This is a genomic window from uncultured Microbulbifer sp. (genome assembly GCF_913055755.1).
Lineage (GTDB): Bacteria > Pseudomonadota > Gammaproteobacteria > Pseudomonadales > Cellvibrionaceae > Microbulbifer.
Genome location: NZ_CAJXKH010000009.1, coordinates 1 through 56,122 on the forward strand (window position 1 = coordinate 1; position 56,122 = coordinate 56,122).

The following is a 56,122-nucleotide window of genomic DNA, read 5'->3' on the forward strand; positions in this document are numbered from 1 at the left end:
TAATGTGTGAGTTTCCTGCCCTTCGCCGAAGGCCTGCGCCTCCACAATGATCTGGTGTTTCTTGTCGACCGCGGCGATACCGTTATAGCCCTGGATGGTACCTTTGCTAGTCGTCATCTTCGCCGACTCATTGTCGGTGATGTTACTTTTTACTTCGCTCAGTTTTTTGCCCTGCCCCATCCTTGGGGCTTGTGTCTTTAGGAAGTTGTCAATCTTCTCAAAGTGCTTTTCCAGAGTCTTGTTTGCCTGCTCCAGACGTTGCTTGCGCTCCCGCTCCGCGGGTTTCCTGCCGTCTAGTTTCTTGTGCTCCGAGAGACAGTGGCGGATCTTCTTCCGAATTTTCGCCTGCTTCTGCTCAAGCTCCTTGAAAGTACCTGAATGCGCCTTACTGGCATTCGAGGAAATCTTGCAGCCATCGATCGCCAAGAGCTCATTACCCAAGAGCCCCTCTTGGTCGCAAACCATCAGTACCTGCTCAAAGACCGATTCTATTGCATCAGGGTAGCTGCTCACAAAGCTCGCAATGCTGGTGAAATGTGGAACGCTGTCACAAGACAAGGCTTTGAAAATTATATTGTGCTCACACTGCCACTGAATCTCACGGCTGGAGGTTATCCCCTTGGAATAGGCGAACAAGATCACTTTCAGGAGAATGGCCGGGTCGTATGCCGCACGTCCACCGGCGTCATTCTTGTACTTATCGTAGAAAAGGGAGAGGTTGATACGATGATCGATCAGGTGATGGAGGGTGTATTCGAAGGTGTTGGGCTGCAACTGCTCTTCGAAATTGATTACAACCATCGCGCTTTGGTTGTAGTTATGTGGCTTGAAGTTCGGCATTGAGAGGACTCGGAGATTGACCCCTCAACTTTATCAAAAAACGCTAGGTTTTTAGAGTTTTTCTACAGCCAGAACGCCCGCAACAGGGGCGACCAATGCTATGCACATTTTGTGCGAAACTGGGAGCGCAGCGACCCGCACAAAACGTGCATAGCGTTGGGCGTCCCGCGGAGGCCCGAAGGGCCGTAGCATCCTGCTTGCGTTTGTTAAGCATTGGGCCCACTAGAAAGCGTGAGATATGCGAAATAACCCAAAGCAACCACCAACAACCAAAACAAAATACTGGTAATCACTACAAGAAAACCATTTGGCTTCTTACCTTCTTTTGTGAATGCCTTGCAAATGATGCTCCCTGGAAATTGAAACATAATCTCGAAGACAGTAGTAAAGATTACCTCAACGATAAATCGCCCGAGAAATCTAAATACACCACCAATTACTTCTTCCACGGATTCTCTCTCCGGACTAAGAATGCTTAACGCCGCCAACAGGGGCGGCCAACGTTGTGCGCCTTTTGCGCAATAATGGGAGCGACAGCGACCGCGCAAAAGGTGCACAGCGTTGGACGTCCCGCGGAGGGCCGAAGGCCCGGAGCAAACTGCTTGGCCTTGTTAAGTGCGGGCATTGCCTTTCCCTATGAGGGTAATTTCGCGATCTTTAACTTTGTATTTTTTATATAGATACGCATTGCCGCCGGCATGATAGAAAATAGTAATTATGTTATTTTCTATTTGAATTTTTGGTGTATGCCCATCAATTTTATCGATAATGACCGGCTCCACATCATATAACACTAAATAATGTGCATACGTAGGCATTTCTTGGCCTGTACGCTCATCTTTATACATGAGCCTTACAACTTCGACTCTCCCTAGGCCTTCAATATCTGCCTCTGCCGATGCCACAGAAGGATGGAACGCTCTATCGATTGCCACACTTGATATCGGATACAAGAGGGTTAATGCAAGTACTATTGTTGATAAATATCTCATATCACTTAACGCCGCCGGCAGGGGCAGCTTACCTTGTGCGCGTTTTGCGCGAAAATGGGAGCGCAGCGACCCGCGCAAAACGCGCACAAGGTAAGCTGTCCCGCGGAGGGCCGCAGGCCCGGAGCCTGGCTGCCCGGCCTTGTTAGGCAGGATGCCCTACGAATGCCAATTTACTTATTTTCCCCCAGACGCACCACTGACGGATGCCTTTCAGTTGCCCACTCATGACAAAGATCTGTCAGATACTGAGTTAACTCAACTTCCGTAATTTCTGGCGGTACAAATATTTCTGCATTTCGGCGCTTACCTTCTGAACCCTGGTAGAAAGTTGCCCAGCGATTTTGGCTTCTTTCAATCAGGACTTCTCTGCCGAAAATATTGTATTTATATTTCTCCATGACTTTGGCCACTTGCCTAACGCCGCAATCAGCCGCGGCTTACTTTGTGTGCTTTTTGCACGATAATGGGAGCGCAGCGACCGTGCAAAAAGTGCACAAAGTAAGACGTCGGCTGCATTGCTTTGTTATGGCTCACACCACCCCGATACCTGAGTAAAAATAGGCAATTAATTTACCCTTTCTAAAAAGGCCATAGCCTTCCCTAAAAACCATTGGCTCTTTGTCTTTAAATTCACGGACAATATCGCCTTCTTCCACGAGGTCCCAAAAGCATGAGAACTCGCGATTTAGCCCTGCACTCTGATCCAATATCCCAATTAATACAGGAATATACTCCTCATCGGGGCCACTGTATTTCCTATCCCAATTCGCTATGCGCTCGACTTCCTTTGCATGCTTGAGTAATTTTTCTCGAAGCACTGCTTTAATATCTACTTCTTTCCCGAATTTGGCCCGCGAAATATCTCTATAGTAAACCGCATGCCTGGAATCCGTGATATTGCAACTAATTGGTTCACCAGCTTGGGCCGTCAAGCTGATTAGAAGAGTAGCGATTGTTAAAAAATAGATTCTTATCATTGGCACTCTCTGAAGCCATAAACGCCGAGTTCAGGGGCGTGCTACAATATGCACTTTTTGCGCGATAATGGGAGCGCAGCGACCCGCGCAAAAGGTGCATATTGTAGCACGTCCCCTGCAACGAATTGTTAAGTTCCTGGGCCTTCAGTGAACACCAAAACTGCATTTTCTGGCACATCTGATTTGTGTACCCCTCTAAGCGTGTAAGCTTCTTTTTCTATTGGAGTTGGATTTCTACGTAACAGCCACTCTTTAAATGCCTCCGTAACGATAGACCCTCCGGAAGCTCCTCGTATTTCCACTTTGTAAGCTCTTCCTGGCACCCGATCAGTGATTCCATCTATTGCTACGACTACACCTCTATTCGCGATCTCGAATTTTTCAACTATTGAATAGTGTTCGATCATAGTTTTGGAACTTAACGCCCAGCGCAGGCGCAGCCAGCGCGGAGCTCCTTTTGTGTTAATGTTTGAGCGCCAGCGAGTAACACAAAAGGCGCGTAGCGTTGGCTGTCGCTCTGCCGCTGCTTGTTATGGCCGGTGTACTATGCCCTAAATTCAGCGCTCTTTTGCTGCGACCACCACTGATAGCACGCCTCTTAAGCTCGCTATAATCATAAAAGCGATCCTACAACTCTACCTACTGAAATCCCTGATGCGAAAAGAAAGATACCGACTGAAATTACACCCAACACGATTAACGCATTTTTTTCATGTGCTTCAGCCGTAGACCACCAACATTTCAATGATTCCTTCATGACTTCTCCTTTTTAAATTGAATGGCCTCATGCCATAACGCCCAGCGCAGGCGCAGCCGGCGCGGAGCACATTTTGTGTTAATGTTTGAGCGGCAGCGAGTAACACAAAAGGTGCGTAGCGTTGGCTGTCGCTCTGCCGCTGTTTGTTATGCATTTTGCGATGCACCTACGGACTCCTTGCCTAAAAGGACGAAAGACCAAGCCAAGATAGCAACCCCTGAGACTTCACTTAATGGCACTGAGAACCCTGAAAAATAACTTGGAAAAAGCGCGGCAAACCCAATTGGCATTAAAAAAACTGACAATATAGGTGCAATTCTTTCTCCATATTTGACATTTACATAAATGAAACTCAGGACACCAAAAATAGCAAAGGATAGTAGAAATCCTACTACTGCGAATACCATGTATGTTTCAATGAGGCCGGCTTCCTGACTCCTTTGATACCAAGGACCAAGCTCTACGACCAACGATGCAATTAAGCCAGGAATGAATATTTTACCGGCCAAATCATCGATTGCCTTTGCATATGTTGTTGCAATTCCTTCTGACATGTTGTTCTCACTCTGATGATGCATAACGCCCAGCGCAGGCGCAGCCAACGCGGAGCGCCTTTTGTGTTAATGTTTGAGCGACAGCGAGTAACACAAAAGGCGCGTAGTGTTGGCTGTCGCTCTGCCGCTGCTTGTTATGTATTTGAACCACAAGGCTATATTTTAAGCACACCGCCAACCCCAATTTCATTTGGATAAATAAATGTACGCTCTTTTACAGAACGTCCGTCGCAAGACAGAGATGCGTAGTATCGCTTGCTCACGGGTGACACTACAAAATCGTGGCTAAATTCTCCGTGCACTTCTCGAACGTTATGTGCAGCGGGTTTAATTCCTGGCTCAGATACTGCCAATATGCAGTCTCCAGGGGCTGCGCCCTCAATCTGGAACATCCCATCTCCTACAAAAAATTGAGTACACCCAGAAAACGCAACACAACTTATTAAGATTATTCTACATTTCATGCTGTTGATGCATAACGCCGCCAGCAGGGGCAGCTTACCTTGTGCGCGTTTTGCGCGATAATGGGAGCGCAGCGACCCGCGCAAAACGTGCACAAGGTAAGCTGTCCCGTGGAGGGCCGCAGGCCCGGAGCGAACTGCCTGGCCTTGTTAGCGTAAACCCCGTGATTTAGTCTGGGAAGAACATGCCACCTTTCAGCACCACGAATATTGCCCCCGTTTTTAGCGGCCTGCGCAACTGCGCAGAACCTGAACACTCGCGAATATTCATTTCTCAGCTGCATTTTTAATCATCATGCTGACTTTGATGCTCTAAAAGCGCTTAAAGATTACACCTTTTTTTACAGAAGCCTTTTCCTATTTTTTGTGCAAGCAGGCGAAAGGCAAGCTGTTTGTTACAGGCCATGAATCCTTATTCTCCGGGCTTTCCGAGCCCAAACTTCCTTTGACACGGGCTTTCTTCAATTATCTTTATACGTACCTTTGGATCACTACAAAAATTTTTTCTTACGATACGCTAACGCCGCGCTCAGCCGCAGCTTACTTTGTGCGCGTTTTGCGCGAAAATGGGAGCGACAGCGACCGCGCAAAAAGTGCACAAAGTAAGCTGTCGGCCTGCAGCGCCTTGTATGGCCTAATTCCCCAAATATTCGGTAAGGTGAGACCCGTAACTTACCACCATAAGTTACCGGCCCGGCAGCCCGATGAGCGATAGGTCTAAAGACCGTTAACAAGCGTGGGCGCCGGGCCGACCCGATTTACAAACTCGAACAGTCGAATGGGCCTCGAGCCCGAATTTAGCAAGGAAGAGTCATCATGACAAACCGAAAGCTAACGAAGTCCAGGGTTAATGTCGGTGTCGATGTTGGGAAGTGGAGTTTGGATATCTGCATCCACGAAAAGGAGCTGGTATGGCAGGTGGAGAACACGCCAGAAGGCATCCGATCACTAATGAACCGTCTCTCACGATATCACGTTGAACGAATCGTTATGGAGGCGACCGGCAGATACGAATTCGCACTGGCGGAAGCCGCCTATGATAGAGGCTTACCGGTATGTGTAGCGAAGCCCACTTCTGTCAGGAAGTATGCTGGCGCTATAGAGCAGCTGGCGAAGACGGATCGTATTGACGCTCAGGTAATTGCAGAGTATGCGGCGGTAATCAAGCCTCGCGTGACACCTGAAAAAAGTAAAAACCTTATAGCGATCAAAGACTTACTCGCCAGGCGCCGTCAAATACTGAGTCTTCGGACTCAAGAGATCAATCGTCGACACATTATGGACGGTGGGATCAAGCGCTCCTGCCGCAGACTGATAAAGTACTTTGATGTTGAGATTGCCTGGGTCGAAAAGCGGCTTGAGAAGCTCGTAGAAGCGGAATCGGAATGGTCAGAGAAGCGAGAGATTCTGGAGTCCGCACCAGGTGTCGGGAAAACGCTTGCGTTCACCCTGTTAGCCGACATGCCAGAACTTGGAAGCCTGACAAATAAACAGGCGTCTGCGCTCGTCGGTGTCGCACCGATCAATCGAGATAGCGGAAAGATGCGAGGGAAGCGACGGATCCAGGGAGGACGAGCTTCGGTCCGGACAACGCTTTATATGGCGACACTGAGCGCAACTCAATGCAACCCTGCGATCAAGGCTTTCTACAAAAACTTAGTGGCCCAAGGGAAGCACAAGAAAGTTGCCTTGACCGCGTGTATGCGGAAATTCATCACTATTCTGAACGCGATGATTCGAGAAAAACAAGCATGGTGTGCAACTTAAATTTGGGGTGGTTGACACCACAGTCGCTTGTTATGCACTGATTTCAACGCGCCACGGTGGATTCAGCCTGTTCTCACCCGCCCAGTATAATTTTATTTTATTGCCCGAGGGATCATGTAGAACAGCTTCTCTCCAAAGATAACTTTTATCACTTGGAGATTCATCAAAATGAATGCCTTTTGATTCTAACTCTCTAACCCATTCATCAAGATTTTCATGCTCGAAGTAAATGACACTTCCGTTTGAAAATTTCTTATCTTCTAGACTAAGCGAGAATGATGACTCGCCTTCCGGGCACTGAAAACGCGAATAATGATCTGTATCTACTATTTGCAGAAATCCCAACTTCCTATAGAAATCAGTAGCCAACTTCATATCAGTTACAGGAAGTGTTACCTGATTTAAATTCATGGTTCCTTTCCAGACCGTGCATAACAGTTTTATTCAAAAGCCCCAGTTCTAGGCAGAATGCCTAGATCTGGGGTTAGATATCCATATGTAGGCATTCTGTCTAGATATATTCATGTGCAGATCCAGAGAGGCAATCGCTTCAAACTGTTTCGGGTATCTGCGATACCCTCATTCAGCGTGAGATTTACAGTTTTTTTCTTTTCTCTGTTACAGCTCTATACAGGAAGCAGAGTGCCCCTGACTGAAGTGCTGCCTGTGGTGTGACCTAGTTCACCTTTGGCGCTTTTTATAACACGTCAGATGGAGCCTGACGAGACGGTGTAAGGGGCTGTAATATCCGAAGTTTGTACTTACTTACATTTGGGCTGTCGAAAATTCAGATATCTTTCGATTTGCCGAAGGCGTGCCCTATGTATTTATTTGTAAGCCTGCAGTTTTATTGCATTCGCGAGGGCTAGTAAGGCGTTGTGCTGATAATAACCTCCAGCGGTGAAGCGATACCGTCAAAGTAGCGTCATCTGTTCCCAATTTAAGCTCAGGCTGTCGCGGCGCCGTCGCCGCAGAGCACCACTCCTGCTATCTTCCAGTGCATAACAATGCACGGACCCCGCAAATGTTCAGGAACCTAAATGCCTCAGTCGCCCTGCTGGCGGCTATATCATTCTCTACCTTCGGTTTAATGGGCTGCGACCGCTCCAAGCCGGAGCCCAAACAGGATGCCCCCAAACCCGAAGCCCAGGCGCAAACCGGGGTTCAATCCACCACCAAGTCCTACCCCGATTTCTCCATCGACTACCAGCAGTTCCAGCTGGATAACGGCCTCAACGTCCTGTTCCATATTGACCGCTCCGATCCGGTAGTAGCGGTATCGCTCACCGCCCATGTGGGTTCGGCGCGGGAGAAAGAGGGCCGTACCGGCTTCGCCCACCTGTTCGAGCACCTGCTGTTTCTTGAATCGGAGAACCTGGGCAAGGGCGGGCTGGATGCGATGAGCGCGCGCATCGGCGGTTCCGGGGCCAATGGTTCCACTTCCCGTGATGTCACCAACTACTACCAGACGGTGCCGAAAGACGCGCTGGAGAAAATGTTGTGGGCGGAGGCGGACAAGCTGGGCTGGTTTATCAATACGGTGACCGAGCCAGTGCTGGCGAAAGAAAAACAGGTGGTGAAGAACGAGAAGCGCCAGAGCTACGACAACCGCCCCTACGGCCACACCCAGTACGTGATCGACCGCAACCTGTACCCGTCGGGCCACCCCTACAACTGGCAGGTGATCGGCTCGCTGGAGGATTTGGACAATGCCACCCTGGATGATGTGAAGGGCTTCTTCCGCCGCTGGTATGTGCCGAATAACGTGACCTTGGTGGTTTCCGGGGATTTCGATCCGGCGCAGGCCAAGGCCCTGGTGCACAGGTACTTCGACGAGATACCCTCGGGCGAGCCCATCGACAAGGCGCCCGCGCAGCTGGTGAAACTGAAAGAGAGCAAGCGCCGCTATTACGAGGATAACTTCGCACGCCAGCCGGAGCTGACCCTGGCGTGGCCGACGGTGGAGCGTTACAACCCGGACAGCTACCCGCTGGCAGTGCTGACGGAATACCTGTCCGAGGGCAAGCGCGCGCCCCTGTACCGGGTGCTGGTGGAGGACGAGCAGTTGACCGCGGATGTATCCATGGGCGGCTATGAATCCGAACTGGCGGGACAGGTACAGCTGGAGGTGCAGGCGTTCGATGGCCGTGACCTGGACGACATCTATGCCGGTATCCAGAAGGCTTTTGCGCTGTTCGAAAAAGAGGGCATTGCCGAGGAAGACCTGGAGCGGATCAAGGCCGGGCAGGAAGTGGCCTTTTACAACAGCCTGTCCAGTGTGCTGGGCAAGGGTTTCCAGCTGGCCCAGTATCAGGTTTACGCGGACAACCCCGGCTACGTGAGCGAGGATGTTCAGCGTCTTTTGAGTGTCACTGCGGAAGACGTGCAGCGGGTTTACAACCAGTACATCAAGGGCAAGCCGTATGTGGCGGTGAGCTTTGTGCCCCGCGGCGAGAAGGCGCTGGCGCTGGCGGATTCCAGCGAGGCGCAGGTGGTGGAAGAGAAGATTGTCACCGGTGCCGAGGCGCAGTTCGATGCGTCTGCACAGGCGGATTACGAACATACCCCCTCGACCTTCGACCGCAGCAAGGAGCCGGCCTACGGCAAGCCGGCGCAGACCGCGGTGCCGGACGTGTGGCAGGACAAGTTCGCCAATGGCCTGGCGGTTTACGGTATCGAAAGCAGTGAGGTGCCGACGATCAGGTTCAGCTTGGTGATCGATGGTGGCCAGTTGCAGGAGCATCTCGATGAAACCGGTGTGGCCAACCTGACCGCAATGTTGATGGAGCGCGGCACCGCCAAGCGCACCCCGGAAGAACTGGAAACGGAAATCCAGAAACTGGGGGCCAGTATCACCGTTTCCGCCGGGCAGGAGTCGTTCCGATTCGATGTCACCACCCTGGCGCGCAATTTCAATCAGGTATTCGCGCTGCTGGAAGAAATGCTGCTGCAGCCGCGTTGGGATGAAAAAGAACTGGTTCTGGCAAAGAAGAACGTCACCAGCCAGATCAAGCGCGCGGAAGCCGAGCCCAACGCCATTGCCAGCAAGACCTTCGCGCGCCTGCTGCACGGCGAGGACAGTATTCGCGGTTACAGCGGCCTCGGCACCGAGCAATCCGTGGCCGCCATTTCCATGGATGACCTCAAGGCCTACTACAAAAGCTACCTGTCACCATCGGTGGCGCGGCTGCATGTGGTGGGGGATATCAAACAGGCAGATTTCCTGGCGGGGGCGAAGGGTCTTGCGAAAAGCTGGCCGGCTAAAGATGTCACCATCCCCGAGCCAAAATCCAAACCCGCCAAACCCGGCATTTATTTTGTCGACGTGCCGGGGGCCAAGCAGTCGGTACTGCGCATCGGTCGCCCGGCCATGTCTGCACTGTCCGCGGATTACTACCCGGCGGTATTTACCAATTACATTCTCGGTGGTGGCGGATTTGCCTCGCGTCTCACCCAGCAGTTGCGCGAAGGCAAGGGTTACACCTACGGTATCCGCTCGCAGGTCGAGGGCGGCAAGACCGGGGGCGATTTCCTGATCGGCACCGGTGTGCGCGCCAATGTCACTGCGGAATCGGTGCAGCTGATCAACGATATCCTTAAGGACTACGCGCCCACCTATACCGAACAGGACCTGGATACTTCGCGCTCCTATCTGACTCGCAGCAACACCCGTGCGTTCGAAACCGCCAGCGCCAAGCTGGGCCTGCTGGAGAACATGAGCCACTACGGCTGGCCGGCGGACTATGTGCGTGAGCGCGAGGCGGTTGCCAACGGGATGACGGTCAACAAAGTGCAGAAGGTTGCCGACACCTATATGCAGCCGGGCTCCATGATCTGGGTAGTCGTGGGCGACCGCGCCACCCAGTTTGAGCGGCTGGAAGAGTTGGGCCTGGGTGAGCTAACTTTACTGAAAGACAAGGACCGGGCGGCGTCCGTCGAGTTGCCTGGAACGGAGTAACCCCTTGATCAGGCCGGGAAGCTTTCCGGGCCTTTTCAATACAAAGGTCCCGGGAGCATCATGGATTACAAACTCTACTACTGGGACCTGCCTTTTCGCGGCGTGTTTGTGGAAATGCTACTGGCGGATGTTGGCGCCAGTTACCGCAACCACGATGCCAGCGAGATCTACCCGGAGCACAGTCTCAACATCCACAATCCGGGCATGGCGCCGCCTTACCTCTACGACTGGAAGCTGCGGAAATACTTCGCGCAGATGCCGGCGATCATGGCGCACCTGGCGCGGGAATACGATTACCTGCCAAAGCGTGCCGAGGCCCATACCCTCGCGCTGAAAACCCTCCTCGACTGTAACGATGTACTGCTGGAAATCACCAATTTCCACGGTGTGGTGATGTGGAATAAAACCAGCTGGGACGAGTTTCGCTATGGCCGGCTGTCGGAGTGGATGCAGATATTTGAAAACACCGGGCTGGAGCACGGGTTGAAGGGCGGCCACGGCTACCTGCTGGGATCGACCATCACCGTGGCGGATATCGCTACCGCGGCACTGTTCGGTACCCTGGTTTACGCCTTCCCGGCACTGGCGCAAGATCTGCAGCAAAACGCGCCGCATATCGCGCAGCTGGTGCAGAAAGTTGAGGCGCGTAAACCGGTTCGGACAATGCTGGAAAAACGCCGCGAAGACTGGGGGCAGGGCTATTGCGGCGGGCAGATCGAGGACTCGTTGCGCAAGGTGCTGGCACAGTGACTGTAGGACTGTGAGCATGGGACTGCGAGCGGGTGTTGATCCCCTCACACCAGTAACTGGAAGGCTATCAGCCCGACGCACAGCAGGAAGCCTACGGCCGGGCACCACAGCGGAAACTGCGTTACTCCCGTTTGCGGTTGCTCCCGGCGCAATTTGATCACCACCAGGGAGAAGTTCAGCAGCGCAAAGATTACCAGCATGATGAATGCGGTGATTTTCGCCAGTGCCGTGAGTGGCAGCCAGAGAGCAAATACCAGGATGCAGCCCGCCACCAGTATCGTGGCGGCCACCGGGGTCCGGGTTCTGGCGTTGACGCGGGAGAATACCGGCGGCGCCAGGTCTGAAAAATGTAGGCGGCGGAACCCGCGCTCTGGGGAAAGCGCGAGGAAAGTTCCGCGTAGGTCAGCGCGGTAAATGCGGCAATGATCCCCGCCAGTAAAAATGCATAGGGCAGGGCGGTTCCGGTCTCCCCTCCCACCTTGCCAATCAGCGCGTAAATACCGGCACCGATGATGGTGCCGATGCCGTAAAAGCTGGTTGCCGGCAGGGACAGGGATCGCTTCAGTGTGACCTGGTCTGACACGCGCTTGCCTCGGGCAACGGCCTTGTCCGGGATTGAAGGCCCGCTAGGCTGACATAAATTCGAATGCCGGGGTCGGGATAAACTGATTGCTCATATCCCCAACCAATCCCTCCTGGCTGAGGTCCAGCTTCTGGCTTTTAGTGAGGTCCAGTTTGTGCATCTGCACCCAGATAATATCCGGACTGAATGAGGATTCGAACGCGTAAATACAGCGCGTAAGATCGATCAGCGTTCGCCATATGGTCATGGAAATATTGGGCCGCGCCGGGTCGGCAACGCCGAACGGCTGCGCGGCATTGCGCATCACACTCAGTAGCGCCGCATAGGCCCGCTTCGGCGAGTCCGCCGGCGGCAACCTGGACAGATAGTAGCTGGCGCGCACGAAGCGGTCGGCGGCTTCGGTGGTGCCCGGCAGCGGCAGGTCGCCGCCGAGCCCCTGGTACTTGCCCAGGTGTTGAAGCTGTTCTTCAAAGGGTGGGGAGTTAGTCATTACGGTGTAGTCGCGGCTGTGGTGGACCTTTGCCACACCATCGATAAATTCGATTACGGCGGAATCGCCCGAGGCGTCACTCAGTGCCAGGTGTACCGTGGACCAGCGGCCGGATACCGGGTCGCCCTGCGGGCGAACCTGAATCCCGTGTTCCCCGGTAAAGGCGACACAGGCCTCCACGCTGTCAAATTGATCCAGATAGAACTGGGCCCACAGGGAAACCGAAAGCCCCGCCTGCGCCGGGTCGCGCTCGCCGTAATCGGACTCCGCGAGCCACAACACATGTGCGGCCAGGCCCTTTTCATTCAGGCCGTCCACGGTTGCCAGATCGTAAGCGGTTGCCACCAGACTCGCGTATTTTGACTGCCATTGCAGCGGGTTCGGATCCTTGTCGATTCCGGTACGCTCGATGCCCGCCGGCAGGACCCAGAGATTTGTCCCCAGACTCTGGGCCCAGTCCATATTGCGCCCCGCAATGGGGCCCTGGTCACTGTCGAGCCATAGCGTTCTGGTGCACATAGAGTTTTCCCGCGATAGCGCTGCTGGTATTTAATCTGAAAACCCTGAAATCATAGATGGCCCGTGGGCGGCCCATGATGTTGTGGTGGGGTTTGGCGCGGTATTGTGGTGTAGGACTTGACCTGATGGTCTCCGGGGGCCAGGCAGGTGAGCGACAGACTCGGAGAAAATATCGGGGAAAGAGCCAGGCAAAAAAGGGGGAGCCGAAGCTCCCCGAAACATGCCTTACAGGATGTGGATTCAGAAAAAGCCGAGCGGATTGGTGTCGTAGCTCACCAGCAGGTTCTTGGTCTGCTGATAGTGCTCCAGTGCCCGCTTGTGAGTCTCGCGGCCGATACCGGATTTCTTGTAACCGCCGAACGCGGCGTGGGCCGGGTACTGGTGGTAGCAGTTGGTCCACACGCGTCCGGCCTGGATATTGCGGCCCATGCGGTAGGCGAGGTTCATATCCCGGGTCCACACGCCGGCGCCAAGGCCGTATTCCGTATCGTTGGCGATGGCCAGTGCTTCCGTCTCGTCCTTGAAAGTGGTGACACCCACCACCGGGCCGAAAATTTCCTCCTGGAAAATGCGCATCTGGTTGTGGCCCTTCAGCAGGGTGGGCTGCACGTAATAGCCCTTCTGGAACTCGCCTCCCAGTTTTTCCGCACCGCCGCCAAAGATTACTTCCGCACCCTCGCGCTGGCCGATTTCGATATAGGTCAGAATCTTGTCGAACTGCTCCAGTGATGCCTGGGCGCCGACCTGGGTTTCCGTATCCAGCGGGTTGCCGCGCACGATGGCTTTGGTGCGCTGCACCACCTGCTGCATAAAGTCGTCGTAGATGGATTCCTGGATCAGTGCGCGGGAAGGGCAGGTGCACACTTCGCCCTGGTTGAAGAAGGCCAGTACCAGGCCTTCCACACACTTGCTGATGTAGGCCTCTTCCTGCTGCATCACATCGGCAAAATAAATATTGGGGGACTTGCCGCCCAGCTCGACGGTGGAGGGGATCAGGTTGTCGGCGGCACATTTCAGGATATGCCCACCCACCGCGGTGGAACCGGTAAAGGCAATCTTGGCAATGCGGGTGCTGGTGGCCAGTGCCTGCCCGGCCTCCTCGCCGATGCCGTTGACCACATTGATCACGCCCGCGGGCAGCAGGTCACTGATCAGCTCCATCAGCACCAGGATGGAAACGGGGGTCTGTTCCGCGGGCTTCAGTACCACGCAATTGCCGGCGGCCAGGGCAGGTGCCAGTTTCCACGCCGCCATCAGGATCGGGAAGTTCCACGGAATGATCTGGCCGACCACGCCCAGGGGCTCGTGGATATGGTAGGAAACGGTGTGCTCGTCCAGTTCCGCCATGCTGCCTTCCTGTGCGCGCAGGCAGCCGGCAAAATAGCGGAAATGATCTGCGCTTAACGGAATATCGGCGGCGAGGGTTTCGCGCACCGCCTTGCCGTTGTCCCAGGTCTCGGCTACAGCGAGCAGCTCCAGGTTCTGCTCCATGCGGTCGGCAATTCTCAGCAGCACATTGGCGCGCTCTGCCGCGGCGGTCTTGCCCCAGGCGTCCCTGGCCGCATGGGCCGCATCCAGCGCCAGTTCGATATCCGCAGCGTTGGAGCGGGGTACCTCGCAGAAGGCCTCGCCGGTGACCGGGGAAATATTCTCCATATAATCGCCATTTACCGGGGCTACCCACTCGCCACCGATAAAGTTCTCGTAGCGGGGCTTGAAGTTGAGCAGGGCGCCATCCTGTCCGGGTTGTGCATAGATCATCGCTGTATTCCTCTTTGGGCTGGTTATTCTGCCCCCGGTTTTGCGGGGCGTTGTTATCTGTCGATCCGGGGAGTACTCTTGAAAACCGGGTGACAAACCCGGTTGTTCCGCTGTCGAGGAATGAAAATAGAGGCTCTGGCGTTGACGTACTTTCCTCTGAGTACAGATTCGTTGACCCTGAATCCAGAGCCCGCAAAGCGACAACACAAAGCGATAATAAAAATATGACTGAAGTGATGGTGCGCGGTCGCCAGCAGCCGCGGGAACTGATCGAGAACCGGGTGTCGTTTGCCGGCCCCAGCTCCGAGCTCAGCATTTACGACACCTACCTGCCCGCGGAGCGCGTCGGCCTGTCCGCGGGTGAGCTCCTCTACTGCGGCATGATCAGCGGCCGCAAAATCATGCATGCCCACGGTGATTACCAGGCGGAGTTCCTGCCCCAGGAGTCCTTCGTGATGGCCCCCGGGGAAAAGGTGGAAATCGACTTCCCCGATGCGCGCATGGAAACCCCCACCTCCTGCCTCACCATTGAGATTGCCCGCGAGCGGGTGGAAACCATCTGCACGCGCCTGAACAGTGCGGCGCCACTGCAGCGCGAGTTTGAAGACTGGCGCTACCGACCGGAGTCACTGATTCACGCCCAGCACAGCCGCGCCACCCAGGAATTGTTACAGCGTCTGGTCACCACCTTTAGCGAAAATTCCAGCGACCGGGATTTCCTGGTAGACCTTGGGGTGAGTGAACTGGTGGTGCGTATGCTGCGGGAGCAGATGCGTACTTTTTTGCTGAAGATGTGCGAGAACAACCCGGAGGTAAACGGCCTGGGTGCAGCTGTCCACCATATCCAGGTACACCTGGACCAGCCCCTGGATACCGAACAGCTGAGCCGCATCGCCTGCATGAGCCGCAGCCGTTTCTACAGTGAATTCAAACAGCACCTGGGGTGCACGCCCGCGGAGTTCCAGCAGCACCTGCGGATGCAGGCGGCGCGCGACCGCCTGGCCCGCGGCGAAACCGTAACCCGGGTGTGTTTCGACCTCGGCTACCGTCACCTGAGCCACTTCAGCCGGCGCTTTCACCAGCAGTTCGGGGTAAGCCCGAAGCAGTATCGTGAATCCCGTGATCGCGGAACTCGCCGATAGCTTTCTTTGGGGTAAATACTCAATCCGGGAGCCAGCTGGCCTGCGACCACTATTAGCTTTCTTTTCTGCCTCGAGGGCTTTTTTTCGATAAAGAAAATGTAGCCCCACAATTCTGATATTTCGCGTTCCTTTCTGTGTCATTTTTCATGGATTTCCCGCGTGCACGGCTACTCTGATGTTGCCCAAAAACGCCGCGGCCGCTTTGGGATTTACCTCTGTAATTGCCCTGTTCTGGCTGCTGGAATTTTGCCTCAATGTAGGGCGTTTAAATGTCAAAAGGAAAAACAATGACGACATTAGTTGGCAGAAAATTTCACGGAGTTATGGCGATAGCACTGGCCGCCGTTGTTGGCTTTGCCAGCTCCGCGGACGCCAAGGATTATGTGATTGATAAAGGCGAATTTGGCGGCTCGTTTATAACCTCGAACTTCAAATACAATCAGGAAAATCGGACGGTCTCGACGATCGCCACCGGGGATGCCGGCGGTGGTGGCCTGGGACAGTTCCAGAGTCACACGGTGTCTGACCTTGGGAATACCGGGGTCGCCTGCGAATCTACTACGACTGACAATATCGGCGGAAATTTTGTCGTGGAGAGGACAGATGTGGTTATGACCTTCAAAAAAGGACAAATCTTTCTAAAGGCGGCCAGTGACCAGCAAGATCAGATACTGGGATGCCTTTTTTCCACATCCAACAATACTGGGCCGGATGCAACGGGAGTCATTGCCGGATTTGATCTTGAAGTGGACTATCATGTGGTTGGCGGCACAGGAGAATACGCTGGTGCGACGGGAATAATAACCATTGTAACCACGGGCTCGATGATTCAGTTTAATAGTCTGACCGAGGGAGACAGTATGTTCGGTGGCGTGACCGGAACCCTGAAGGGAAATTTTTGCACCGACTGCCCGTAGTAATTGATGGTTTTGCCGCGCGACGCCAGTCATGCGGCAAAACCATATGCGGCTTCGAAAAAGGTGAAGACTCTCTGGATCATCCCTCTTTCAGCAGTTCGCGGGAAATGATCAGCTTCATGATCTCATTGGTACCGGCGTAAATTCGCTGCACCCGCGCATCCGCCCAGGCCCGCGCGATCGGGTATTCCCACATATAACCGAAGCCGCCGTGCAGCTGCATGCACTCGTCCAGCAGTTTGCACTGGAATTCCGTGGCCAGCAGCTTGGCCTTGGCAGCGGTGGAAACGTCCAGCTTTTTTTCGTAGTGCAGTTCCAGGCATTTGTCGATAAACACGCGCTGCGCGGTCAGTTCGCTGTCCAGTTCCGCCAGCTTGAACTGGGTGTTCTGGAAGGCGGCGATGGGTTTGCCAAAGGCCTTGCGCTCGCGTACATAATCGACAGTCCAGCCCAGGGCGGCCTCGCAGTTGGCAATGGCGTTGACCGCTACGCTGAGGCGCTCCTGGGGTAGTTCCTGCATCAGGTAAATGAAACCCTGGCCCTCGCCGCCCAGCAGGTTTTCCGCGGGCACTTTCACATCGTCAAAGAACAGCTCGGAGGTGTCCTGAGCTTTCATGCCCACCTTTTCCAGGTTGGTGCCTTTTTTGAAGCCGGGTGAATTGGATTCTACCAGCAGCAGACTGACACCCGCCGCGCCTTCCTCCGGGTTGGTCTTGGCGACCACTACCACCAGGTCTGCGTGCTGGCCGTTGGTGATAAAGGTCTTGGAACCGTTCAGCACATAATGGTCGCCATTTTTGATGGCGGTTGTGCGCACCCCCTGCAGGTCCGAGCCGGCACCGGGTTCGGTCATGGCGATGGCGGTGACGACATCGCCGCTGATACAGCCCTGCAGATATTTCTGTTTTTGCTCCTCGCTGCCGTAATTGACGATATAGGGCACGGCGATATCCGAGTGCAGGCCCCAGCCGATGCCGGTGAGCCCCAGGCGGGAAATCTCCTCATCGACCACGGCGTTGTAGCCGAAGTCCAGTTCCAGACCGCCGTAAGCCTCAGGCACCTGGGGGCAGAGGAAACCCATGGCGCCAGCCTTACGCCACAGTTCGCGATCTACCTGGCCGTCCTTCTCCCACTGGTGGTGGTAGGGCGCGGCTTCGTTTTCGAGGAATTTGCGTACGCTGTCGCGGAACTGCTCGTGTTCCTGGGTAAAGACTGTTCTCGGGATCATGGCGGTCTCGGCTGTCGGTTATTGATTATTGGTTATTGGCCGTCGAATACCGGTTGACGGCATCGCTCTATAAGTTAGCCCAGTTGGCGGAAAGTCGGCTTGGCAAAATGTGCCAGGGCGCCTGTGCGATGTATTCACATTAGTGATTTTAGGCGTCCAGTTTATTTTGAAACGACCTAACCGGAAGATTTTCCTGCCGTACACTGAAAACTGAGACGAGTATTTCTGCCAAACCACATCGAGAGGTATACCGATGGCTGACAATCTACTGGAAATGGCGGTCCGTCATTTGGGATCTTCAGGACTCAGTGCCCTGGGGAAGGCGCTGGGATTGCCCGACGGGCAGAGTGAATCCGCGTTTTCTACCGGTGCGGCATCGGTACTGGCGGGTATGCTGAACAAAGCCGGTAGTGAGAGCGGCCTGGGGGCTCTCCTGAACATGGTCACCGAGAGTACCTCGCTGGACCTGTCGTCACCGGCGGACATCTTCACCGACCCGGACAAAATGACCAGCCTGCAGCAGAGTGGTGGCAGCCTGCTGGACGGCATCCTCGGCGGCAACCGCGACGGCGTGATCAATACCGTGGCCGCGGCGCTGGGCCTGAATGGCGCCAAGGGCGGCAGTTTGCTGCGCATTGCCGCGCCTGTGATCATGTCGCTGGTGGGCAAGCTGGTGAAAAGCAAGGGCCTGAATATGGAGGGCCTTGCGGCGCTGCTGCTGGGGCAGAAGGCGCATATTCGCGACAAGCTTCCCGCGGGCCTGCTGAAGGACCTGGGTGCGGAAAACCTGGATGAACTCGCGGAGCGCGCGGTGGTGGAAACCACGCCGCGGGATACCCCTCACACGGCTCGTGCAGCCCCGCAGAAGCGGGGTGGTATTGGACGGTGGTTGTGGCCGCTGCTGATTGCCCTCGGGGTATTGTGGGCTCTGAACCTGTGCTCGAAGAAAGAGAAGATCGACGATGGTACCGGGGCGGTCATCGAGCAGCAGGAGGAGGTGGTCATTGAAGAGGCTCCCACAGAACCTGCGGATACTGCACCGCAGGTGATTACGGAAGACACGACGCAAGATTTCGGCTCCGCCTTCCGGGATTACCTGGCCAATGCCCAGCGGGATCCGAACCGGGCATTTGCCCTGCATATCGAATTCCCCACCGATGGCAGTATGCCCAATGCGGCATCCCTGCCGGATGTGCAGACTCTGATCACGATCATGCAGGAAAACCCCGGCCTCAAGATTGCTCTGGAAGGTCATACCGACAGCGATGGCGACGCAGCGGCGAACCAGCAACTGTCTGAAACCCGTGCGCAGGCGGTGAAGCAAATGCTGACCGACGCCGGTATTGCCGACGACCGGGTTACCGCCACGGGCATGGGGGCGGCGGGTCCCATCGGCGATAACAGCACCGAAGAGGGCAAGCAGAAAAACCGTCGCATCGATGTGAAGGTGACCGCCTTCGAGTAGCGATGCCGACAGTCTCAAAATAAAAAAACCGCGGGCAAGCCCGCGGTTTTTTTATTTGTTAATCGCTCAGGTACGGAATTTTTCCCGGTAGGCCCCGGGGGCCAGCCCGGTCCACTTCTTGAACGCGCGGTTGAATGCGCTGGGCTCGGAAAATCCGAGGCGCTCGGCAATTTCCGCCACCGCGGTTTCCTGCTGCTTGAGCTGGTACATGGCCATGTCCCGGCGCACGGAATCCTTGATGTCCTGCCAGCTGTTGCCCTCGTCTTTCAAGCGGCGGCGCAGGGTCTGCGGCGAGGTGAACAGGCGTTCGGCCACATCGTCGAGGGACAGGTTCTCGATGCTGTTGTGGCTCTGCAGCATGCGGCGGATGCGGCCGGTAAAACTGTTGTCCGACTTGTACTGGGTCAGCAGGCACTCGGGGGCGCGGGAGAGAAACTCCGACAGTTGTTGCGGGTCGCGCACCAGTGGCATGTGCAGGTAGCGGGTGTTGAATACCAGTGCGGTTTCCTGCTGGTGGAAGTACAGCCGGCAGGGAAACATGTCGTTGTACTCTTCGTCGTAATCCGGCGGCGGGAACGCCAGGTGCACCCGCTCCAGCAGAATGGTGCGGTCGATCAGCCAGCTGAAAAAACGCAGCCAGATCACCGAAAGGGATTCGACAAAATTCTGGTTGGGCAGCTGTTTTTTGTTGCCGTGGTGGAACACCAGGCGGGCTTCCTCGCCGTCTTCCACCAGTTTGATATGCAGGTCGTCGCTCACCATCCTGACGAAGCGCCCGGAGCGCAGCAGGGCGCGGCGCAGGTTGGGACAGTCGAGTACCGCGTGGCCCATCATGGCGAAGGTGCCGGGTTCCCAGGTGCGCGCCAGGTAACCGCCGGATTCGTCTGCCAGCTGGTCCCACAGTTTGCGCAGCAGGCGCGCTACCTGTTCGCGACCGATGCGGGCATCCGCCGCGGCGCTGCTGGCGGGGTTTATATTGGCCTCGCGCAGCAGCTGCTCGCAGTCGATACCGGCGGCGCGGGCGCCCACCAGGTGTGCGTGCACCGCAGCGGCCAGAATGCCTTTTTCCTGGTAGCCCCGATGCAGTTTTGCCGGTTCGGCACTGTTGGTTTTGTCCTGGCCGCTATCGTCCAGGCTGTCGCCAGGCTGGAAATCTGTCTCCATGGTCACGCTTTCCCGCTGTTCCTCGCCCCCATCGGGCAACCGGGATTATGCAAAAAGGTGCATAAAAAGTCCCGCGCCCCCGGCGAATGGCGAATATTGCGCTCGCTGATGGCATGCCGGAGGTTCTATGTGGCGTGGCTGGCTCGTGCTGCAGGCTTCGTGCTACAACAGGGGTTTACACATCTTCCCGGGAGCATGCCTTGAGTGATTCAAGCGGACCGTTACTGAACCCCACCATCTGCCGCAGGTTGCTGATCACCTACCTGATCGAGCAGTTGCCGAAGCCGAACAACCCGGCGCTGGAGGAGGTCACCGGCTGGCCGCGGCGTACGGTGCAGGACATTATCGCCAAGGGACTGCCGGGGCATGGCACCCAGGTGGTATTCGTGCAGGAAGGGGTGCGGAATAACGACGGTTATTACCGGCTGGAGAGCTGGGGCTCGATAGATCGAGCCTGGGTACACGGCAACCTGCCGTCGATCTGCGAAGCGCTGGAGCTGGCGCCGGAACATATTCCAGCGCCAGCCCCGGTGTAGAAGTCGGTCGCGCCCGAAAGTGCGCGGGGAGGTGCTGCGGGGTTACTGGGCCGCAGTGTCCTGCTGCAGGATTGCATTCACCTTATTCAACAGGTCCTTGTCGGTGCGCAACTGTTCCGCGATGGTCTGGTATTCCTCTTTGCTGAGGCCGGAGCCCTGTACCGCTGCCACCATTTTTGCCTGGGCTTCCTTGTTGATGGCCTCGGCAGTGGCGGCGTCCGCTGCGCTTTTCAGTTTCGGCGCGTATTCCCTGCTCAGCTCCACAATCGAGCGATAGGCGTCGGCAAACTTTTCCAATTGCGCCTGGGTGATGGCATCTGCGGCAAATGCGCTGGATGCTGCCATGAGCACTGCCAGCGCGGCGGAGTAAATGATCTTCGGCTTCATGAGCACCTCTGATTATGTGGGATAGACGCATCTGTGCGGGGCGCACGCCCAGCGTCCAGTGAGGGCTACAGAGCCTTGGCGGCTTGCTCGGCAAAGCGCTGTCTGCAAAGGGTAGTTGCTGTGACGCGTCGCTTGTGCCATTTGCCGCCAGACTGTGTGCCTGAAACCGGGAATGGGAAACGGGTCAAGTGCACCCGCCACGCATTGTTCAGAAGAGCCCGAGGAATTTCTTGCGCTTCTTCAGGGAGGCTTCACAGCTATTCAGCTGGCGCTGGTATCTCTGTGCACGGGCGGACACTTTGTGCGCCACATCCTTCAGCCATTTTTTGTTGCGGAAGGTGCGGCGGTTAAAACCGCCCTGGCCCTCGTGGTAGGCGAGGTACAGGTGGTAGGTATCACCGGGCTTGATGGTGCACTGGCGCTGACTGGTGTTGTGATACCAGCCGACGAAGTCGATGGCATCGGCAAAGTCGTCGCGGTCGGCACCGTAATTGCTGGTGGCGCGCTGGTAGCTGCGCCATGTGGTCCCCAGGGCCTGGGGGTAACCGTAGGCGTCGGATGGCCGCGGGCCGGGGAAGATCCACAGGATGGTTGTGCGCGGGGGCTTGGCATCGTGCACAAAGCGGGATTCCTGGTGCAGCGTGGCCATCATGCCGGCGATGGGGGTGTTCCACTTGCGCGCGGCTTTGGCGGCGTCGTGATACCAGTCGTCCTTCTCCCGGAAGATCTCGCAGATATCGTCGGTATTGCTCGGCGGGGCGGTGGCGCAGCCCGCCGCCAGCAGGGGCAGGGCGAGCAGCGCCAGCTTCGCGTATTTATTCTTATTCGGCATCGGTTCGCATTCAGACCTTGGATTTTACGGTTTTGACACCGTCCTCGGTGCCCAGCAGCAGCACATCCGCCGGCCGCGCGGCGAACAGGCCGTTGGTCACCACGCCGGTGATGTTGTTGATCGCTTGTTCCAGCTCGATGGGTTTGTAGATGTGCATATTGTGCACGTCGAGAATGACATTGCCGTTGTCGGTGGTCACACCTTCCCGGTATACCGGGTCACCACCCAGCTTGACCAGTTCCCGCGCGACAAAGGAGCGCGCCATGGGAATCACCTCCACCGGCAGCGGGAAGTTGCCCAGTACTTCCACCCATTTACTGTTGTCGGCAATACACACGAACTCGTCGGAGCAGGCGGCGACGATTTTTTCCCGGGTCAGCGCGGCGCCGCCGCCCTTGATCAGTTCCAGCAGGGGGTTGGTTTCATCGGCGCCATCCACGTAGACGCGGATACTGTCCACGGCATTGAGGTCGTATACCGGGATACCGTGGCTCTTGAGGCGCTCGGCAGAGGCCTCGGAGCTGGCGACGGTGCCGTCGAACAGGCCTTTCTTCTCCGCCAGGTAGTCGATGAAGTGGTTCGCGGTAGAGCCGGTACCGACGCCGACAATGGTGTCCGCCTCGAGCATCGGGGTGATGTATTCCACCGCCGCGCGGGCGACGTCGCGTTTGAGTTGGTCCTGGTCGATGGGCTGTTTCATGGGGGGAGGTGCGTCCTTGTGCAATTTTTGCCATCAAAATACCCGCTTTCGAATATTTTTTTGCGCAAAAGTGGCTTTAAAGTAGCTTTGCTGCTGTGTAGCGATTAGACTGGCGGGCCCTGATTCATCCACCGGCTGCCGATTTCTGTCATGCCCAAGTCTTATATCAAGCGCATTTTAGACGCACGTATTTACGATGTCGCCACTGAAACTCCGCTGGAGCCTATGCGCCAGCTGTCTCACCGCACCGGCAACCGCATTCTGCTGAAGCGGGAAGACCTGCAGCCGGTGTTCTCGTTCAAGGTGCGCGGCGCCTACAACAAACTGCTGCAGCTGCCACAGGAGCAGCGCAGTCGCGGCGTGATTGCGGCCTCTGCCGGCAACCACGCCCAGGGGCTGGCCCTGGGCGCCCAGCAGCTGGGGGTGCGCGCCACTATCGTGATGCCGTCAACGACCCCGGCAATCAAGGTGAACGCGGTGCGGATGCGCGGTGCGGAGGTGGTGCTGCACGGCGATACCTTCGACGAGGCCGCGGCGCGGGCGAAGCAGCTGGTAGAAGAGCGCGGACTGGTGTTTGTGCACCCCTATGATGACCCGGATGTCATCGCCGGTCAGGGTACCGTGGCGATGGAGCTGTTGCGCCAGCATCCGGGCAACTTGGATGCGGTATTTATTCCCGTGGGTGGCGGCGGCCTGGCGGCGGGGATGGCCACGTATATCAAATATGTACGCCCCGAGATCAAGGTGTACGCGGTGGAGCCGGAGGATGCCGCCTGCCTGAAACTGGCGATGGATGCCGGCAGTCGCGAGCGTTTGCCCCAGGTAGGCCTGTTCGCCGACGGCGTGGCGGTGGCGCAGATCGGCGAGGAGACCTTCCGCATACTGCGCGAGACCATCGACGGCGTGATTACCGTGACCACCGATGAAATCTGTGCGGCGATCAAGGACATCTTCGAGGACACCCGCTCCATTGCCGAGCCGGCGGGTGCCGTCGGCCTCGCGGGGCTGAAAAAATATGTGGAGCAGAGCGGCAGCCAAAATGCGGCCCTGGCCACGGTATGCAGCGGCGCCAATACCAATTTCGACCGCCTGCGCTATATCAGCGAGCGCACCGAGATCGGCGAGAAGCGCGAGGCGGTACTGGCGGTGACCATTCCCGAGAAGCCCGGCAGCTACCTGCAGTTCTGCCGCGACCTCGGCGACCGCTCGATCACCGAGTTCAACTACCGGTTTGCCAACGGCGGCGAGGCGCACATCTTTGTGGGCATGCAGGTAACCACGGATGGGGACCGCCAGCAGCTGTTGCAGCAGCTGGGGGACGGTGGCTACCAGGTCACCGACCTCACCGACAATGAGATGGCCAAGCTGCATATCCGCCACCTTGTCGGTGGCCGCGCGCCGGGTATCGACAACGAAGTGGTCTACCGCTTCGAATTCCCCGAGCGCCCCGGCGCGCTGCGCAAGTTTCTCGAGCAGCTGGCGGGGCGCTGGAATATCACCCTGTTCCACTACCGCAACCACGGTGCGGCCTACGGCCGGGTACTGGTGGGGCTGGAAGTGACGCCGGCAGAACGCGGCGAGCTGCGGGAACTGTTGGACCAGCTGCACTATCCGTTCTGGGATGAAAGCGAAAACCCGGCGTACCGCTTCTTCCTCTCCCACGGCGCCTGATTTGCAGGCGCCCACAGCGGGCGGCCGCGTGGGGCCGGTAGCGGGGCCCACACTGGGGAAAGGTGCGCCAGTCGGCAAAAATTGCGGTGGGTAGATCACAGTGGGCGATCTGTCGAACTTGCAATTACCAAATTGTGAGGGTTGTCTCAAAAAAAAGAGCTTGACGGGTTACTATTTGGCCACTGATCGAGTATCTTTTGATCGGTCTTTGGGCAGTTAGCGTTGGCAAAGGTCGCCGTTTGTTCGGGGAACTTTACAAATCTAAACAGTCTAAGGCTCCAGACCGGCGGCGCAGATCGCCGGCAGATACGAGAAAAACTGAAAACTACAAGAATTCAGCTCTTACAGGATGGTCCCATGAAACCCGATGCATTGACACTCGCCGTAGTTGTCTTTGTCGCGGGAGTACTGCTGAGCAGTGCCGGTCTCACCGATGTGTTTTCCTCTGAGCAGGAAGATGCACCGGCAGCACTCCAGCAGGGTGTGGTTACTCGCTAACCCCACTACCCGCGCGCAGAAATGCCAGAAAAGCCGAACCCCCGGGTTCGGCTTTTCTGCTTTCTGGGGGACGCAAAGTGGCTGCCGGCCGCGGTTGCCGGGTCAGCGGCAGCGGTACAGCCGGCGATCCGTGGCCACCACCGCCAGCGGGATATCCCAGCTGTCCACCGGGAGAAAATCCACACACTGCAGCTGGTGCGCCACGCCGATCAGTTTCGGGCCACTGCCGGGCAGGCGGTGCTTGAACGCGAAGGTGCGGTCATAGAGGCCGGCGCCCATGCCCAGGCGGCCGCCCCTGGGGTCGAATGCCACCAGTGGCAGCAGTACCAGATCGAGGAAGTGGGGTGCTCGCGGCTCGTTGTGCGGTTGGCCCACCAGCGGTTCGGGAATGCCGTAGCGGTTGCGGTAGCGCAGCGCCTCGCCTCGCCAGCGGTGAAAACTGAGCTGCTGGCGGGGGTTGCGGGGCAATACCGGCAGGTAGAAGCGTTTGTCGGCAAAGCGCTGTAACAGCGGACGCAGGTCCACCTCGCCATCCATGGGCCAGTAAATGCCGATATGTCGTGCATTTTGCACCTCGGCGCTGAGTGCCAGGCGGGTGCACAGGCGGCGACTGGCGGTGCGCTGCTGGTGGATCGTGAGCGCGCGGCGTGCGGCGCGCATGCGGCGGCGTAACTGGGGTTTGGAAAAGCGGCTGGTAGTCACCGGGGCTTGCGAGCCTTGCTGAGAATTCTGTCTGGAATCTTGCATTGGATACTGCTGCGCTCGGTGTTCTGCAGCGGGAGGGAAATTAAAGAGCCCCGAAGATGCGGCTGGTGACGTAGCCTTGAACCGTAAGGTTCAAGGTGGCGGCCTCCGGGATGCATTAGGCTTTCCGCTGCATGGCGGACTTGCACATCAGCACCCGCTGGAAACCTCCAGGGTGATATTATCGGCTCGAGGACATAGTCAACTGGCCAACACTCCAGGGCCTGACAGAGTATAACGCTTGGGTTGTGAAAAGGCTAAATGGGTTTTCCCGGCAAAATTGCCTGTAGTGCAATTGTCAAGAACAGGCGGCGGGAGTGGCCACAAAAGAAAAAATCGTTGACTCAGATATCGTCGAACTTGCTCAGCGCGGCCTGCACTTTTTCATGCAGGCGATCAATCATCTGTTCTTCCACAGGCTGACGAGCCAGCTCCGCTTTGGCCTGGATCAGTTCGTGGGCAATATTGAGTGCCGCCATCACCGCGATGCGTTCCCCGCCAATTACCGAGCCGCTGTTGCGGATGCGCGCCATGCGTTCGTTGAGCAGTTTGGCGGACGCCTGTAGTCCGGTCTGCTCCTCTTCAGAGCAGGCAACCCGATACTCCTTGTCGAGTATGGTTACAGCCACCGTGGCGGAATTGGAGGGTTTACTGCTCATTGGTTGTCTTGGCCAAGCCCTTTCAGGCGGTTGATCATGGTTTCAACCCGGGTGCGGGCAACTTCGTTGTTTTTTATCAGCCGCTGGCGCTCGCGCTGCCACTCGCCCTGCTGCTCACGCAGTGTGCGATTATCCGCAGCCAGCTGCTGGACCTGGTCGATCAGCGAGTCCAGCTTGAGTTCTAACGCCTGTATTTTGTCCATGTTTCCTGCGTCTGCGATTTGCCGCCTACCCCTGCGGCAGTTGTGGGGCGGGGCATGCAGTGATGCCGCCCCTGTGCACCACCTCGCGCTCAGCCCGCGCGCTAAACGGATGCGCTATCGCCTCGCGCCCGCTGCAAAGATTGCATGGTGAGGCGGTTAATACCGGTACTGCGACTGTCAGCAACCGGTGATTCCGCTACTATATTGCTGGCGAAATTGGGGGTCAATTGTCCCGCGCAAGGGGTCTGTCACAATTTCACCAGATTGCGGAAAAATCGCACATTCGCCTGCGTTTTTTTCGGCCAGTTGCGGAATCTGTCCTCCGCTACTGTCAATGTGTCACCACAGGAGTAGTTTATGGCTGCAGCGGATAGCCAGTTTGATCATCTCGCCAGCCAGGTTCTGGCCGCCGGCGGTAAGGTCGGCCCCAGCGAATTGCACGGCTTTATTTGCGGGCTTCTCGCCAGCGGCGCGCGCCCGCAAAAATCCCGCTGGCAAAAAGAGCTGGCGGAGTTTCTCGACCTGGATGCAATGCCTGCGGACCTGCAGCGCGACAGCCTGCAACTGGCAGAGTCGAGTCTGCAATCATTGTCCGACAGCAGCTTTTCTTTCCAGCCGTTGCTTGCCGGCAGTGACGACCTGGCGGAGAAGGGCCAGAGCCTGTGTCTCTGGTGCCAGGGCTTTCTGCACGGCTTTGGCCTGGGCAATTATTCCGGTGAGTTGCTGCCCACCAGCAGCGAAGCCCTGAAAGACCTGACGGAAATTTCCCAGCTCGACGCGGAGCAGATGGAAACCACCCCGGAGCAGGAGGCGCAGCTGTTTGAAGTGCAGGAATATGTACGCATGGCGGCGCTGAATATTTTTGTCGAATGCAGCGGGCCCGCGGACAGTGCGCACAAACGCGGCGACGGGCACACGGTGCACTGATGGCAATTTCCCGCGCGGAAACTGCGCGTCGCCGCCAGCGCCTGCTGGAATCCCTGCCGGAAAACAGCCTCGCCATCGTGCCGGCGGCGCGGGAGCAGCTGCGCTCCCGCGATACCTATTTTCCGTTCCGCCAGGACAGTGATTTCAGTTATCTCAGTGGATTTTCCGAGCCCGAGGCACTGCTGGTGCTGATGCCCGGGCGGGCCCAGGGCGAGTCTCTGCTGTTCTGTCGCGAGCGCGATGCGGAAAAAGAGCTGTGGGACGGCCCGCGCATGGGGCCGGAGCAGGCGGTGGAAAACTGCGGGCTGTGCGATGCCTTCCCCATCGGCGACCTGGATGACATTCTTCCCGGGTTGCTGGAAGGGCGCGATTATATTTACTACACCATGGGCCGCTTTCCGCAGCTGGATCGCCGCCTGCAGCATTACCTGTCCAGCATCGACAGCGCTCCCGGTAGCAGCGGTGCACCGGAAATGGTCAGCCTGGATCCGTTACTGCACGACCTGCGCCTGTTCAAGAGTGCGGCGGAAATCCGTCTGATGGCGCGGGCCGCGGAGATCAGTGCCCAGGCCCACAGTCGCGCAATGGCGGCGTGCAAACCGGGCCTGTGGGAGTACCAGCTGGAGGCGGAGTTGCTGCATACCTTTATGGCCAACGGTGCCCGTGAACCGGCCTATCCGAGCATTGTCGGCGGCGGAGCCAACGCGCTGGTGATGCACTATTGCAGCAACAGGGCGCAGTTGAAAAATGGCGATCTGGTACTGATCGATGCCGGTTGTGAATACCGCGGCTACGCCGCGGATATTACCCGCACCTTTCCCGTCAACGGCCGATTCAGCGGTGCGCAGAAAGCGGTGTATGAAATCGTCCTCGCCAGCCAGCAGGCAGCGATCGAGAACATCGTCGCCGGCAACGACTGGGATCACCCGCACATGGCCAGCGTCAAGGTCATTACCGAGGGCCTGAAAGATCTCGGCCTGCTGCGCGGCAGTGTCGACGGGCTGATCGAATCCGGCGCCTATCGCCGCTTTTACATGCATCGGGTGGGACACTGGCTGGGAATGGATGTACACGACGTGGGTGACTACAAGGTATATGGCCGCTGGCGCCAGCTGGAGGTCGGCATGGTGATGACGGTGGAGCCGGGTATTTATATCCATTCTGACGAGGCAAAAGTGCCGGAAAAATTCCGCGGCATCGGTATCCGTATCGAGGACGACGTTGCGCTGCTGAAGGGCGGCGCACAGGTGTTGTCGGCAGCCGCACCGAAAACGGTGGCGGATATCGAATATCTGATGCGTTCCGGTGAACTGGTTCAGGAAGCGCTGTTATGAATGATCCGCAAAACAATAGCCCGGAAAAGCGGGATTCTGTCCAGCCGGGTGCGGCACACAGCTGCGACGTGGCGATCGTGGGTGGCGGCATGGCCGGGGCCAGCCTGGCGCTGTTGCTCGCGCACCACTGTCCCGCATTACGAGTGGCCCTGCTGGAACAGCACCCGCTGCGGGGGCCCGGGGCGGCGATCGAGCTGCCGAGTTTCGATACCCGCGCCACCGCGATTGCCGCCGGCAGCCTGCAGATTTTTGCCGAGTTGGGGCTGTGGCCGGCGCTGCGGGAATATGCCGCGCCGATCCGTCAGGTGCAGGTGTCCGATCGCGGGCACACTCTCGGGGTTTCCCTCGATGCCCGGCGGGAAAAGGCGGCCAGTTTCGACGGCATGCTGGGGGCAGTGATCGAAAATGCCGCCCTCGGGCCGGTGCTGCACCGCGCGCTGGCGGCAACCGCGACGCGGGTGATCGCGCCCGCCGAGGTTGCCGGTGTGACCATGCAGGCCGACGGCACACTGTTGCGGTGGCGCGGCGAGGGTGAAGAGCGGGGCGAGCAGACGCTGCACGCCCGGCTGCTGGTGGTCGCCGACGGTGTCGATTCCCCCCTGTGTCGCAGTCTCGGTATAGAAACCCGCGAAGTGCACTACCAGCAGCGCGCGCTGGTCACTACCGTAGGGTTACAGCGGGACCACGCCGGTGTCGCCTTCGAGCGCTTTACCGACAGCGGGCCCATGGCCCTGCTGCCGCTGCCGAAGCGCGATGGCATGCACCGCGCGGCGCTGGTGTGGACCTGTGCCGAGGACGCCGCGGACCAGATTGCGGGCCTTGCCGAGGCGGATTTTATCCACCGGCTGCAGCGGATTTTCGGCTGGCGCGCCGGGCGCATCCTGCGTGCGGGTTCCGTCAGTGGCTACCCGCTGAAGCTGTCCCTGGCCCGCGAGCAGGTACGACGCGGGGTGGTGCTGGTGGGCAATTGTGCCCACTTCCTGCACCCGGTGGCGGGGCAGGGGTTCAACCTGACCCTGCGGGACTGCGACGGGCTGGCGCGGGCGCTTGCCACGCGCGCCGAACAGCTGGCCCGCGGGCAAATTTCTCCCGGGGAGCTAGACTTATTGCAGACTTATTGGCGCGAACGTCAACAAGACCAATTGCTGACCATCGGCTTCAGTGACCGGATTCCGCCGCTGTTTGCGGCCCGCAACCTGTTTGCCCAGGGCGCGCGGCAGGCCGGTATGCTGGGGCTCACCCTGGCACCGCCGCTGCGGGCTGGCTTTGTGCGCCAGGCTGCGGGTCTGGCGCTCTGATTCGACCTGCATTCCACAATTACCTGCATTCTTAAATTAGTTGTTATCGGGGAGCGACCGCCTATGAACAGACAGCGAATGGACGTCACCATCGTCGGTGGCGGCATGGTGGGTACCGCGCAGGCAGCACTGCTGGCCGTACGCCACCCGCATCTGCGTATTTCGCTGCTGGAAGCGTCGGATATGGACCCGGTGGTAAAGCCCGATGCCTACGATGCCCGAGTAGTGGCGCTCACCGAAGCGTCGCGGGAGCTTCTGGAAGAGGTGGGGGCCTGGCAGCTGATAGCCGGCAAGCGGGAATGCCCGTATACCCAGATGCGGGTGTGGGATGCCGATGGCACCGGTTCGGTGTATTTCGACTGCCGCGATGTCAAACTCCCCAACCTCGGGCATATCGTCGAGAACAATGTGGTGCTGCAGGCTCTGCGGGAGCGCATCGAGGCGCTGCCCAACGTGGAACTGGTGACCGGGTTCAAGCTGGAGAGCTGGTGGCGCGACTGCGGCCTGTGGCACCTGCAGTCGCGGCTGCACGATCGCAGTGACGACGATGGTCTCGGCGAGGAATCGCCGGTGCTGACCACGCGCCTGCTGATCGGCGCCGACGGCGCGCGCTCGCGGGTGCGCGACCTGTTGCGCATCCGCACCCGGGATGTGGAATACAAGCAGACCGCACTGGTGTGTGTGGCGCGCTGCGAGCAGTCGCACGAGTCCACCGCCTGGCAGCGCTTCCTAAGCACCGGTCCGCTGGCATTCCTACCGCTCGCGGGGCTCGGTGACGACAATCACTGCGCGGTGGTGTGGTCGGCGGACGACGAGCTGGCGCGGGAGCTGATGATGCTCGACGACAAGGCCTTTGCGCTGTACCTGGAAAAGGCCTTCGAGAGCCGCCTCGGCGGTATCGAATCGGTCAGCGAGCGCTTCTCCTTTGCGCTGCGCGCGCGGCATGCGGAGGCCTATTACGGTCCCGGTGCGGCCCTGATCGGCGATGCCGCCCACAGTATCCACCCGCTGGCGGGGCAGGGGGTGAACCTCGGCCTGATGGACGTGCGGGTGCTGACCGAGGAGATCGACCGCGCCCTCTCACGAGACATTGCGCCGTCCCACGCCTCCGTTCTGGCGCGCTACCAGCGCCGGCGCCGCGGAGAGAACGCGGCCACTCTGAAAGCCATGAGTACCTTCAAATCCCTGTTTGGCGCCGGGGATCTGCACTGGCGCTGGCTGCGCAACACTGGCCTGAGCATGGTGGATGCGAGCCCGCTGCTGAAGAAGCGCATCATTATGCGGGCCATGTCGATTTAAACATGTGCGCCTGGCCGGGGAATCTGTCACCGAACCTCTCACGGAAAAGCGCGGCCGATGTTGCCGCGCTTTTTTTTCTGGCTCGCACACGCGGCCTGTCGCAATTCGCTGCAGCCGGCTATCGTCCCGCTGCGCAAAAATTTGTTAGAGTCCTCGCGCAATTTTTCATTCTCAGCGCTGCTGCCTGCAAGGTTTTTGGCAGCGGTCACCAGGTACAGGGGCGCACCGTTGAGTGAGTGGGTAACCGTCTGCGAATTTTCCCTGCAGGACGATCTTTCCGAAGTGGCGGCGTTTATCCAGCGCCACCAGCTGCCCTTGCGTATCAGCGAAGAGCGCAATCGCCAGCAGGTCGCGAGCCTGGTGCCCCAGCTGGTGGAGCCCATGCGCCAGTTGCTGCAGCGTTGGCAGGCGGGGGAAGTGGACCTGTCGCAGATTTCGGTGCACGTGTACGAAGAGCAGCAGGCGGAAGCGGCTGCACACCCTGAAGACTCGGTCGCGAACAATGCTGGCGAGGCCGCGGACTCTGTTGCGGATGCCGGGGCAAGCGAAGCGCAGCCCGCACCGGAAGTGCCACCGTCGGCCATCCCCCAGTGGCGCCTGGGGGAAACACCGCTGTGTATCCTGCTGATAGCGCTGTGTTTTATCGGCTGGTTGCTGTTGCGTCAGGGGTGGGCGGAAATGCTGGTGATCTTTCCCCAGCAGCCGGGGGATTTCAGTTTCGAGCGCTCGTCCCTCGCCTGGCACCTGGCACAGGGGGAATACTGGCGCCTGTGGTCGCCGGCAATGGTGCATTTCTCGCTGCCTCACGCGCTGTTTAACAGCCTGGGTATCTGGATTATTGGTCGTTCGCTGGAGGCCCGCGCGGGCAGCCTGCTGTTCGCACTGCTGGTTGTGGTCAGCGCTCTCGCTTCCAATCTGGTGCAGTACTGGTGGTCGCCCCATGTGCTGTTTGGTGGCATGTCCGGCGTGGTCTATGCGCTGGTGGGGGCGGCGTTCGTGATTCAGCGCTGGCAGCCGGCGTGGCACGACGTACCCGGTTCCATCATCTGGCTCGCGGTGGTGTGGCTGCTGGTGTGCATGAGCGGCGTGGTGGATTATTTTATTCCCGGTGGCATCGCCAATGCGGCGCATCTCGGCGGCTTTGCCGCGGGCCTGGTCATGGCCTTTCTGTTTTGCCTCGCGGGTGGCGCGCGCCGTTTTGCACCGGCAGAGCCCGGCCCGCAGCGGGACCAACGGACCTTCTGATTCGCCATGTTACTGCTGATCATTTACGTACTGATAGCACTGGGTTTTTCGTTTCTTTGCTCCATTGCCGAATCGGTCATTCTCAGCGTGACCAAACCGTATATCAGTCTGCTGGAGCGCGAGGGGCACGCCGCGGGCCGGGTACTGCGCCGGCTCAAGGATGATATCAACGCGCCGCTGGCCGCCATCCTCACCCTCAACACCATCGCCCACACCGCTGGCGCTGCCGGTGCCGGCGCACAGGCCGCGGCGGTATTCGGCAGCCACTACCTGGGGCTGGCCTCCGCCGTGCTCACCCTGTTGATCCTGGTGTTCTCCGAGATTATTCCGAAAACCCTCGGTGCGCTGTACTGGCGTCAACTGGCGCCGGTCACCGCTTATTCCCTGCGCTACCTGGTATGGGTACTCAAACCGTTCGTGTGGCTGTCGGACTGGCTCACCCGCGGCATGGCCAGGGGGCCCACACTCACCGGATTCAGCCGCGAAGAGTTTGCCGTGATGGCGGAGCTGGGGGAGGCGGAAGGCCAGCTGGAGCGCCGCGAAACCAGTATTCTGCACAATCTGTTTTTTACCCTGCGCGATCACACGGTGCGCGAAGTGATGACACCGCGCACCGTGGTGTTTTCCCTGTCCCGCGACCTCACCGTGGCGGAAGCCTATCCCGAGGTGGAAAAAAGCCGCTTTTCCCGTATTCCCATTTTTGAGCAGGGCGACCCGGACCTGGTGGTGGGCTTTGTGTTGAAGCAGGACCTGCTGCTGGCGTATACCCGCGGCGAAAGTGAAACACCGCTGAAAAACCTCGGTCGCGAGCTGTTGATGCTGCCGGAAACCGCGGCCATCTATCAGGTGTTCCACAAGATGCTGGCGCGCCGGGTACAGATCAGCGCGGTGGTGGATGAATACGGCAGCCTGGAGGGCCTGGTCACCCTGGAGGATATTCTCGAGACCCTGCTGGGTGAGGAAATCGTCGACGAGGCGGACAAGACTCCGGATCGCCAGGAACTGGCCAAACGCCTGTGGCGCTGGCGCTCCAGGCGCTACGGTCTGCGGGTGGATGAGGATGCCACCTCGGAACTGGAGCTAGCGGAGGAAGACGGTTCCATACACGACGACCCGGCAGCGGATTCGGGGTCACCGGCCCCTGATACCGGGGACGGCAAGCGCGACGATTCAAAAGACTAGGGAACATCCACCCGGGCCAGGCATCAAAGGAAATAGCTGCTGTTTCCGACGATCCGCCAGATCCATTCGTCGCACACGACTTGAAAAATACCCCTGGCGGACGGATAAAGCAGGGAGAGGAAGATTTCCGAATAAATATGGGCGAGTGATCGTGCGTTTAGGTATTCTGCTGATATTGCTGCAATCCGTGCTGCTGTGTGCCGAAGGGCGCGCGGAGCCGGCAGCGGTGCCGCTGGATTACGCTGACGCGCAGGTCGGCATGCTGGCCCCGGATCGCGACACCGCCGAGCCGGATGAACCGGATCCACAAGCGGTTACCGTCGACCGTTACACCTTCCGCGCGGCCACGACCGCGGTAGTTCCGAGTTGCAATTCCTACCATCCTGTCTCCGTCGCGCGCATCGCGCACACCATTCGCGGGCCTCCGGTCCGGCAATAAATTCTTTCTGTTATCGAATCTGATACCGGCGGCTGTCCGCTTTGTCGCTGGTATCACCCGACCATCCGGGTTGCTGGCGTTGTGCGTGCATTGCCGCAACCGGAACAAGAGATTTATTGCCATGAAAAAACTTACCCTGACCCCGCTTGCCGCTGCGGACCAGCTGGTATTCCCGGAAGAATTCCACGAGCTTTCCCTGGATTCCCCCGCGCTCCGGTTCCTGACCGATTTCAAGGAACATCACCCGGCGGTACTGACTGCCAACATGTCCGCCCTGGACGCGGCACAGGTGCTGCGCACCGCACACATGGCCTCGGCCCTGGTGATGAATCATCGCGGAGAATTTATCGGCATGCTCACCGCGGAAGATGTCTCCTACCAGCGGGTGATGCAGTGTGTGGCAGCGGGTATCCGCCGCGGGGATTTGACCGTGGGCGATCTGATGCGCAATCGCGATCGCCTGCAGCAGCTCAATTACACAGAACTACAGAGTGCCAGTATCCGTGATGTGCTGGAAACCCTGCGCCGCAGCGGCCAGCGGCACTGCGTGGTGGTAGACACCGAGCAGCACCAGGTGCGCGGCGTGATCAGCGTTGAGGATGTGGCGGCGCGCCTGCACATGGAGTTTCCCATCGACGCCCCGGCCAACTTCGCCGAACTGCTGCGCGAAGTGGCGGCGGTGCACTGAGTTCCGTGATCCGCCGTCGACGCTAATCTGCCGTGACCGGCCCGACCGCGGCCCGCTCAGCGGGCCGGGTCGATATTTTCCCCGAGGCTGTTATTGACCCGGAACCAGCCGGTTACGCTGTAGCGGCTGCGGTGACTGGTGAGCACCTCGTGGGGAAACTCTTCCGAGAGAAAGACCACCATCTGCCCGAAGCGGGGCGCCACCTTCTCGATCACCTCATCGCTGCCGGGTGCATAGATCTGCAGCTCGCCGCCGTCTTTTGGCTGCCAGTTGGGGGTCAGGTACAGCACCGTGCTGACAATGCGGTTGGTACTGCCCTTGAACGCGTCCAGATGCTTCTTGTAAAAGCTGCCGCAGTCATAGCGGGCGTAGTGGCACTCGTAGTCGAACAGCCCCAGGAACAGGCGCCGGTTCAACCCCAGGCGCAGGGATTCGGCCCAGTTCAGGTAGGCCGCCACCGCGGGGTTGCTCCTGTCGAGCCAGAAAATCTCGTCGGTGCGCACAAACTGGTTCACCTGGTGCTCGCTCTCGCGGCCGATGCCCGCGCTCTGGAAACGCGAGCGGTCGATGGAGCGGAAGTGTCGCAACAGAGCCCCCAGCAGTGCCGGCGGCAGCGGCGCGGGCAATACGATATAGCCGGGGCCACGCAGGGCATCGGCGATGCGATCCAGCGGATCGTCGCCATCGGGGCCGCGGCGCCAGGCGTCTTCCGCGGCGGAAAATACAGCGTTCAAACAGGGCAGGTCCAAACAGGTGGCCGGAGTGGCCGCTAACGGGGAGGTTGGCCGGGCTTGGGCTTTCCAGCTTGCGCGCGGGTGGTCTTTATACTGCCGCTGGCCCCCGTGCGCCAGAAAAAAATACATGGCTGGGTAGAGGCTTACCCCGCTGCCGTCAGGTCCCAGCCAGTCAGCAGTACGGCGATGGTCACGCCGCCCACCAGCAGGTTCATGGGAATGCCCACCTTCAGGTAGTCGGAGAAACGGTAGCCGCCGGGGCCGTACACCATCAGGTTGGTCTGGTAGCCCAGGGGCGTGGCGAAGCTGGCGGAGGCCGCCATCATCACCGCGAACATGAATGGCTCCGGGTTCAGCCCCGCGCTGCCGGTAATCTGCAGCACAATGGGCACCATGATGATCGCCGCCGCATTGTTGGTGACCATCTCCGTCAGTAGCGACACACACAGGTAAACCAGCACCAGCATCAGCCACGGGTGCCCATTCGACAGCTGGATTACCGAAGCCGCCACCGCGGCGGCCACCCCGGTTTTCTGCAGCGCCACACCCAGCGCAAACGACGCCGCAATGGTAATCAGCACCGGCAGGTCCAGGCTCTTCTGCGCCTGGTTCACCGAGCAGCAGCGGGTCACCAGCATTGCCCCGGCACCGATCAGCGACGCGTTCAGCATACTGATCAGGCCAGTGCCGGCGGCCAGCACGATCGCGATCAGGATCAGCCACGAGGTAAGCCCCTTCTCGTGCCGCGGGCTCTCCGCCTCCAGGTCGTTGATCAGCAGGAAATCCTTGCTGTAGCGCTGGCGCAGTACGAACCCCGGGCGCGCCTCCAGCAGCAGCGAGTCACCGGCCTTGAGCTTGGTACTGCCCAGGTTGCCCGCCACCCGCTGGCCATTGCGCGCAACCGCCAGTACCGCCGCGCCGTAGCGCTTGCGAAACTGGGCGTCGCGGATACTGTTGCCGATCACCTCGCAGTGGGGGGACACCACCACCTCCACCAGGCGGCGCTCACTGAAATCCGGCTTCAGCGGGATGCTGGTGTCGTGCTCCTCCGACGGCACAATGCCGCGCATGCGCAGCAGGTCGGAGATGGCTTCGGTTTCGCCGGCGAATACCAGGCGGTCGCCACCGCGCAGCACCTCTTCCGAACGCACCGGTGTGATCACCCTGTTGTCGCGCTCGATTTCCACCAGGTACACCCGGCGCAGGCCCCGCAGGCCCGCGTCTTCCACCGTGGTGCCCGCCAGCGGACCGTCGCTGTCTACGGCCACTTCCAGGGTAAATTCCCGCAGGTTGCCGAACGGGCGCTTCTCGCGGCGGTCCGGCAGCCAGCGTGGAAAGAAAATCAGCATAAAGGCGATGCCCACCAGCGCCGCGGGCAGGCCCACGGCGGCAATGGAAAACAGGGAGAAACCGTCGTTACCGGTGATGGACTGGTACTGGCCATTCACCACCAGATTGGTACTGGTGCCGATCAGGGTCAGGGTGCCGCCGAGAATGGCGCCGTAGCTCAGGGGGATCATCAGCTTCGACGGCGCTATGTCGATGCGCTTGGCCCAGGAGTTCAGTGCCGGGATCATGGTGGCCACCACCGGCGTGTTGTTCAGGTAACCGGACAGGGCCACCACCGGTGCGAAAATGCGCAGCATCGCGGAGCGGGCGGTGGTGGGGCGGCCGAGCACGTTTTTTACCAGCATGTCGATGCCGCCGGAGGAGTGGATGCCGGCGGCGACCACAAACATGGCGGCGACGGTAATCAGGCCGCTGTTGCTGAAGCCGGACAGGGCCTCGCCGGGGGTAAGTATCCCGGACACGCTCAACAGGGTGAGCGCAGCCATCATCACCAGATAGGCCTGGATGCGGGTGAAGATCAGTGTGGCCAGTACGGCGAAGACGAGAAAAAGGGAAAACCAGCCAGACCAGTCCATATTTTGTGCGCAGTTCCTGTTCAGTGTCGGCTAAAGCTACTGGAATCGCTTTAGTGCCAAAAGTTATTTTTTCGCATATTGATATAGCGGCACAAGTTTTCGCAGGGATTTTCCTGCCGGGGGATGAAACAGGCGCTGGCGGCGTTCCCTGCGGCAGCGCGCACTGTTCTGCGGCCCCCGGGTAAAATTTTTCACTGTGGCTGCTAGTCTTTGCAGAGTGTTGCCATCTGGCATCTTCTGTTCCGCGGCCGTTAGAATACGCCGCCATAAATGGACGTGCCGGCGACTCGGGGTCTTCTGAGCCGAAAACGGGCGCGGAATAATCAACTACCGGAAATCATGCGGGATCACTAATGGGAAACAAAACGGCACTCTACGATGCCCACGTCGCCATGGGCGGCAAAATGGTGGATTTTGGCGGCTGGGACATGCCGCTGCACTACGGCTCCCAGCTGGACGAGCACCACAAGGTGCGCACCGATGCCGGTATGTTCGACGTATCCCATATGACCGTGGTGGATGTCGAGGGTGAGGGCGCCACCGCCTACCTGCAAAAGCTGCTGGCGAACGATGTCGCCAAGCTGGCCGGCACCCCGGGCAAGGCCCTGTATACCGGTATGCTGAATGACAAGGGCGGTGTGGTCGACGACCTGATCGTCTACTTCCGCGACCCGGATTACCGCGTGGTAGTCAACTGCGCGACCCGGGAAAAGGACCTGGCGTGGATGAACCAGCAGGCCCAGGCCTTCGATGTCACCCTCACCGAGCGCCCGCACCTGGCAATGGTTGCCATCCAGGGACCGCAGGCCATCGACAAGGTGAAGCAAGTGATGGGTATCGACTGGACCGCTGCCATCGATGGCCTCAAGGTGTTCCACAGCGTCGCCCGCGGCGACTGGTTTGTGGCGCGCACCGGTTACACCGGCGAGGACGGCCTGGAAATCATGCTCAACAACGAAGATGCCCCCGGTTTCTGGCAGGCGCTGGCGGATGCCGGCGTTGCCCCCTGCGGCCTGGGAGCGCGGGATACCCTGCGCCTGGAAGCGGGTATGAACCTGTACGGCCACGAGATGGACGACGACACTTCCCCGCTGGAGGCGAATATGGGCTGGACCATCGCCTGGGAGCCGGAGTCGCGGGACTTTATCGGCCGCGAGGTGCTGGTGGCGCAGAAGCAGGCAGGCGTGGAAAACAAGCTGGTGGGCCTGGTGCTGGAAGAGCGCGGCGTTTTGCGCGCTGGTCAGTCCGTAGTGGTGGACGGCTCCGAACGCCGCGGTATCATCACCAGCGGCACCTTCTCGCCGACCCTCGGTTACTCCATCGCCATGGCCCGGGTTCCGGTGGCCGTGGGTGAGACCGCGGAGGTGGAAATCCGCAACAAGCTGGTACCTGTGCGGGTCGTGAAACCGAGCTTCGTGCGCAATGGCAAACCGCTGGTGTGAGTGCACGCTTACTCCGCAGCGCCGACACTTTTTGAATACTGATTTAATTGCATACACTGTTTAGCAGTTTATTTTGAGGGAAACGCTCATGAGCGAAATTCGCAGCGAACTGAAATACGCCTCCAGCCACGAGTGGGCGCGGCTGGAAGAGGACGGCACCGTCACCGTAGGCATCAGCGATCACGCCCAGGATGCACTGGGTGATGTGGTTTACGTGGAAACCCCGGAAGTGGGTACCACCCTGTCTGCCGGCGACGAGGCGGGCGTGGTTGAGTCGGTAAAAGCGGCGAGCGACATCTACTCGCCGATTTCCGGCGAAGTGGTAGCGGTGAACGAAGCGCTGGAAGACGAGCCGGAGACCGTCAACTCCAGCCCCTACGACGACGGCTGGTTCTTCAAGATCAAGCCCAGCGATGAAAGCGAGCTGGGCAAGCTGCTGGACGCCGACGCCTACAAGGCGGAGAGCGAAGAGGACTGATCACCTCTTTCATTCGCGACAAAAAAAACCGGGCATTGCCCGGTTTTTTTTGTCGCTAGATTCGGCCGTTCGTCAGTCGTAGGAGACCGCCTGGCGCACTTCCGGATCGTTGATCAGCTGGTCCAGCTGTGCCTTGTAGGCCAGCAGCACGTTGTTTTGCGGGGACTGGCTGGCCTGCTCGTCAACCACGTCCCGCTCCTTGATGTTCTTGGAAACCAGTTGCCCGCGGGCCAGGTCGTACACCAGGATGTTGGTGTCGGTATCGAAGTTGAATGCGGACACCCAGTTCAGGTTGATGCTGAAGTACCACTCGTTCAGGACCAGGGTAATCATTTTGGTGGCATCCCGCTCAAGCAGCAGGTCCTGTACCTGTTCGCTATCGGGCAGTTGTTTCAGGTCTGCAGCCTTGGCGCTCCAGCCGGTGTTGTTGAGGCCGGTCACCAGGCGGTGCTCCAGGAACTGGGCCAGGGTGCGCTGCTTGTCTTCGGGCTCGGTAGCCAGAACCTGCTTGACGTGCCAGTCCACGGGAATACCAAAAGAGGCGTGCGCTTTGCCCACATAGGTTTCCGCTTTGCCGTCCTTTACCCGCTGACGCTGGTCGATCACCGAGATCAGTACCGGCTCGCGTACCTGGTATTCCGGCTTGGCACTCTGCTCTTCCAGCGCCACCGGCGTGACACAGGCGGTGAGGACGAATGGAAATGTCAGAAGGATGAGTTTCTTTAGCATTGTTGTTGTCTCTTTATCTGGTGAGTTTTACAGACACCCGGTCGCACATGTGCGCCCCAATGTCCCGCGTGGCATAAAATTCTACAATTTTATGGTTTTGTAGTCGATTACAGGCTGTTACACACAGGTGTGGCCTGGAAAAGGCGGGTGAGAGGCTATTGGTCCGGAGTGGGGGAGCTTTCGTGCTGCGGCTGCATCAGTGCCTTGAGGCCCAGGTCCTGCAGGTAGCCGTGCAGTTTTTCCTCGATCTGCTCCGGGCATTCCATCTTCAGGACCTGCTGCAGCAACCGGTCCAGTTCGCGCTTGTTCACCTCCCGCAGTGCGGCCTTGACCCGCGGCAGGTTGGTGGCATTCATCGACAGCACGTCGTAACCCATGGCCACCAGCAGCAGGGCGCCGCCGGGGTCTCCCGCCAGCTCGCCGCAGATACCCACCTTGGTATTGGTTTCATGACCGGCAACCACTACCTGTAACAGCGCCTGCAATACCGCCGGGTGGAAGCTGTGATAGATACCGGCCACCCGGCTGTTGTTGCGGTCGACCGCCAGCAGGTACTGGGTGAGGTCGTTGCTGCCCACGGACATGAAATCCACCCGTGCCGCCAGCTCCCGCGCCTGGTAAACCGCGGAAGGTACCTCGATCATGATTCCCAGTGGTGGGCGTTTGATCTCGTAGCCCTCATCGACCAGCTCGTCGAAGGCGCGGTCCACCAGTTTGCGCGCCGCCTCCAGTTCGCTGACGCCGCTGATCATCGGCAGCATGATGCGCAGGTTGTCGAGCCCCAGGCTGGCTTTCATCATCGCCCGCACCTGGGCGAGGAAGATCTCCGGGTGGTCGAGGGTGACGCGGATACCGCGCCAGCCCAGGAAGGGATTGGTTTCCTCGATGGGGAAGTAGGCCAGCGCCTTGTCGCCGCCGATATCCAGGGTGCGCATGGTGACCGGGCGCGGCGCAAACGCCTGTAGCTGTTCCCGGTAGATCTCCCGCTGTTCCTCTTCCGAGGGGAAGCGGTCCCGCAGCAGGAAGGGCACCTCGGTGCGGTAGAGTCCGACCCCTTCGGCGCCGCGCTCCAGGGAGCGCACCACGTCGGCCATCAGGCCGGTATTCACCCACAGGCGGATGCGGTGGCCGTCGGCAGTTTCGCAGGGGAGCTTGGCGAGGTAGTCCAGGTTGGCCGCCAGCTCTCGCTCTTCCGCAACAATGGCGTCGTAGCGGCGTTTGAGTTCGGGGCCGGGGTGGATATGCAATTCGCCGCGGTAGCCGTCCACCACCAGCTCGGTGCCGTCCACCTGCTCCCACGGCAGCTCCTGGGCACCCATCACCGCGGGCAGGCCCATGGCGCGGGCAATGATGGCGACGTGGCTGTTGGCGGAACCCTTGACCGAAACCAGGCCGGCGAGCTTCTCCCGCGGCACATCCGCCAGTACCGCCGCAGTGAGTTCCTCGCCTACCAGTACCGTGTTGTCCGGGTAGTCCCGCTGGCTCTGTTCCTGCTGGCGCAGGTGCATCAGTACCCGCGCGCCCAGGTCGCGCACATCCGCGGCGCGGTCGCGGAAATAGGAGTCGGACATGGCCTCGAAGCGGCGCACGTGTTCCAGCATCACTTCGGCCCAGGCGCGGCTGGCGGTGAGCTGCTGGCGTATCCGCTCGCACACCTCCACGGCAATGGAATTGTCGTCGAGCATGCTGATGTAGGCATCGAACAGCGCGCGCTCTTCCTTGTTCAGGTTGTCCTTGAGCCGCTCTCCCACGTCGCGGATCTCTTCCCGCGCAGCCGCCAGTGCCTGGTGAAACAGTGCCAGCTCGCCCTCCACATCCATGCTGCAGGCGAAGGGTACCGCGGCGAGGTTGGCGGGAGGCGCGACGATGTGCGCGCGGCCGATGGCGACCCCGGGAGAGGCCGCGAGGCCGGTGAATTTTGCCTCATTGCGCTGCTGGCCGATGGTGGCGAGTGCGCCGGTGGCCTCGGCGTGGGCGATAACGCCGGCGAGCTGCGCGGAAAGGGTGACGAGGAAGGCCTCTTCACCCTCGTCGAAGCGGCGCTTTTCGGCCTGCTGGACTACCAGTACGCCGAGCACATTGCGGTGATGGATGATCGGGGTGCCGAGGAACGCAGAGAAGCGCTCTTCGCCGGTGGCGGGGAAGTATTGGAATGCCGGGTGGGCTTCGGCCTGCTCCAGGTTGATCGGCTCCTCGCGGGTCACCACGTTACCCACCAGACCCTCGCCGGGCGCCATGTGCACCTGGCCCACAGAATCCTTGTTCAGGCCCTCGGTGGCCATCAGCACATAGTTGCCGGACTGCTTGTCGAGCAAATACACGGAGCACACCCTGGTTTCCATGACCTCGCGCACCCGGCGGACAATGATGTCCAGCACTGAGTGGAGGTCCCTGGCGGTGTTGACTTCCTGAACGATACTGCGCAGTGATCCGAGCAAATTGGCATCCTCGCCGTGTGTACTTTACTCCCGTTGTGCCGGCCCGGAGCGGGCGGGCGCGCGGGATTGCGGGGCGGCCGCCCGCGGGGCAATCAGCGCTCGCGCTGATACCAGTGTCTTTCCAGTTGCAACTGGGTGGGCGCGAGCTCCGTGAGTGCGCGCCGGTATACCTCGCGCTTGAAGGTCACCACTTTGGTCAACGGGTGCCAGTAGCTGACCCAGCGCCAGTGATCGAATTCCGGTTTGTAGCCGTTGTTGAAGCTGATGTTGCTTTCATCGGCCTCCAGCCGCAGCAGGAACCATTTCTGCTTCTGGCCGATACACAGCGGTTCCGAGCGCTTGCGCACCAGTCGCTGCGGCAGCCGGTAGCGCAGCCAGCCGCGGGTCGCGGCCAACAGGGTGACCTGGCTGCGCGTCAGCCCCACTTCTTCGTATAGCTCCCGATACAGTGCCTGTTCCGGAGTCTCGCCGGGGTTGATACCGCCCTGGGGAAATTGCCACGCGTCTTTGCCGCCCACCCTGCGCGCCCACAGTGCCTGGCCGCGTGTATTCAGCACAACGATGCCGACGTTGGGGCGGAAGCCCTCGCTGTCGATATTGCTGTCGTTACCCGAAGTGTTACCAGTGGCTTCCGCGGCCTGCCGGCGATTGTTTTTACCGGCATTGGGCTTGTCGTTGCGCGTGGAGTTTCTGGCGGGTCTGCGGCGTTTTTTTCGCCCGGCGGGAGTTTGCTTGCCGTCGCCCAAAATTCCATCCTCAATTCTGTACGGTGTAGTCCTCGCCACACCTATTGCCAAGCATTGTTCCACAGCGACCGAATTACGGCAATTCAGTGATATCAGTCTGTGTATGGCCGGCCCATGCGGGGTAAAATCGCCCGCCGCACGGGCGAAATGGGCGACAACCTGCGGTGCTGGCTGCAAAGCACTGCTGCTGTGAGCCGCTGCGCAGGCAGTTCGGGATGGATGCCACAAAACGTAGTCCGCAGGATCACACAGGCGTCACCAGTGCCCTATATTGAATAAAAGGAGATTTCAGTGCAGTTGGCGATTTTTGATCTGGACAACACCCTTATCGGTGGCGACAGCGATCACGCCTGGGGCGAGTTTCTGGTTGCCCGGGAGTGCGTGGATGGCGAGCGTTTCCGCAGTGAGAACGATCGCTTCTACCGGGATTACCAGCGCGGTGAGCTGGATATCTTCGCCTATCTGGAATTTGCCCTGGAGCCGCTGGCGCAGTTGTCCAGGGGCCAGCTGGAGAACCTGCAGCAGGAATTCATGGAGGAGGTAATCAGTGAAATCTGGTTGCCCCATGCGGAATCGCTGATCGCGCGCCATCGGGATGCCGGTCACCACATCATGATCATTACCGCCACCAACCGCTTTGTGGTCGAGCCCATCGCCACCCGCCTGGGGGTGGACACCCTGCTGGCCACGGAGCCGGAAGAAGTGGCGGGTCGCTTTACCGGGCGTGTGGCCGGAGAGCCCTGTTTCCAGAGCGGCAAGGTGCTGCGGCTGCAGCAGTGGCTGGCGCAGAACGCGCAGTTCGAGCGCGGGGAAAAGTGGTTCTACAGTGATTCCATCAACGACCTGCCGCTGTTGCAGCAGGTGGAGCACCCGGTTGCGGTGGATCCCGACCAGCGCTTGCGCCGCGAAGCGCTGGAGCGGGGCTGGCAGGTGATCAGCCTGCGGGATAAAAGTTCGGCGTACGTCGATGCGCTGAACCTGTGAGGCCCGCGGCGACGGCAGCCGGACGGCAACAGATGGAATGGCAGTTTAAATTGGCGACAATTCAGGATTCGGGAAGCACACAACAGTGATCAGAGCAGTGCCTTTTGCAGTAATCAACCGGGCTTTTCCGCCGCTGGCAGCGGCAGCAATGGCAGCGCTATTGCTCGCCAGCGCCGGCTGTGAAAAGAAAGCGGAAACTGAGCCGGCCTCCGAGCCCGCCGCGCAACAGGTGCCCACCGTGAGCACCGCCGCGGCCGAGGAGTTGAGCCGGGCCCTGTGGCAGGCCGGGCAGACCCAGGTCATCGATGCCCAGGCCGCGACGGAGGCCCTGGAGCGGGCGGTGCGTACACTGCTGGAATCTCCCACTGAAGACCATCTCGAGGCGACCAAGCTGGCGTGGCTGGACGCGCATCGGGAACTGGCCGCGGCACTGCCGTACATCCAGGTGGCATTTGCACCCGGGGAGCTGCAGCAGCAGGGCGCGGGCCTGATGCTGGCGCTGGACAGCTGGCCTGCCCAGGCCGGTTACCTGGACACGGTGCCGGGCTATTCCGACAGCGGCATCGTCAACGACACCGCCATCGAACTCACCCTGATGAACCTGCGCAAACAGCACCGTCTCACCGCCCACGAGGAGGCGAGCACCGGGTTTCACGCCCTCGAGGTCATGCTCTGGGGGCCCACCAGCGAGCGCACCGCGACCCAGTTTGAGGCCGCCTCCGGTGGCGAACACCCGGAGGCTCTGGCGGCCAACCGGCGTCGCGAGCTGACCCGCCTGATTGCCGAAGGCATCGGAGAGGATGTCCACGCGCTGGCGAACCGCTGGCCGCTGTCCGCCAATGACCTGTCCCAGCAGTTCCTGGCACAGGCGCCGGCGGCGCGCCTGCAGACCCTGCGCGGGGCCCACGTCAAACTGCTGCGGGACGAGGTGCTGCCGCGCATTCCCGAGAGCTCGGAGAGTGATGTGGAGAGCGGTCGCGCCGGGGATTCCAAGCAGGCGCTGCTGGCGATGTTGCGCACCCTGCAGGGCAACTGGGTACCGGAAAGTGGCAGTGGCCTGGCGGACCTGATGCTGGACCAGCACCAGAGCGCGGCACTGGCACAGGCGTTTACCCTGCTGGAAGCGCGCCTGCTGAAAATGGAGGACCCGATCGAGCTTGCACACCCGGATGAACTGCAGCGCAGCAGGCAGCAGGTCGAGGGAATTATCGGGCTGATTTCCGGGGAGACCCGGGTGCCTGCGCGGGAGGAGGATATTACCCCGGTGAGCCTGACCAGCCCTGCGGGATAAACCTGCGGAAACGAAAAAACCCGGGCAGAGCCCGGGTTTTTTGTCTGGGGTTCGCTGGGGCTGGGATTACCAGCGGCGAACCGGACCAGTATCTACGTGTACGAAGTTGGACTTCGGGTAGTAGCCTACGCCACCGGCCTTCAGTTCCAGCGCCGCCTTGCGCAGCTTGGACAGGGGCACGCCAGGCATGCGGATGTCCAGTGCCATGCCGCGAGTATGGTAGCTGCGGCGTGCTACACCGCGGCCTGCGGCGCGCAGTTTGGCGTTGGTTTTCGGCGAACGGTAGCCCGAGATAATCTCGATTTCACCGTTATGGCCCAGCTTTTCTTTCAGTTTGTACACGATGTCGAACAGTTTCGGGTCCATGCGTGTAACCTCGTTCGCGCGGTGGTCGCGCAGCAGTCGGTTGAACTGCTTGAGGCCGCTGCCCAGGTAGTCGCCTTCTGCCCAGTATGCTGTGCTCAGGCGCTCACCGGTGTGCAGGTTGCGCATCTTCAGAGTGCGCGATTTACCTACTTTCGCCAGTGCCGGGCCGGCTGAAACCGCCGCCGCGGTCGCTGCAGAAACTGCTAAAAACCTGCGTCTGGAAAGTTCTTTCATACCCTGTTACCGCCTTTGGTTGTGATGAGTGATGCCTTGTTTGAGTTGCCTCCGGTGCCACTCGGTATGGCTGCACTGTACAAAAAATGACCTTTGGTTACAAACAGATCCGGGGTAATGAGGAATTGATCAAAAAACGATCTGGAAAATTTAATTCTATGCTACTACCGCATGTGAATTTTTGTTGCCGGTGGGCCACAAAAAAACCTTCCAAATGGATGACAACGTTGTCATTAGTGGAACTTTATTTTTCTGTGACTCGGGGGTTCCAGAACCGGGCGTTCAGGCCGAGAGGCAGTGTTCTCGCGGGCTTTAGCGAGGTGAAATGGTGAATTGGGCGGCTTTCCGGGGGCTGGTGGAGGGGGAGGGCAGACCAACGGGAGGGCGGCTGGGCAACAAATTGCTCTATTGCGCGGGGATGGGAGGTAGTCAGTGCACCCACTACATTGCGGCGCCAGGCGACCACAGATAGAAGAATCGTTCTGAGAAGCCGTTTGGGGCCGCAAAAGGACAGCGGTCCCGGGATACCGGCCTAAAGAAGGAGGCGCTTCACCGGTCCAGGTGGTAGATGTCCGGGCGGAATTGCACGCGGCCGAGGGGGTCCACCCAAGCGGTCAGGTAGGTAATGAAGACGGCGGGTGGGTTGTCCACCCTGATGGTGACGGATTCATCGCCGGTGGTGGCCTGGGCTACCCGGGTTCTGTCCCAGCCCTGGGGCTTCAGCAGGGCATAGGCCAGCTCTTCCGGCTCCTCCAGGCGGATACAGCCGTGGCTGAACGCGCGGTGGTGGTGTTCGAACAGGCTCTGGGCCTGGGTGTCGTGCAGGAAGATCGCCTGCTTGTTGGGGACCACAAACTTGACCCGCCCGAGGGTGTTGCCCGGGCCTGCGATCTGCCGCAGGGTGGCCTTGCCGCTGGCGGCGCTTTCGATCCCCTTTTCTGAAATCGGGTTGGTGTTGTTGGTGCCGTACTTCACCACCCGGTAGCCGCGCTTGTGCATGGCCTCGGGATTGCTGCGCGCCTTCGGCAACAGGTCGGTGAGCAGAATGCTGCGGGGCACCGTCCAGGTGGGGTTGAACACCACCGACGCCACCTTGCTGTTCATCGAAGGGGTGCGTTTGCTGCTTTTCCCCACCACGGTTTTCATCGCCAGGGAGACTTTCTGTTTCTCCACCAGCTGCAGCTGGTACTCGGGAATATTCACCAGAATATAGCGCTCGCCGGGGGCGTCGGGCAGTTTGTCCCAGCGGCTCGCATTCAGCTCCAGCAGGCGTGCCAGTTCCGCCGGCGGGCGCGCCAGTTCTGCCAGCGTGGCGTCGTCGGCACTCCCGGTGACGGCCAGGCCGTGGCGGCGCTGGTAGCGTTCCAGCGCATATTGCACTCCCGCGTCGAAGCGCTGCGGATCACTGGCGCGCAATTGCACCGGGCCCGGAAAGCCGGTGTAGTCGCCGTAGCTGCGCAGCAGTTTGCGCAACTGCGCCACCCTGGGGGTCCGCTGTCCCGGGTGCAGGGGGGCGCCCGCATCCAGCGGGCGCCAGCTTTGTGCAATGGTGCGATAGCGTTGCGCATGGGTGCGCAGTTGATCGCCGGCGGTGGCGAAATCCACGGCATCCGGCGGCGGCAGGCGGGCGGCGCCGGCGGGCGACAGCAGGCCACCGCTGCACAGCGCAATGGCGCTCAGCAGTATTTTCCAGTGGCGTTTATGGGCTGAACGGGTCGACATGGTAACCCCCTCCCGCTACTCGCGGCTGTTGTCCACCAGGTTCTGCTGGTGGTCGCGCCCGTAGATATCCGGGCGAAAGTTCAGCAATCCTTCCTCATCCACCCACGCTGTCCAGTAGGCGATGTACACCGGAATCGGGCGCAGTAATTCCACTGCGCGGGTGCGGGTCCCTGTGGTTACACGAGCCAGTTTTTCTTCGTTCCACTTGCGGTGGCTACCCTGGCTATCCAGCAGTATCTGCGCCAGCTCCTGGGGTTTCTCCAGGCGGATGCAGCCGTGGCTGAAAGCGCGCTGTCGCTTTTTGAACAGTGTCTTGTGATTGGTGTCGTGCAGGAAAATGGCCTGGCGATTGGGAATCACGAACTTGAACCGCCCGAGGGCGTTGCCTTCACCGCCGCGCTGCTGCAGGGCGACGCTGCCGAGGCGCAGGGCGCGCAGGTTTCTGCCGCTGAACGGCACGGATTTGCCGCGGTTGTTGACCAGGCGATAGCCGCCCGCTACCAGCTTGGCACTGCCCTTGGGCAGCAATTCCCGCAGGGCGATGTTGGCAGGTACCGTCCAGGTGGGGTTGAACACCACCCGGGTAAGCCGGGTAGCCAGCTCTGGCGTGGCGTGCTTGGGTTTGCCCACCACCACCCGCATGCGGTACTGCTCGCGCTCGCGGTCGATCAGTCGCAGGGTGTATTCGGGAATATTGACCAGGATATAGCGCTGCCCGAGATCCTTGGGCATCTGCTGCCAGCGCTGGAGATTGGCGTCGAGCACCGCGAGCTTCTGTTCCGGCGGTGTATTGAGTTCGGTGCGGGTATTTTTGTCGACGATGCCGTCGGCGCGCAGTCCATGGCGGCGCTGGAAGCGCTCCACCGCGCGGCGCAGGGCCTTGTCGTAGTGCTCCGGATTCCGGGTGGCCTCGCTGTCGCCACCATCCATATCCGCCGTGAGTGGCAAGTCACCGTACTGCATCAGCAGCGAGCGCAGCATCCTGACCCGGTTGTCCTGCATACCCGGTGCCAGCGGTTGCCCGTCCGGCAGGGGCTGCCAGACATCCTCCTGTGACAGCGCGTGGTAGCGCGCGCGCTCTTCCCGCATCAGGGCGTACTGGCGGCCGTAGGGAGTAAACGGACTGTAACCATCCAGCCGGTCAGGCTGGCTGCCGGTGGCCGCCGGCCCGGCCGTCTCCTGCGCGGACTTTTCCTCTGCCGCTGTACTGGATTGCTCGTCGCTGCGCCCGTCGCCCGCCGCCTGGGTGGCGAGGGAAATCAGCACCGCGGCCAGGGCCGCGCGGTTGAGCAGTGGATTGGTCGACTGGCTGTCACCCTTGTGTCCCATGGTGTTACCCCTGAACCCGGAAGTCTGCAAGCCCAAAAAAGTCGGCTCGCCGGAGTGCGCCGGGCGGCCGTTATGTTCTTAATTGGTAACTTGTGACCGGGGTGGAGCCAAATTCGATTGGGGTATGCGCGGGGGAGCCTTGGCGAGGATTAGGAATAACCCCCGGGCGGCGGGGGCCGCGCGGGGGTGTGGAGGGCAGGGCGACGGAGGTGGCCTCCGCCGGACGGTCAGTCGAACTGATTGGCGGCGAGGCCGTCCTTGCCGTAGATGTCGGGGCGGAACTGCATGCGGCCCTCACCGTCCACCCAGGCGGTCCAGTAGGTGACGTATACCTTCACGTTGCGCGACATCTTGACCTCGGTGGTCTGGTCACCGGTGGTCAGCTGCTCGATACGGAAGCGGCTCCAGTCACCGGGCTCGTCCCGCAGCAGGGCCTCGGCCAGCTGGCGGGGCTTGGCCAGGCGGATACAGCCGTGGCTGTAGTCGCGGTCGGTGAGGGTGAACAGGCTCTTGGCGCGGGTATCGTGCAGGTAGATGTCGTCCGAGTTGGGAATCTCGAACTTGATCCGGCCGAGGATGTTCTTTTCACCCCCTTTCTGGCGCATCAGGAAGCCGCCGCTGGCGGCAGTGCGCAGGTTCTGCGGGGTCAGGGGCAGGTATTCGCCACTGCCGTTAACCACCCGGTAACCCATGTTTTCCATGCCGTGGGGGTTGGCGCGGGCCTTGGGCAGAATCTCGTTAACCAGGATGCTGCGGGGCACCGTCCAGGTGGGGTTGAAGACCACGCGGGCGACGCGGGTGGATATCTCCGGGGTCTGGTGGATGTCCTTGCCCACCACCACGTTCATGGACAGTTTCACCCGGTCGTGCTCCACGTATTTCAGGCGGTAGCCGGGTACGTTCACATGGATGAACGTATCGCCCAGGTTTGCCGGCAGCTGTTCGCGGCGGCGAATATTGGCCTCGATGATATGTGCGCGGGCGGTGGGCGAGATGTTCAGGCGCTCGCGGGTGGCGTTGCCCACGATGCCGTCCGCCCTCAGCCCGTGGCGCTCCTGGAAGCGCACCACCGCCTGGTGCAAGCGCTGGTCGAACTTGTTGCTGTTGGGCTCGTTGCCATAGCTGTAGTAGTCGCCGTAGAGCGCCAGGATGTTGCGCAGGATGGCGACGTTCGGGTGCTTGGCGCCGAGTGTCATCGCGGGTCCGGCAGGCAGCGGGCGCCAGCGGCCACTGCTGGCCATATTGCGGTAAAACGCCAGCTGTTCCCGTAGGGCCTGGGCGTCGCCGCCGTAGGGGGTATTTTCCGCGATCCACATGCCTTCGCCGTGGGCCGGTGCCAGGCCGCGGCCTTCCTCCGACAGGTTGCGAAAGCGCGGCATTACCCGCGGGTAAGTCTGCGGATAGCTGCGGGTACTGTAGCGGGATGCGTGGCTGGAACCGTAGGTGGACGGCCGTGACTGGGCACCGTTATAGCGCTGGGTGTAGTAACGGGAGCGGTCCACGGATGGGTTGGCGCGGTTGTAGCCGCGGAAATACTGGCGCCCGCTGTTATCCGCGGTCGGGGCAAAGCGGGTGCTGGCCATCTGGAAGCCGCCCTCGGTCAGGTTGACCGGGGTGATGTCGCGCTGGCGCAGCTGTCGGTGCTTTTTCGGGCTCTGGGGCTTGAGTTCGTCCAGTTGGGTATCCTGGGCGTAGGAGATGAACGCATCCGTGAGCAGTACGTCGAGTACCGCGGCCATCTGCAGCCGCTGCGGCGTATCCCGCAGGGTGCGGTCGAAGTACCCCAGGTGGTAGCGGTAGTCCACCATGCTGCTGGGGTTACCAGAGCTGGAGGCGGTGAGCTGCTTGAGCAGGTCGTTGGCGGTATCGCTCAGGCTATAGTTGTCGAACCACAGCAGGCGATAGTCCGTGCGGCGGTAGATCCGGCGCACCGCGATCGGGTTGAAGATGGGATCCTGTGCCGGCCAGGCGTCGGGATTGTCCTCCAGCCAGTTGACCAGGTGAGGGCGCACGGCCTGTTCCGGCAGTACCGGTACGGTTTTCTGGTTCGCGGTAAAGGCGTAATACAGGGCAAACAGACACAGGCTGCCCAAGGTCAGCATGGGCAGTAGCGACTTGCGTTTGCGACGCTCTGGAATGAAATATGACATGGGACCTCAGCGATACAGCAGGGCGCCGGTTTACAGTGCGGAAGCCGTTGCCCGATCGTTCATACCTTCCCAACCCCGGCACACCTATCCCCATCTGATCGACCGGGTAAATCCCGAGCCGACGGTGCACCTGCGCCGAGCATCCCGCGCGACCTTCCATTTTTATAGGCGCATGAAGAGACCGCTTTGCGCGTAACTCAACATGCGTCTGCCTGTGAAATTAAGTATGGCAACAAATGCAAAATTTGCTTGGCGCGAACTTCATTTAACCTTACGCCGGGCACTGGAGCTGACGCGGCGGACCCGGCGGTCGTCCCTGCTCGATGGTCTGCTCCCAGAGCCGGGTGGCACCGCGATCATCCACCGCGACCAGAGTGCTGGCGCGGGTGCCGTACCCGCTTTCCATGGCGGTGTAGGGAGGGTCTCCGGCGGGGAGGTCGGAACGGCCGATGCGCACGAAAATGGACGACAGGGCCCGCTCCAGTTGCGGCCCCACACCGGTATCCGGCAGTTGCGGGGGAGGGTAACGCTCATCGTTGGCCAGCAGCGCCAGCGCCGGGGCGACGAAGTTACTCTGCGTCAGTGGCGCCTCGGGGGTCGCGGCCAGGGTATTGACCAGTGCCGCCAGCCCCTCGCAGCCGCGCTGGACCTTGGGCCAGGGGGCGTCGGGAGCGCCGTTGGATATGCCGTGGAAGCCGGGAGTGACGCTAAACGGCTGGTGGCGATTGCCGGCCCACACCAGCTGCGGTGATTCAGCGATGGCAAACAGCAGGGCGTTGAATCCCTGGTAGCGCCTGCCATCGAGGGCGCCGGCAAATGCCTCCGGCGGCTGGCAGCCGGTGAGAAAATCCACCGGAATTTCGCCCCGCGAAAGGGGGAGTGGGGGTGGCGCGATACCGGGTTCGCGCATATTGGTGACCGCCGCCACCCGGCCGCCAGGCGCGATACCGAGCCAGGTGCCGCCGGCTTCCAGGTCGCGACCGGCAACCAGCGGCCGGTCTTGCCAGGAGTGGGCCGCTGCACTGGGGCGCCGGTAAAACTCATCGCGATTGGCCAGTAACAGCAACGGAAAGCGAGGGTGCTGGCGGTAGGCGATCAACAGGAGGCACATGGCATCTCGCATTCGTCATTTGCAAAGTGCCATAATAGCGCCCATTTGCGGAAAACTGCGGTCTGAGCATGCTGACTTACCCCGAGATAAATCCCGTTGCGATTGCCATTGGCCCCCTCAAGGTCCACTGGTATGGCCTGATGTACCTGGCAGGTTTTGTCGCTGCCTGGTGGCTGGCGCTGCGCCGTGCGGCCAAACCCTGGTCGCCGGTGATCAAGTCCGAAGTTGAGGACATGATCCTGTTCTGCGCCATCGGTGTGGTGGTGGGCGGTCGCCTCGGCTACATGTTCTTCTACAACTTCCACGAGCTGGTGGCCAACCCGCTGAGCCTGTTCAAGGTGTGGGAGGGCGGCATGAGCTTCCACGGTGGCCTGATCGGCGTGATGGTGGCCGCGGTGCTGTACGCGCGCAAGATTGGCACCACCTTCCCGGCGCTGATCGATTTCGTCGCGCCGCTGGTGCCCATTGGTCTGGGGCTTGGCCGTATTGGCAACTTTATCGGCCAGGAACTCTGGGGGCGGGAGACCGATGTGCCCTGGGGCATGGTATTCCCCCGCGACCCGGATTTGCTGGTGCGCCACCCGTCCCAGCTGTATCAGGCGTTCCTCGAGGGGCTGGTGCTTTTTGCGGTGCTGTGGATTTTCTCCAGCAAGCCGCGCCCGCGCCTCGCGGTAGGTGGTCTGTTCCTTCTTTTATATGGTGTCTTCCGTTTCCTGGTGGAGTTCGTGCGTCAGCCGGATATCGGCATTGACGTCATGTTCGGCTGGCTCACCCGTGGCCAGCTATTGAGCCTGCCGATGATCGCGGCCGGAATCCTGCTGCTGGTGTGGAGTTATCGCACCCAGCCGCTGCCGGAAGGTCGTTCTGAGGCGGCTGAAGACCTGAAACCCACAGCCAAGGGCGGTGCCAAATAATGCAGCAGTATCTCGACCTGATGCGCCATGTGCGCGACAACGGCACCCTGAAAAGCGACCGTACCGGTACCGGCACCCGCAGCGTATTCGGCTACCAGATGCGCTTTGACCTCGCTGCTGGCTTCCCGCTGATCACCACCAAGAAGTGCCACCTGCGCTCGATCATTCACGAATTGCTGTGGTTCCTGAAGGGCGACACCAACATCGCCTACCTGAAGGAGCACGGCGTGCGCATCTGGGACGAATGGGCGACCGAAGACGGTGACCTGGGGCCGGTATACGGTTATCAGTGGCGCTCCTGGCCCACTCCGGACGGCCGCCATATCGACCAGATCAGCGAGCTGGTGCAGCAGATCAAAACTCGCCCGGACTCGCGCCGCCTGATCATCAGCGCCTGGAACCCGGCGGATTTGCCGGATGAAGGTGTGTCGCCCAGCGACAATGCCCGCGCCGGCAAAATGGCGCTGGCCCCCTGCCACGCGTTGTTCCAGTTCTATGTCGCCGACGGCAAACTGTCCTGCCAGTTGTACCAGCGCAGCGCCGACATTTTTCTCGGTGTGCCCTTCAATATCGCCTCTTACAGCCTGCTGACCCTGATGCTGGCGCAGGTGTGCGGACTGCAGCCCGGTGAGTTCATTCACACCTTTGGCGACGCGCACCTGTATTCCAATCACACCGAGCAGGTGGAAGAGCAGCTGTCCCGGGAACCGCTGCCGCTGCCGCAGATGGTGCTCAATCCCGAGGTGACGGACCTGTTCGGATTCCGTTTCGAGGACTTTGAGCTGCGCGGTTACGAGGCCTACCCGCATATTCCTGCCCCGGTGGCAGTTTGATGGTGGCTGCAATCAGCACGCCACTGGCGATGATCGTGGCCACCGCGCGCAATGGCGCCATCGGCCGAGAGAACACTTTGCCCTGGCGTATTTCCGGCGACCTGCAGTTTTTCAAGCGCACCACCCTCGGCAAGCCGGTGGTGATGGGGCGCAAAACCTTCGAATCCATCGGTCGCCCGCTGCCCGGGCGGTCCAATATCGTGATTACCCGCAACCCGGACTGGCGGGCCGATGGGGTCACGGTTGTGTCCAGTTTGGAACAGGCTTTGCAGGCTGCAGATACCGTGGCCCGGCGCGACAGTGCTGCCGAGATCATGGTGATCGGCGGGGCGCAGATCTATCGCCAGGCGTTGCCTGTGGCGGCTCGGTTGTATGTGACCGAAGTTGAAGCTGACGTCGAGGGCGATGCTTTCTTCCCGGCGATAGGAAATGACTGGAAAGAGGTCGCTCGGGACTGTTACCCGGCCTCGGAACGAGATGAATACAACTACTGCTTAGTTCAGTACGACAGGTTGAAATAAGAACAACTTGATCAATCTTCGGCCTTTCGGTTAAGTTTGATCGTTAATTGTACAGCGTAGGCCGCCGCAATTGTGTGCATGAACCCCGAAGTTGTTACCCGGGTGTTACTCTGCTACTCAGGCTGGGTGACTCAGTCATTCGGCATTTGAATAATCAATTCGGCTGTTTACAATGTGCGGCTCTTAGCTGTCTTCAAGCCTAAATCTAACCGCGTTGTGGCAGCTAACTCATCGCGACCATGTTGTGAAATATTGAACCCACTGGGGGGTCTAATGAAAACCAAGCGATTCATGGCTGTGGCGCTGACCACTGCGCTGTCTGCCGGCGCACTGTACGGTAGCGTAGCCACTGCGGATACACTCGACACCGTCCTCAAGGTTGGCCAGCAGAAAACTGCTGCTGCAACTGCATCTCAAAAACGCATCGACAAGATTGCTCAGGAAACTTCTGACCTGCTCCAGCAGTTCAAGGTTGTGAACAAAGAGATCGACGGTCTGCGCGTGTACAACCGTCAGCTCGAAAAGCAGCTGGCAAACCAGCTGGCCGTAATCAAGGACCTCGATGAGTCTATCGACCAGGTAACCGTTATCGAGCGTCAGATCCAGCCGCTGATCCTGCGTATGCTGGAAGGCCTGGAGCAGTTCGTTGAACTGGACGCGCCCTTCAAGCTGGCCGAGCGTAAGGCCAACCTGGAGAACGTTAAGAACAATATGGACCGTTCCGATATCACTGTAGCGGAGAAATTCCGTCAGGTGCTGGAACTGTACAACTTCGAAGCGGAATACGCGCGCAAGATCGACAGCTACGGCGACACCCTGAACGTGAACGGTCAGGACCGCGAAGTGAACGTACTGCAGATCGGTCGTATCGCCCTGGTAGCTCAGACTACCGATTCCAAGATCTCCCTGGCCTATGACAAAGAGCAGAAAGCTTGGGTTGAGATCGATTCCGGCGAATACCGTCGCGCCATCATGCAGGGTCTGAAAATCGCCAAGAAGCAGGCCACTACCGACATCATGACTATGCCGATTCCGGCTCCGGAGGCTGCGCAATGAAAACCTCTATCGCCAAACGCGTCTTTGCAGTAGCAGCGGCTGGCCTGATCAGCGTTTCCGCTGTAGCCCAGGACAAAGCTACTTCCCTGGACCAGCTGCTGAAGATGGTTCAGAGCTCCAAAATCGCCGAATCTGCCGAGCACAAAAAGCGC

General features: G+C 59.7%; 56 protein-coding genes, 1 other RNA gene and 1 pseudogene (1 of these 58 cut by a window edge). 26 read left to right on the top strand and 32 right to left on the bottom strand.

All coding sequences use genetic code 11. From position 1 onward, the window contains the following. From QZ511_RS03275 to QZ511_RS03310, 8 genes are all read right to left on the bottom strand, one after another. The coding region (locus tag QZ511_RS03275; RefSeq protein ID WP_295798898.1) for a transposase at positions 1–840 on the bottom strand (840 nt) is incomplete at its 3' end. 206 nt (positions 841–1,046) lie between these two features. Further along, the gene (locus tag QZ511_RS03280; RefSeq protein WP_295798900.1) at positions 1,047–1,289 is read right to left on the bottom strand and encodes a hypothetical protein; all 243 of its coding nucleotides are present in this window, start codon (positions 1,287–1,289) and stop codon (positions 1,047–1,049) included. 162 nt (positions 1,290–1,451) lie between these two features. Continuing rightward, the gene (locus tag QZ511_RS03285) at positions 1,452–1,919 is read right to left on the bottom strand and encodes a hypothetical protein (RefSeq protein ID WP_295798903.1); all 468 of its coding nucleotides are present in this window, start codon (positions 1,917–1,919) and stop codon (positions 1,452–1,454) included. Positions 1,920–2,002: 83 nt separating this feature from the next. Next, a complete protein-coding gene (locus QZ511_RS03290) occupies positions 2,003–2,242 on the bottom strand; it encodes a hypothetical protein (RefSeq protein WP_295798906.1) in 240 nt (79 codons plus the stop codon). 120 nt (positions 2,243–2,362) lie between these two features. Continuing rightward, positions 2,363–2,809 (bottom strand): hypothetical protein, encoded by a 447-nt coding sequence (locus QZ511_RS03295; protein ID WP_295798909.1) that lies wholly within the window; start codon positions 2,807–2,809, stop codon positions 2,363–2,365. Positions 2,810–2,937: 128 nt separating this feature from the next. After that, positions 2,938–3,216, bottom strand: a complete 279-nt coding sequence (locus QZ511_RS03300; RefSeq protein ID WP_295798912.1) for a hypothetical protein — start codon at positions 3,214–3,216, stop codon at positions 2,938–2,940. 312 nt (positions 3,217–3,528) lie between these two features. Continuing rightward, entirely contained in the window at positions 3,529–3,720 is a 192-nt protein-coding gene (locus QZ511_RS03305; RefSeq protein ID WP_295798915.1) for a hypothetical protein, read from the bottom strand. Beyond that, entirely contained in the window at positions 3,713–4,120 is a 408-nt protein-coding gene (locus QZ511_RS03310) for a hypothetical protein (RefSeq protein WP_295798918.1), read from the bottom strand. Before QZ511_RS03310 ends, QZ511_RS03305 begins: the two co-directional genes overlap by 8 nt. 1,277 nt (positions 4,121–5,397) lie before the next feature. On the opposite strand from QZ511_RS03310, the gene QZ511_RS03315 reads away from it, so the two are divergent. After that, positions 5,398–6,348 (top strand): IS110 family transposase, encoded by a 951-nt coding sequence (locus QZ511_RS03315; protein ID WP_295798920.1) that lies wholly within the window; start codon positions 5,398–5,400, stop codon positions 6,346–6,348. Positions 6,349–6,378: 30 nt separating this feature from the next. Here the strand turns inward: QZ511_RS03315 and QZ511_RS03320 are convergent, their stop codons facing one another. Next, positions 6,379–6,759, bottom strand: a complete 381-nt coding sequence (locus QZ511_RS03320; protein ID WP_295798923.1) for a VOC family protein — start codon at positions 6,757–6,759, stop codon at positions 6,379–6,381. A 613-nt stretch (positions 6,760–7,372) separates the two neighbouring features. On the opposite strand from QZ511_RS03320, the gene QZ511_RS03325 reads away from it, so the two are divergent. Both QZ511_RS03325 and QZ511_RS03330 read left to right on the top strand, forming a co-directional pair. Then, the gene (locus tag QZ511_RS03325) at positions 7,373–10,306 is read left to right on the top strand and encodes a pitrilysin family protein (protein ID WP_295798925.1); all 2,934 of its coding nucleotides are present in this window, start codon (positions 7,373–7,375) and stop codon (positions 10,304–10,306) included. A 60-nt stretch (positions 10,307–10,366) separates the two neighbouring features. Beyond that, the gene (locus QZ511_RS03330) at positions 10,367–11,056 is read left to right on the top strand and encodes a glutathione S-transferase family protein (RefSeq protein WP_295798927.1); all 690 of its coding nucleotides are present in this window, start codon (positions 10,367–10,369) and stop codon (positions 11,054–11,056) included. 44 nt (positions 11,057–11,100) lie between these two features. Here QZ511_RS03330 and QZ511_RS16660 read toward each other — a convergent pair whose 3' ends face one another. The 4 genes and pseudogenes from QZ511_RS16660 to QZ511_RS03345 form a co-directional block, all read right to left on the bottom strand. Beyond that, the gene (locus QZ511_RS16660) at positions 11,101–11,499 is read right to left on the bottom strand and encodes an amino acid permease (protein WP_366935617.1); all 399 of its coding nucleotides are present in this window, start codon (positions 11,497–11,499) and stop codon (positions 11,101–11,103) included. Beyond that, positions 11,400–11,639: pseudogene (locus QZ511_RS16665) on the bottom strand (amino acid permease); the annotation flags it as partial. The gene QZ511_RS16660 and the pseudogene QZ511_RS16665, both read right to left, overlap by 100 nt. 43 nt (positions 11,640–11,682) lie before the next feature. Beyond that, a complete protein-coding gene (locus QZ511_RS03340; RefSeq protein ID WP_295798933.1) occupies positions 11,683–12,648 on the bottom strand; it encodes a linear amide C-N hydrolase in 966 nt (321 codons plus the stop codon). Between the two features lie 240 nt (positions 12,649–12,888). Then, the gene (locus QZ511_RS03345; RefSeq protein ID WP_295798935.1) at positions 12,889–14,409 is read right to left on the bottom strand and encodes an aldehyde dehydrogenase family protein; all 1,521 of its coding nucleotides are present in this window, start codon (positions 14,407–14,409) and stop codon (positions 12,889–12,891) included. A 224-nt stretch (positions 14,410–14,633) separates the two neighbouring features. On the opposite strand from QZ511_RS03345, the gene QZ511_RS03350 reads away from it, so the two are divergent. After that, positions 14,634–15,551 carry a helix-turn-helix domain-containing protein gene (locus tag QZ511_RS03350; RefSeq protein WP_295798938.1) on the top strand — a complete coding sequence of 306 codons (918 nt, stop codon included), beginning with the start codon at positions 14,634–14,636 and terminating at the stop codon, positions 15,549–15,551. 287 nt (positions 15,552–15,838) lie between these two features. After that, entirely contained in the window at positions 15,839–16,468 is a 630-nt protein-coding gene (locus QZ511_RS03355; protein WP_295798940.1) for a hypothetical protein, read from the top strand. Positions 16,469–16,547: 79 nt separating this feature from the next. Here the strand turns inward: QZ511_RS03355 and QZ511_RS03360 are convergent, their stop codons facing one another. Next, positions 16,548–17,696, bottom strand: coding sequence for an acyl-CoA dehydrogenase family protein (locus QZ511_RS03360; RefSeq protein WP_295798943.1), 1,149 nt, complete (start codon positions 17,694–17,696; stop codon positions 16,548–16,550). Positions 17,697–17,949: 253 nt separating this feature from the next. Here QZ511_RS03360 and QZ511_RS03365 point away from each other — a divergent pair, with 253 nt between their 5' ends. Then, entirely contained in the window at positions 17,950–19,161 is a 1,212-nt protein-coding gene (locus QZ511_RS03365; protein ID WP_295798946.1) for an OmpA family protein, read from the top strand. A gap of 66 nt (positions 19,162–19,227) precedes the next feature. Here QZ511_RS03365 and QZ511_RS03370 read toward each other — a convergent pair whose 3' ends face one another. After that, a complete protein-coding gene (locus tag QZ511_RS03370) occupies positions 19,228–20,325 on the bottom strand; it encodes an AraC family transcriptional regulator (RefSeq protein ID WP_295798949.1) in 1,098 nt (365 codons plus the stop codon). 200 nt (positions 20,326–20,525) lie between these two features. On the opposite strand from QZ511_RS03370, the gene QZ511_RS03375 reads away from it, so the two are divergent. Beyond that, positions 20,526–20,861, top strand: coding sequence for a helix-turn-helix domain-containing protein (locus tag QZ511_RS03375; protein ID WP_295798952.1), 336 nt, complete (start codon positions 20,526–20,528; stop codon positions 20,859–20,861). Between the two features lie 42 nt (positions 20,862–20,903). Here QZ511_RS03375 and QZ511_RS03380 read toward each other — a convergent pair whose 3' ends face one another. The 3 genes from QZ511_RS03380 to rpiA form a co-directional block, all read right to left on the bottom strand. Beyond that, complete coding sequence (locus tag QZ511_RS03380; protein WP_295798955.1) at positions 20,904–21,248, bottom strand: DUF4168 domain-containing protein; 345 nt, start codon at positions 21,246–21,248, stop codon at positions 20,904–20,906. A 208-nt stretch (positions 21,249–21,456) separates the two neighbouring features. After that, complete coding sequence (locus tag QZ511_RS03385) at positions 21,457–22,080, bottom strand: hypothetical protein (RefSeq protein ID WP_295798959.1); 624 nt, start codon at positions 22,078–22,080, stop codon at positions 21,457–21,459. A 10-nt stretch (positions 22,081–22,090) separates the two neighbouring features. Further along, positions 22,091–22,768, bottom strand: coding sequence for a ribose-5-phosphate isomerase RpiA (gene rpiA, locus QZ511_RS03390; RefSeq protein ID WP_295799041.1), 678 nt, complete (start codon positions 22,766–22,768; stop codon positions 22,091–22,093). 162 nt (positions 22,769–22,930) lie between these two features. On the opposite strand from rpiA, the gene ilvA reads away from it, so the two are divergent. Both ilvA and QZ511_RS03400 read left to right on the top strand, forming a co-directional pair. After that, a complete protein-coding gene (gene ilvA, locus QZ511_RS03395; RefSeq protein WP_295798962.1) occupies positions 22,931–24,451 on the top strand; it encodes a threonine ammonia-lyase, biosynthetic in 1,521 nt (506 codons plus the stop codon). Positions 24,452–24,808: 357 nt separating this feature from the next. Further along, entirely contained in the window at positions 24,809–24,949 is a 141-nt protein-coding gene (locus QZ511_RS03400; protein WP_295798965.1) for a hypothetical protein, read from the top strand. A 102-nt stretch (positions 24,950–25,051) separates the two neighbouring features. Here the strand turns inward: QZ511_RS03400 and QZ511_RS03405 are convergent, their stop codons facing one another. The 4 genes from QZ511_RS03405 to QZ511_RS03420 all read right to left on the bottom strand — a co-directional run bounded on the left by QZ511_RS03405 (position 25,052) and on the right by QZ511_RS03420 (position 26,555). Further along, entirely contained in the window at positions 25,052–25,696 is a 645-nt protein-coding gene (locus tag QZ511_RS03405) for a 5-formyltetrahydrofolate cyclo-ligase (RefSeq protein WP_295798968.1), read from the bottom strand. A 43-nt stretch (positions 25,697–25,739) separates the two neighbouring features. Next, positions 25,740–25,920, bottom strand: a non-coding RNA gene (gene ssrS, locus QZ511_RS03410) — 6S RNA. Positions 25,921–26,037: 117 nt separating this feature from the next. Beyond that, positions 26,038–26,352, bottom strand: coding sequence for a cell division protein ZapA (locus QZ511_RS03415; protein ID WP_295798971.1), 315 nt, complete (start codon positions 26,350–26,352; stop codon positions 26,038–26,040). Then, positions 26,349–26,555: a TIGR02449 family protein gene (locus QZ511_RS03420; RefSeq protein WP_295798973.1), complete on the bottom strand. Its 207-nt coding sequence runs from the start codon at positions 26,553–26,555 to the stop codon at positions 26,349–26,351. Before QZ511_RS03420 ends, QZ511_RS03415 begins: the two co-directional genes overlap by 4 nt. A gap of 357 nt (positions 26,556–26,912) precedes the next feature. Between QZ511_RS03420 and QZ511_RS03425 the strand changes: the two genes are divergently transcribed. The 8 genes from QZ511_RS03425 (at position 26,913) to QZ511_RS03460 (ending at position 34,967) form a co-directional block, all read left to right on the top strand. Further along, on the top strand, positions 26,913–27,482 hold the full coding sequence (locus tag QZ511_RS03425) for a UPF0149 family protein (protein ID WP_295798976.1): 570 nt from the start codon (positions 26,913–26,915) through the stop codon (positions 27,480–27,482). Next, on the top strand, positions 27,482–28,816 hold the full coding sequence (gene pepP, locus QZ511_RS03430) for a Xaa-Pro aminopeptidase (protein ID WP_295798979.1): 1,335 nt from the start codon (positions 27,482–27,484) through the stop codon (positions 28,814–28,816). The genes QZ511_RS03425 and pepP overlap by 1 nt, the downstream gene beginning before the upstream one ends. Next, positions 28,813–30,114: an FAD-dependent monooxygenase gene (locus QZ511_RS03435; protein WP_295798982.1), complete on the top strand. Its 1,302-nt coding sequence runs from the start codon at positions 28,813–28,815 to the stop codon at positions 30,112–30,114. Before pepP ends, QZ511_RS03435 begins: the two co-directional genes overlap by 4 nt. Before the next feature lie 63 nt (positions 30,115–30,177). Beyond that, the gene (locus QZ511_RS03440) at positions 30,178–31,413 is read left to right on the top strand and encodes a UbiH/UbiF/VisC/COQ6 family ubiquinone biosynthesis hydroxylase (RefSeq protein ID WP_295798985.1); all 1,236 of its coding nucleotides are present in this window, start codon (positions 30,178–30,180) and stop codon (positions 31,411–31,413) included. A 228-nt stretch (positions 31,414–31,641) separates the two neighbouring features. Then, positions 31,642–32,658 (top strand): rhomboid family intramembrane serine protease, encoded by a 1,017-nt coding sequence (locus QZ511_RS03445; protein ID WP_295798988.1) that lies wholly within the window; start codon positions 31,642–31,644, stop codon positions 32,656–32,658. Between the two features lie 6 nt (positions 32,659–32,664). Continuing rightward, the gene (locus tag QZ511_RS03450) at positions 32,665–33,840 is read left to right on the top strand and encodes a hemolysin family protein (RefSeq protein WP_295798992.1); all 1,176 of its coding nucleotides are present in this window, start codon (positions 32,665–32,667) and stop codon (positions 33,838–33,840) included. Positions 33,841–33,991: 151 nt separating this feature from the next. Continuing rightward, on the top strand, positions 33,992–34,279 hold the full coding sequence (locus tag QZ511_RS03455; protein WP_295798993.1) for a hypothetical protein: 288 nt from the start codon (positions 33,992–33,994) through the stop codon (positions 34,277–34,279). Between the two features lie 121 nt (positions 34,280–34,400). Then, the gene (locus QZ511_RS03460; RefSeq protein ID WP_295798996.1) at positions 34,401–34,967 is read left to right on the top strand and encodes a CBS domain-containing protein; all 567 of its coding nucleotides are present in this window, start codon (positions 34,401–34,403) and stop codon (positions 34,965–34,967) included. A 56-nt stretch (positions 34,968–35,023) separates the two neighbouring features. Here QZ511_RS03460 and QZ511_RS03465 read toward each other — a convergent pair whose 3' ends face one another. Continuing rightward, a complete protein-coding gene (locus QZ511_RS03465) occupies positions 35,024–35,701 on the bottom strand; it encodes a 2OG-Fe(II) oxygenase (protein WP_295798998.1) in 678 nt (225 codons plus the stop codon). A 143-nt stretch (positions 35,702–35,844) separates the two neighbouring features. Further along, positions 35,845–37,626: an SLC13 family permease gene (locus QZ511_RS03470; protein WP_295799001.1), complete on the bottom strand. Its 1,782-nt coding sequence runs from the start codon at positions 37,624–37,626 to the stop codon at positions 35,845–35,847. A gap of 353 nt (positions 37,627–37,979) precedes the next feature. Here QZ511_RS03470 and gcvT point away from each other — a divergent pair, with 353 nt between their 5' ends. After that, positions 37,980–39,068: a glycine cleavage system aminomethyltransferase GcvT gene (gene gcvT / locus QZ511_RS03475; protein WP_295799002.1), complete on the top strand. Its 1,089-nt coding sequence runs from the start codon at positions 37,980–37,982 to the stop codon at positions 39,066–39,068. Between the two features lie 88 nt (positions 39,069–39,156). After that, complete coding sequence (gene gcvH / locus QZ511_RS03480; protein WP_295799006.1) at positions 39,157–39,546, top strand: glycine cleavage system protein GcvH; 390 nt, start codon at positions 39,157–39,159, stop codon at positions 39,544–39,546. A gap of 72 nt (positions 39,547–39,618) precedes the next feature. On the opposite strand, the gene QZ511_RS03485 is transcribed toward gcvH, so the two are convergent. The 3 genes from QZ511_RS03485 to rppH all read right to left on the bottom strand — a co-directional run bounded on the left by QZ511_RS03485 (position 39,619) and on the right by rppH (position 43,309). Further along, on the bottom strand, positions 39,619–40,275 hold the full coding sequence (locus tag QZ511_RS03485) for a hypothetical protein (RefSeq protein WP_295799008.1): 657 nt from the start codon (positions 40,273–40,275) through the stop codon (positions 39,619–39,621). Between the two features lie 155 nt (positions 40,276–40,430). Next, positions 40,431–42,713 (bottom strand): phosphoenolpyruvate--protein phosphotransferase, encoded by a 2,283-nt coding sequence (gene ptsP / locus QZ511_RS03490; RefSeq protein ID WP_295799010.1) that lies wholly within the window; start codon positions 42,711–42,713, stop codon positions 40,431–40,433. A gap of 92 nt (positions 42,714–42,805) precedes the next feature. After that, positions 42,806–43,309: an RNA pyrophosphohydrolase gene (rppH, locus tag QZ511_RS03495; RefSeq protein ID WP_295799044.1), complete on the bottom strand. Its 504-nt coding sequence runs from the start codon at positions 43,307–43,309 to the stop codon at positions 42,806–42,808. Positions 43,310–43,750: 441 nt separating this feature from the next. On the opposite strand from rppH, the gene QZ511_RS03500 reads away from it, so the two are divergent. Further along, positions 43,751–44,443, top strand: a complete 693-nt coding sequence (locus QZ511_RS03500; protein ID WP_295799012.1) for an HAD family phosphatase — start codon at positions 43,751–43,753, stop codon at positions 44,441–44,443. A gap of 148 nt (positions 44,444–44,591) precedes the next feature. Then, positions 44,592–45,734, top strand: coding sequence for an imelysin family protein (locus QZ511_RS03505; RefSeq protein ID WP_295799014.1), 1,143 nt, complete (start codon positions 44,592–44,594; stop codon positions 45,732–45,734). A 66-nt stretch (positions 45,735–45,800) separates the two neighbouring features. Here QZ511_RS03505 and QZ511_RS03510 read toward each other — a convergent pair whose 3' ends face one another. The 5 genes from QZ511_RS03510 to QZ511_RS03530 form a co-directional block, all read right to left on the bottom strand. Next, positions 45,801–46,334: a DUF882 domain-containing protein gene (locus tag QZ511_RS03510; RefSeq protein WP_295799018.1), complete on the bottom strand. Its 534-nt coding sequence runs from the start codon at positions 46,332–46,334 to the stop codon at positions 45,801–45,803. Between the two features lie 549 nt (positions 46,335–46,883). Then, positions 46,884–48,056 carry a L,D-transpeptidase family protein gene (locus QZ511_RS03515; RefSeq protein WP_295799021.1) on the bottom strand — a complete coding sequence of 391 codons (1,173 nt, stop codon included), beginning with the start codon at positions 48,054–48,056 and terminating at the stop codon, positions 46,884–46,886. 15 nt (positions 48,057–48,071) lie between these two features. Then, positions 48,072–49,385 (bottom strand): L,D-transpeptidase family protein, encoded by a 1,314-nt coding sequence (locus tag QZ511_RS03520; RefSeq protein WP_295799023.1) that lies wholly within the window; start codon positions 49,383–49,385, stop codon positions 48,072–48,074. Positions 49,386–49,612: 227 nt separating this feature from the next. Continuing rightward, on the bottom strand, positions 49,613–51,535 hold the full coding sequence (locus QZ511_RS03525) for a L,D-transpeptidase family protein (RefSeq protein WP_295799024.1): 1,923 nt from the start codon (positions 51,533–51,535) through the stop codon (positions 49,613–49,615). Between the two features lie 271 nt (positions 51,536–51,806). Then, positions 51,807–52,646 carry an NRDE family protein gene (locus QZ511_RS03530; RefSeq protein ID WP_295799027.1) on the bottom strand — a complete coding sequence of 280 codons (840 nt, stop codon included), beginning with the start codon at positions 52,644–52,646 and terminating at the stop codon, positions 51,807–51,809. A gap of 68 nt (positions 52,647–52,714) precedes the next feature. Here QZ511_RS03530 and lgt point away from each other — a divergent pair, with 68 nt between their 5' ends. The 5 genes from lgt to QZ511_RS03555 form a co-directional block, all read left to right on the top strand. Further along, positions 52,715–53,560, top strand: coding sequence for a prolipoprotein diacylglyceryl transferase (gene lgt, locus QZ511_RS03535; protein WP_295799029.1), 846 nt, complete (start codon positions 52,715–52,717; stop codon positions 53,558–53,560). Beyond that, the gene (locus QZ511_RS03540; protein ID WP_295799031.1) at positions 53,560–54,393 is read left to right on the top strand and encodes a thymidylate synthase; all 834 of its coding nucleotides are present in this window, start codon (positions 53,560–53,562) and stop codon (positions 54,391–54,393) included. Before lgt ends, QZ511_RS03540 begins: the two co-directional genes overlap by 1 nt. Then, positions 54,393–54,914, top strand: coding sequence for a dihydrofolate reductase (locus QZ511_RS03545; protein WP_295799034.1), 522 nt, complete (start codon positions 54,393–54,395; stop codon positions 54,912–54,914). The genes QZ511_RS03540 and QZ511_RS03545 overlap by 1 nt, the downstream gene beginning before the upstream one ends. 273 nt (positions 54,915–55,187) lie before the next feature. After that, entirely contained in the window at positions 55,188–55,970 is a 783-nt protein-coding gene (locus QZ511_RS03550; protein ID WP_295799037.1) for a DUF3450 domain-containing protein, read from the top strand. Then, positions 55,967–56,122, top strand: part of the annotated coding region (locus tag QZ511_RS03555; protein WP_295799039.1) for a MotA/TolQ/ExbB proton channel family protein (this coding region is incomplete at its 3' end). The annotated region continues 1,004 nt past the right edge of the window; 156 of its 1,160 annotated nt are in view. The genes QZ511_RS03550 and QZ511_RS03555, both read left to right, overlap by 4 nt.

Excerpts from the sequence above, each read along its gene's own strand:
- QZ511_RS03295 (WP_295798909.1), bottom strand. The coding sequence starts at position 2,809 with ATGATAAGAATCTATTTTTTAACAATCGCTACTCTTCTAATCAGCTTG.
- QZ511_RS03300 (WP_295798912.1), bottom strand. The coding sequence starts at position 3,216 with ATGATCGAACACTATTCAATAGTTGAAAAATTCGAGATCGCGAATAGA.
- QZ511_RS03305 (WP_295798915.1), bottom strand. The coding sequence starts at position 3,720 with ATGCATAACAAACAGCGGCAGAGCGACAGCCAACGCTACGCACCTTTT.
- QZ511_RS03310 (WP_295798918.1), bottom strand. The coding sequence starts at position 4,120 with ATGTCAGAAGGAATTGCAACAACATATGCAAAGGCAATCGATGATTTG.
- QZ511_RS03315 (WP_295798920.1), top strand. The coding sequence starts at position 5,398 with ATGACAAACCGAAAGCTAACGAAGTCCAGGGTTAATGTCGGTGTCGAT.
- QZ511_RS03320 (WP_295798923.1), bottom strand. The coding sequence starts at position 6,759 with ATGAATTTAAATCAGGTAACACTTCCTGTAACTGATATGAAGTTGGCT.
- QZ511_RS03325 (WP_295798925.1), top strand. The coding sequence starts at position 7,373 with ATGTTCAGGAACCTAAATGCCTCAGTCGCCCTGCTGGCGGCTATATCA.
- QZ511_RS03330 (WP_295798927.1), top strand. The coding sequence starts at position 10,367 with ATGGATTACAAACTCTACTACTGGGACCTGCCTTTTCGCGGCGTGTTT.
- QZ511_RS03340 (WP_295798933.1), bottom strand. The coding sequence starts at position 12,648 with ATGTGCACCAGAACGCTATGGCTCGACAGTGACCAGGGCCCCATTGCG.
- QZ511_RS03345 (WP_295798935.1), bottom strand. The coding sequence starts at position 14,409 with ATGATCTATGCACAACCCGGACAGGATGGCGCCCTGCTCAACTTCAAG.
- QZ511_RS03350 (WP_295798938.1), top strand. The coding sequence starts at position 14,634 with ATGACTGAAGTGATGGTGCGCGGTCGCCAGCAGCCGCGGGAACTGATC.
- QZ511_RS03355 (WP_295798940.1), top strand. The coding sequence starts at position 15,839 with ATGACGACATTAGTTGGCAGAAAATTTCACGGAGTTATGGCGATAGCA.
- QZ511_RS03360 (WP_295798943.1), bottom strand. The coding sequence starts at position 17,696 with ATGATCCCGAGAACAGTCTTTACCCAGGAACACGAGCAGTTCCGCGAC.
- QZ511_RS03365 (WP_295798946.1), top strand. The coding sequence starts at position 17,950 with ATGGCTGACAATCTACTGGAAATGGCGGTCCGTCATTTGGGATCTTCA.
- QZ511_RS03370 (WP_295798949.1), bottom strand. The coding sequence starts at position 20,325 with ATGGAGACAGATTTCCAGCCTGGCGACAGCCTGGACGATAGCGGCCAG.
- QZ511_RS03380 (WP_295798955.1), bottom strand. The coding sequence starts at position 21,248 with ATGAAGCCGAAGATCATTTACTCCGCCGCGCTGGCAGTGCTCATGGCA.
- QZ511_RS03385 (WP_295798959.1), bottom strand. The coding sequence starts at position 22,080 with ATGCCGAATAAGAATAAATACGCGAAGCTGGCGCTGCTCGCCCTGCCC.
- ilvA (WP_295798962.1), top strand. The coding sequence starts at position 22,931 with ATGCCCAAGTCTTATATCAAGCGCATTTTAGACGCACGTATTTACGAT.
- QZ511_RS03400 (WP_295798965.1), top strand. The coding sequence starts at position 24,809 with ATGAAACCCGATGCATTGACACTCGCCGTAGTTGTCTTTGTCGCGGGA.
- QZ511_RS03405 (WP_295798968.1), bottom strand. The coding sequence starts at position 25,696 with ATGCAAGATTCCAGACAGAATTCTCAGCAAGGCTCGCAAGCCCCGGTG.
- QZ511_RS03415 (WP_295798971.1), bottom strand. The coding sequence starts at position 26,352 with ATGAGCAGTAAACCCTCCAATTCCGCCACGGTGGCTGTAACCATACTC.
- QZ511_RS03420 (WP_295798973.1), bottom strand. The coding sequence starts at position 26,555 with ATGGACAAAATACAGGCGTTAGAACTCAAGCTGGACTCGCTGATCGAC.
- QZ511_RS03425 (WP_295798976.1), top strand. The coding sequence starts at position 26,913 with ATGGCTGCAGCGGATAGCCAGTTTGATCATCTCGCCAGCCAGGTTCTG.
- pepP (WP_295798979.1), top strand. The coding sequence starts at position 27,482 with ATGGCAATTTCCCGCGCGGAAACTGCGCGTCGCCGCCAGCGCCTGCTG.
- QZ511_RS03435 (WP_295798982.1), top strand. The coding sequence starts at position 28,813 with ATGAATGATCCGCAAAACAATAGCCCGGAAAAGCGGGATTCTGTCCAG.
- QZ511_RS03440 (WP_295798985.1), top strand. The coding sequence starts at position 30,178 with ATGAACAGACAGCGAATGGACGTCACCATCGTCGGTGGCGGCATGGTG.
- QZ511_RS03450 (WP_295798992.1), top strand. The coding sequence starts at position 32,665 with ATGTTACTGCTGATCATTTACGTACTGATAGCACTGGGTTTTTCGTTT.
- QZ511_RS03460 (WP_295798996.1), top strand. The coding sequence starts at position 34,401 with ATGAAAAAACTTACCCTGACCCCGCTTGCCGCTGCGGACCAGCTGGTA.
- QZ511_RS03470 (WP_295799001.1), bottom strand. The coding sequence starts at position 37,626 with ATGGACTGGTCTGGCTGGTTTTCCCTTTTTCTCGTCTTCGCCGTACTG.
- gcvT (WP_295799002.1), top strand. The coding sequence starts at position 37,980 with ATGGGAAACAAAACGGCACTCTACGATGCCCACGTCGCCATGGGCGGC.
- gcvH (WP_295799006.1), top strand. The coding sequence starts at position 39,157 with ATGAGCGAAATTCGCAGCGAACTGAAATACGCCTCCAGCCACGAGTGG.
- QZ511_RS03485 (WP_295799008.1), bottom strand. The coding sequence starts at position 40,275 with ATGCTAAAGAAACTCATCCTTCTGACATTTCCATTCGTCCTCACCGCC.
- QZ511_RS03505 (WP_295799014.1), top strand. The coding sequence starts at position 44,592 with ATGGCAGCGCTATTGCTCGCCAGCGCCGGCTGTGAAAAGAAAGCGGAA.
- QZ511_RS03510 (WP_295799018.1), bottom strand. The coding sequence starts at position 46,334 with ATGAAAGAACTTTCCAGACGCAGGTTTTTAGCAGTTTCTGCAGCGACC.
- QZ511_RS03515 (WP_295799021.1), bottom strand. The coding sequence starts at position 48,056 with ATGTCGACCCGTTCAGCCCATAAACGCCACTGGAAAATACTGCTGAGC.
- QZ511_RS03520 (WP_295799023.1), bottom strand. The coding sequence starts at position 49,385 with ATGGGACACAAGGGTGACAGCCAGTCGACCAATCCACTGCTCAACCGC.
- QZ511_RS03525 (WP_295799024.1), bottom strand. The coding sequence starts at position 51,535 with ATGTCATATTTCATTCCAGAGCGTCGCAAACGCAAGTCGCTACTGCCC.
- QZ511_RS03530 (WP_295799027.1), bottom strand. The coding sequence starts at position 52,646 with ATGTGCCTCCTGTTGATCGCCTACCGCCAGCACCCTCGCTTTCCGTTG.
- lgt (WP_295799029.1), top strand. The coding sequence starts at position 52,715 with ATGCTGACTTACCCCGAGATAAATCCCGTTGCGATTGCCATTGGCCCC.
- QZ511_RS03540 (WP_295799031.1), top strand. The coding sequence starts at position 53,560 with ATGCAGCAGTATCTCGACCTGATGCGCCATGTGCGCGACAACGGCACC.
- QZ511_RS03545 (WP_295799034.1), top strand. The coding sequence starts at position 54,393 with ATGGTGGCTGCAATCAGCACGCCACTGGCGATGATCGTGGCCACCGCG.
- QZ511_RS03550 (WP_295799037.1), top strand. The coding sequence starts at position 55,188 with ATGAAAACCAAGCGATTCATGGCTGTGGCGCTGACCACTGCGCTGTCT.